Source organism: Chitinophaga sp. (assembly GCF_039596155.1).
Lineage (GTDB): Bacteria > Bacteroidota > Bacteroidia > Chitinophagales > Chitinophagaceae > Chitinophaga.
Genome location: NZ_JBCNKF010000014.1, coordinates 1 through 57,671 on the forward strand (window position 1 = coordinate 1; position 57,671 = coordinate 57,671).

General features: G+C 46.7%; 39 protein-coding genes (1 of these 39 running past the window's edge). 18 read left to right on the plus strand and 21 right to left on the minus strand.

Annotated features, from left to right (window positions below; translation table 11 throughout):
- Positions 1-141: 141 nt before the first annotated feature.
- On the minus strand, positions 142-1,404 hold the full coding sequence (locus ABDW33_RS14760; protein WP_343690837.1) for a nucleoside transporter C-terminal domain-containing protein: 1,263 nt from the start codon (positions 1,402-1,404) through the stop codon (positions 142-144).
- A 210-nt stretch (positions 1,405-1,614) separates the two neighbouring features.
- Between ABDW33_RS14760 and ABDW33_RS14765 the strand changes: the two genes are divergently transcribed.
- A complete protein-coding gene (locus tag ABDW33_RS14765) occupies positions 1,615-3,861 on the plus strand; it encodes a c-type cytochrome (RefSeq protein ID WP_343690838.1) in 2,247 nt (748 codons plus the stop codon).
- A 71-nt stretch (positions 3,862-3,932) separates the two neighbouring features.
- On the opposite strand, the gene mqnE is transcribed toward ABDW33_RS14765, so the two are convergent.
- From mqnE to dnaE, 4 genes are all read right to left on the minus strand, one after another.
- Positions 3,933-5,114 carry an aminofutalosine synthase MqnE gene (mqnE, locus tag ABDW33_RS14770; RefSeq protein ID WP_343690839.1) on the minus strand — a complete coding sequence of 394 codons (1,182 nt, stop codon included), beginning with the start codon at positions 5,112-5,114 and terminating at the stop codon, positions 3,933-3,935.
- 3 nt (positions 5,115-5,117) lie between these two features.
- On the minus strand, positions 5,118-7,271 hold the full coding sequence (locus ABDW33_RS14775; RefSeq protein ID WP_343690840.1) for a M43 family zinc metalloprotease: 2,154 nt from the start codon (positions 7,269-7,271) through the stop codon (positions 5,118-5,120).
- Positions 7,272-7,938: 667 nt separating this feature from the next.
- A complete protein-coding gene (trxA, locus tag ABDW33_RS14780) occupies positions 7,939-8,256 on the minus strand; it encodes a thioredoxin (RefSeq protein WP_343690841.1) in 318 nt (105 codons plus the stop codon).
- Between the two features lie 349 nt (positions 8,257-8,605).
- On the minus strand, positions 8,606-12,244 hold the full coding sequence (dnaE, locus tag ABDW33_RS14785) for a DNA polymerase III subunit alpha (protein ID WP_343690842.1): 3,639 nt from the start codon (positions 12,242-12,244) through the stop codon (positions 8,606-8,608).
- Between the two features lie 283 nt (positions 12,245-12,527).
- Between dnaE and ABDW33_RS14790 the strand changes: the two genes are divergently transcribed.
- Together ABDW33_RS14790 and ABDW33_RS14795 are read left to right on the plus strand one after the other, a co-directional pair.
- Positions 12,528-13,178 (plus strand): NlpC/P60 family protein, encoded by a 651-nt coding sequence (locus ABDW33_RS14790; protein ID WP_343690843.1) that lies wholly within the window; start codon positions 12,528-12,530, stop codon positions 13,176-13,178.
- Positions 13,179-13,308: 130 nt separating this feature from the next.
- Entirely contained in the window at positions 13,309-14,199 is an 891-nt protein-coding gene (locus ABDW33_RS14795; RefSeq protein ID WP_343690844.1) for a glycosyltransferase, read from the plus strand.
- A 63-nt stretch (positions 14,200-14,262) separates the two neighbouring features.
- Here ABDW33_RS14795 and ABDW33_RS14800 read toward each other — a convergent pair whose 3' ends face one another.
- Positions 14,263-17,811: a gliding motility-associated C-terminal domain-containing protein gene (locus tag ABDW33_RS14800; protein WP_343690845.1), complete on the minus strand. Its 3,549-nt coding sequence runs from the start codon at positions 17,809-17,811 to the stop codon at positions 14,263-14,265.
- 176 nt (positions 17,812-17,987) lie between these two features.
- Positions 17,988-19,487 (minus strand): polysaccharide biosynthesis C-terminal domain-containing protein, encoded by a 1,500-nt coding sequence (locus tag ABDW33_RS14805; RefSeq protein ID WP_343690846.1) that lies wholly within the window; start codon positions 19,485-19,487, stop codon positions 17,988-17,990.
- Between the two features lie 146 nt (positions 19,488-19,633).
- Between ABDW33_RS14805 and ABDW33_RS14810 the strand changes: the two genes are divergently transcribed.
- Genes ABDW33_RS14810 through ABDW33_RS14820 form a run of 3 tightly spaced genes read left to right on the plus strand, consistent with a single transcriptional unit; the run spans position 19,634 to position 22,047 of the window.
- Entirely contained in the window at positions 19,634-20,602 is a 969-nt protein-coding gene (locus tag ABDW33_RS14810; protein ID WP_343690847.1) for a glycosyltransferase family 2 protein, read from the plus strand.
- A 3-nt stretch (positions 20,603-20,605) separates the two neighbouring features.
- On the plus strand, positions 20,606-21,610 hold the full coding sequence (locus ABDW33_RS14815) for a glycosyltransferase family 2 protein (protein WP_343690848.1): 1,005 nt from the start codon (positions 20,606-20,608) through the stop codon (positions 21,608-21,610).
- Positions 21,607-22,047 carry a hypothetical protein gene (locus ABDW33_RS14820; RefSeq protein WP_343690849.1) on the plus strand — a complete coding sequence of 147 codons (441 nt, stop codon included), beginning with the start codon at positions 21,607-21,609 and terminating at the stop codon, positions 22,045-22,047. Before ABDW33_RS14815 ends, ABDW33_RS14820 begins: the two co-directional genes overlap by 4 nt.
- Positions 22,048-22,137: 90 nt before the next feature.
- Here ABDW33_RS14820 and ABDW33_RS14825 read toward each other — a convergent pair whose 3' ends face one another.
- A complete protein-coding gene (locus ABDW33_RS14825; RefSeq protein ID WP_343690850.1) occupies positions 22,138-24,612 on the minus strand; it encodes a YfhO family protein in 2,475 nt (824 codons plus the stop codon).
- 72 nt (positions 24,613-24,684) lie between these two features.
- The gene (locus tag ABDW33_RS14830; protein WP_343690851.1) at positions 24,685-25,617 is read right to left on the minus strand and encodes a glycosyltransferase family 2 protein; all 933 of its coding nucleotides are present in this window, start codon (positions 25,615-25,617) and stop codon (positions 24,685-24,687) included.
- Between the two features lie 106 nt (positions 25,618-25,723).
- Between ABDW33_RS14830 and ABDW33_RS14835 the strand changes: the two genes are divergently transcribed.
- The gene (locus ABDW33_RS14835) at positions 25,724-26,005 is read left to right on the plus strand and encodes a hypothetical protein (RefSeq protein ID WP_343690852.1); all 282 of its coding nucleotides are present in this window, start codon (positions 25,724-25,726) and stop codon (positions 26,003-26,005) included.
- Complete coding sequence (locus ABDW33_RS14840; RefSeq protein ID WP_343690853.1) at positions 26,005-26,787, plus strand: queuosine precursor transporter; 783 nt, start codon at positions 26,005-26,007, stop codon at positions 26,785-26,787. The genes ABDW33_RS14835 and ABDW33_RS14840 overlap by 1 nt, the downstream gene beginning before the upstream one ends.
- 55 nt (positions 26,788-26,842) lie before the next feature.
- On the opposite strand, the gene ABDW33_RS14845 is transcribed toward ABDW33_RS14840, so the two are convergent.
- From ABDW33_RS14845 to dapF, 5 genes are all read right to left on the minus strand, one after another.
- On the minus strand, positions 26,843-27,301 hold the full coding sequence (locus ABDW33_RS14845) for an NUDIX domain-containing protein (RefSeq protein WP_343690854.1): 459 nt from the start codon (positions 27,299-27,301) through the stop codon (positions 26,843-26,845).
- Positions 27,302-27,439: 138 nt separating this feature from the next.
- Positions 27,440-28,450: an SDR family oxidoreductase gene (locus tag ABDW33_RS14850; RefSeq protein ID WP_343690855.1), complete on the minus strand. Its 1,011-nt coding sequence runs from the start codon at positions 28,448-28,450 to the stop codon at positions 27,440-27,442.
- Between the two features lie 125 nt (positions 28,451-28,575).
- Positions 28,576-29,514, minus strand: coding sequence for a magnesium transporter CorA family protein (locus ABDW33_RS14855; protein ID WP_343690856.1), 939 nt, complete (start codon positions 29,512-29,514; stop codon positions 28,576-28,578).
- Between the two features lie 48 nt (positions 29,515-29,562).
- On the minus strand, positions 29,563-30,072 hold the full coding sequence (locus ABDW33_RS14860; protein ID WP_343690857.1) for a hypothetical protein: 510 nt from the start codon (positions 30,070-30,072) through the stop codon (positions 29,563-29,565).
- The gene (gene dapF / locus ABDW33_RS14865; protein ID WP_343690858.1) at positions 30,041-30,832 is read right to left on the minus strand and encodes a diaminopimelate epimerase; all 792 of its coding nucleotides are present in this window, start codon (positions 30,830-30,832) and stop codon (positions 30,041-30,043) included. The genes ABDW33_RS14860 and dapF overlap by 32 nt, the downstream gene beginning before the upstream one ends.
- 154 nt (positions 30,833-30,986) lie before the next feature.
- Here dapF and ABDW33_RS14870 point away from each other — a divergent pair, with 154 nt between their 5' ends.
- The 8 genes from ABDW33_RS14870 to ABDW33_RS14905 all read left to right on the plus strand — a co-directional run bounded on the left by ABDW33_RS14870 (position 30,987) and on the right by ABDW33_RS14905 (position 42,333).
- A complete protein-coding gene (locus tag ABDW33_RS14870; RefSeq protein WP_343690859.1) occupies positions 30,987-31,460 on the plus strand; it encodes a TlpA disulfide reductase family protein in 474 nt (157 codons plus the stop codon).
- Between the two features lie 221 nt (positions 31,461-31,681).
- Positions 31,682-32,320, plus strand: coding sequence for a hypothetical protein (locus tag ABDW33_RS14875; RefSeq protein WP_343690860.1), 639 nt, complete (start codon positions 31,682-31,684; stop codon positions 32,318-32,320).
- A gap of 185 nt (positions 32,321-32,505) precedes the next feature.
- Positions 32,506-33,615, plus strand: coding sequence for an efflux RND transporter periplasmic adaptor subunit (locus ABDW33_RS14880; RefSeq protein WP_343690861.1), 1,110 nt, complete (start codon positions 32,506-32,508; stop codon positions 33,613-33,615).
- Positions 33,616-33,618: 3 nt separating this feature from the next.
- A complete protein-coding gene (locus tag ABDW33_RS14885; RefSeq protein ID WP_343690862.1) occupies positions 33,619-36,717 on the plus strand; it encodes an efflux RND transporter permease subunit in 3,099 nt (1,032 codons plus the stop codon).
- Complete coding sequence (locus ABDW33_RS14890; protein ID WP_343690863.1) at positions 36,710-38,107, plus strand: efflux transporter outer membrane subunit; 1,398 nt, start codon at positions 36,710-36,712, stop codon at positions 38,105-38,107. The genes ABDW33_RS14885 and ABDW33_RS14890 overlap by 8 nt, the downstream gene beginning before the upstream one ends.
- Before the next feature lie 17 nt (positions 38,108-38,124).
- Positions 38,125-39,222 (plus strand): histidine kinase, encoded by a 1,098-nt coding sequence (locus tag ABDW33_RS14895; RefSeq protein WP_343690864.1) that lies wholly within the window; start codon positions 38,125-38,127, stop codon positions 39,220-39,222.
- A 2-nt stretch (positions 39,223-39,224) separates the two neighbouring features.
- The gene (locus ABDW33_RS14900; RefSeq protein WP_343690865.1) at positions 39,225-39,983 is read left to right on the plus strand and encodes a LytTR family DNA-binding domain-containing protein; all 759 of its coding nucleotides are present in this window, start codon (positions 39,225-39,227) and stop codon (positions 39,981-39,983) included.
- Positions 39,984-40,233: 250 nt separating this feature from the next.
- Entirely contained in the window at positions 40,234-42,333 is a 2,100-nt protein-coding gene (locus ABDW33_RS14905) for a glycoside hydrolase family 97 protein (RefSeq protein ID WP_343690866.1), read from the plus strand.
- Between the two features lie 96 nt (positions 42,334-42,429).
- Here the strand turns inward: ABDW33_RS14905 and ABDW33_RS14910 are convergent, their stop codons facing one another.
- The 7 genes from ABDW33_RS14910 to ABDW33_RS14940 are packed head-to-tail and all read right to left on the minus strand — an operon-like array spanning position 42,430 to position 56,189.
- The gene (locus ABDW33_RS14910; protein ID WP_343690867.1) at positions 42,430-44,070 is read right to left on the minus strand and encodes a sodium:solute symporter family protein; all 1,641 of its coding nucleotides are present in this window, start codon (positions 44,068-44,070) and stop codon (positions 42,430-42,432) included.
- A gap of 12 nt (positions 44,071-44,082) precedes the next feature.
- Positions 44,083-46,599: a glycerophosphoryl diester phosphodiesterase gene (locus tag ABDW33_RS14915; RefSeq protein ID WP_343690868.1), complete on the minus strand. Its 2,517-nt coding sequence runs from the start codon at positions 46,597-46,599 to the stop codon at positions 44,083-44,085.
- A gap of 33 nt (positions 46,600-46,632) precedes the next feature.
- A complete protein-coding gene (locus tag ABDW33_RS14920) occupies positions 46,633-48,909 on the minus strand; it encodes an FAD-dependent oxidoreductase (protein WP_343690869.1) in 2,277 nt (758 codons plus the stop codon).
- A gap of 1 nt (position 48,910) precedes the next feature.
- A complete protein-coding gene (locus tag ABDW33_RS14925) occupies positions 48,911-50,878 on the minus strand; it encodes a glycoside hydrolase family 2 TIM barrel-domain containing protein (protein WP_343690870.1) in 1,968 nt (655 codons plus the stop codon).
- On the minus strand, positions 50,875-51,684 hold the full coding sequence (locus ABDW33_RS14930) for a sialate O-acetylesterase (protein WP_343690871.1): 810 nt from the start codon (positions 51,682-51,684) through the stop codon (positions 50,875-50,877). The genes ABDW33_RS14925 and ABDW33_RS14930 overlap by 4 nt, the downstream gene beginning before the upstream one ends.
- Complete coding sequence (locus ABDW33_RS14935) at positions 51,681-53,159, minus strand: RagB/SusD family nutrient uptake outer membrane protein (RefSeq protein ID WP_343690872.1); 1,479 nt, start codon at positions 53,157-53,159, stop codon at positions 51,681-51,683. Before ABDW33_RS14935 ends, ABDW33_RS14930 begins: the two co-directional genes overlap by 4 nt.
- Before the next feature lie 12 nt (positions 53,160-53,171).
- The gene (locus ABDW33_RS14940) at positions 53,172-56,189 is read right to left on the minus strand and encodes a TonB-dependent receptor (protein WP_343690873.1); all 3,018 of its coding nucleotides are present in this window, start codon (positions 56,187-56,189) and stop codon (positions 53,172-53,174) included.
- A 134-nt stretch (positions 56,190-56,323) separates the two neighbouring features.
- Here ABDW33_RS14940 and ABDW33_RS14945 point away from each other — a divergent pair, with 134 nt between their 5' ends.
- Together ABDW33_RS14945 and ABDW33_RS14950 are read left to right on the plus strand one after the other, a co-directional pair.
- On the plus strand, positions 56,324-57,478 hold the full coding sequence (locus ABDW33_RS14945; RefSeq protein WP_343690874.1) for a substrate-binding domain-containing protein: 1,155 nt from the start codon (positions 56,324-56,326) through the stop codon (positions 57,476-57,478).
- 3 nt (positions 57,479-57,481) lie between these two features.
- A protein-coding gene (locus ABDW33_RS14950) for a tannase/feruloyl esterase family alpha/beta hydrolase (RefSeq protein WP_343690875.1) crosses the window boundary here: on the plus strand, positions 57,482-57,671 show its 5' end (the start). 923 nt of this gene lie beyond the right edge of the window; only the first 190 of its 1,113 coding nucleotides appear in the window; it begins with the start codon at positions 57,482-57,484; the stop codon falls past the right edge of the window.

A 57,671-nucleotide genomic window follows, 5' to 3' on the forward strand; every position in this document is an offset into this window, starting at 1 on the left:
GGATCTATTTGAAAAACTTTCCTTCTCAAAACGATTACCCAAAAATCAATATAGGGCGACCCTTAAAATGCTATATAACTCAAAAAAATGAGAGGGTGCCTCATTTACTTATGAGACACCCTCTTCTTATATGGATAAAGCTTATATCAGGATTCCTGCGATCGTGGCGGATAAGTAAGAAGCCAGTGTGCCACAAAACAATGCCTTCAAACCCAGGCTCGCCAGATCACCTCTTCTCTCCGGCGCCAACACACCGATACCACCTATCTGCATGCCCACACTACTAAAATTAGCAAACCCGCAGATGGCCACACTTACGATCAGCAATCCTTTAGCAGATACTACCGGGATGGACTTATCGGTCAGATGTTTAAATGCGATAAACTCATTCACCGTCAACTTCTGTCCCAGTAAGGTCGCCACATTATTCACATCTCCGTTCGGTACACCCATCGCCCATGCTACCGGATAAAACAACTTCCCGAATATATAATTCAAACTCAGGTCAAAAGACGGATTAAAGATATGCCCGATCTTCAGCAGCCCCCAGTCGAGAAATGCAATCAACGCAATAAAACCAATGATCATCGCGATCACATTCATTGCAATCTTAAAACCATCACTCGCACCATGGGAGATCGCATCGATTACATTTACATAATGACTCTTCACATCCAGTTTCACAACCCCCATCGTTTGTGACTCTTCCGTTTCCGGAAACACGATCTTCGAAATCACCAGTGCACCCGGTGCCGCCATCAGGCTTGCCGTAATCAGCATGGGAGCCAGATCCATTCCCGCAGCCAACCCCATATTCGAATACACCACAAGGATACCTCCTGCTATACAAGCCAGGCTACCGCTCATTGATGCCAGCAACTCACTCTTCGTCATATATGGTAAATACGGACGGATCATGACCTGCGCCTCGATCTGCCCTACAAATGCACTTGCTACATTGCTCAACGCCTCAGCACCACTCACCCGCATCACCACATTCATCGCTTTGGCAATCACGGCCACAATACGCTGCATAATACCAAAGTGATAAAAAATCGCTACCAGTGCACATACTAATATAATCGCAGCCGTCACATTGAACGCAAACACAAATCCACTCTGCGCATAATCACTGATCGTATCAGGCGTCGGTTTCACTGCAATACCTGCATACACAAAGGCCGCACCTTCCCGGGCAAACTGCTCCAGCTTCCCCATCGCTTTGCCTAATAACTGAAAAAAGTGAAATACCGGTGGTACCTTAAATACCAGCAGGGCAATTATTACCTGTAATCCTATACCACTAAATACAAGACGGAAATTGATCTTCTTTTTGTTGTTGGATAATAAGTAAGCAAGTCCCAGGATGAGGATTATACCAAAAAGGCCCTGAAAACGTCCCATAAGCTAATTTAGATCTAGTAAGGAGCGAAGATAAAAACAAATAGGGAAATACTTAGGAGGAAATTGGTGTGAAAGGCTGCTAAATGCATGCTAAAAAACGGGTATTGAGTGTGAAAGTGACATGAATCCATCCATGCATTACCCCCTATCAAAAATGCATGCTATAAATATAATTTTATATCTAAATTGTCATTTCAATCGATTACATAAATGAAAAACTGGACACTTTTCCTGGCTGCGGCGTACTGGCTCTCCGCCTGTACCAGCCCGGGACCGGCAAAAGATCATGGAGATTCCACCACTATGAGACAAAGGACCGGTCCATCCCCTGTGCTGGATGGCAAGACTGCTATCTCTCACATGCAGATTGAAAAAGGACTCGAAGTGCAACTCGTGGCGTCGGAACCGTTGATCACAACCCCGGTGGCCATGACCTTCGATGACAAAGGCCGTATGTGGGTCGTTGAAATGACCGGATATATGCCGGACACCCTGGGTACCGGCGAAGATACGCCCAACGGTAAAGTGGTGATCCTCACTGACACCAACCACGACGGTGTGGCCGATTCCCGTAAAGTGGTCCTCGACTCGCTGATCCTGCCACGGGCCATCTGCCTTGTGCCCGGTGGTTTTTTGCTGGCTGAACCGCCTAAACTCTGGTTCGTTCCAGTGAAAGATGACGTTGCCGGCAAGCGCGAGCTCATTGATGACAAGTACACGGAAGGCGGCAACGTGGAACACCAGCCAAACGGTCTGCTCCGCGCGATGGACAACTGGATCTACAATGCAAAGTCTGATAAACGTTACCGCCAGATCAACGGGAAATGGGTGAAACAGGATACCCACTTCCGTGGTCAGTGGGGCATTTCCCAGGACAATTTCGGCCGCTTATTTACCAATAATAACTCTGAGAACCTGCTGGGCGATTATTTTCCGCCCGGTCTTGGTGCCCGTAATCCTAACCAGAAAACAATCGCTGGTTACGATGAAAAGATCGTTCCTGACAACCGTGTCTATCCTATTCACCCAACACCCGGGGTGAACAGGGGGTACATGAAAGGAGTGCTGGACGATAGTCTCCGCCTTGTAGAAATGACGGCGGCCTGCAGTCCGCTTATCTACAGGGGAAGCCTGCTTGGCAAAGAATATGACAACAACGCCTTCGTAGCCGAGCCAGCCGGCAACCTGGTCAAACGAAATATACTGCAGGATAGCGGGTATATTGTCAAAGGCCGTCAGGCCTACCAGAAAAAGGAGTTCCTGGCCAGCGATGATGAACGTTTCCGCCCCGTTAGCCTGTACGATGCTCCCGATGGGGCCCTCTATGTGGTGGACATGTACCGGGGGATCATCCAGCATAAAACCTACCTGACACCTTATCTGAAAGACGAGATCAGGAGCCGTGAACTGACCAACCCGCTCAATTGCGGTCGTATTTACCGCATCGTGCCTACCGGTGCCAGGATCCGGCCAATGGCACTGGATAATAACCCAGATAAGCTCTTTGCTTTGCTGGAAAATCCAAACGGCTGGATCAGGGATAAGGCACAGCAAATGATCATCGATCATCGCTATACACAACTCATTCCGCATTTGAAGGAAAGGCTGCACCAGGAGGGTAATACGTATGGCATTATCCATGCACTATGGACCCTGGAAGGACTGGGTGCGTTACAGTATCCGGAGCTGGATTTCCTTCTGCACCAGAAGAATCCTTATTTACAGGCCGCTGCGATAGCAGCGTTACCTTCTGTGAAAACAACCACTGCTACTGCAACGTTGACTGCTTTATCTGATAATGTATTCCTGGCGCCCTACATCGCGTTGGTATTGCCATATCTTCCTAACCCAGCAGCACTGCAAACCAAATTAATGACCCGCTATGCAAATGACCGTTATGTAGGAGATGCGATCATTAATAATAACAGTGGGAAAGAATCCCAACTCCTCGATCAGCTCATTAAAATAAATGGAGATACTACTCTTTCCATGCGCCGTCATCTCGATGCCATCATAAAAGATATAGAGAATCATCGCAAGGCAAAAATGACAGATGCGCTGGTAAAACAGTATCCTAAAGGAGCGAAATTATTCGCCAATGTTTGCCAGACTTGTCATGGAAAAGATGGTGATGGCATCAAATCACTGGCGCCTCCGCTGAACCAGTCACAGTTGGTGACCGGAGATAAGAAACGACTGATTTCCATAGTGTTATATGGACTTACCGGACCAATTGATGTAAATGGAAAACACTACAAAGCACCGGAGATCAGCGCCGATATGCCGGGCATTGGCAGTAATGATGAATATAATGATCAGGACATTGCAGAGGTGTTAAGTTTCATTAGAAACTGCTGGAGTAACCAGGCACCGAAAGTAACGGAGAAAGATATACAGGAAGTGAGAATGAAATACAAAGGCAGACAAAAACCATTTACAATAGAAGAGCTGAATTAGGTGATGGACTTTAAAAGAGAAGGGCTGATTGCTTAGCAATCAGCCCTTCTCTTTTGTAAATATGTAGCATCCTACTTCGCCGTCAATTCCTCATCAGAAAAAACAACGTCCGTATAATCCTTTATCTCATTGTAAACAGTATCCCGTTCTACTGGTCTTCTGCCAGCCTGCCTGATCAGCATGGCCAGTTGTGCCGTGTTCATAGAAGGATTTTGTTCTTCTGCACCTGCCATTGAGTAAATTTTGGTAGTATCATCGATGGTACCATCCAGGTCATTCACCCCAAATGACAGGGTCAGCTGTGCACTCTGTCTGCCCAGCATCGGCCAGTAAGCCTTCAGGTGCGGGAAGTTATCCATATACAACCTGGCGATTGCGTACAGGCGGAGGTCTTCAATTACCGATACCTCACCCACATGTTCCATTTCATTATCCTTATTCCTGAATTTCAGGGGAATAAACGTATTGAAACCACCTGTTTCATCCTGCAACTGACGTAACCGCTCCATATGATCAACTCTGTGCCAGTATTGCTCCAGGTGACCATACAGCATCGTCGCGTTTGTATGCATGCCCAGGTTGTGTGCCGTTCTGTGAATATCCAGCCAGCCATCTGCATCTACTTTATCATGACAGATCTGTGCACGGATATCAGGATGGAAGATTTCCGCACCACCACCCGGCAATGATTGCAAGCCGGCGTCATGGAGTTTCTTCATACCTTCCTGCACACTCAGTTTCGCCTTGCGGAACATATAATCCAGTTCTACTGCGGTAAAACCTTTGATATGCAAATCCGGACGATGAGCCCTGATCTTTTCCAGCAGTTCCACGAAGAAGTCGAGGTTCATTTTTGGATGCACGCCACCAACGATGTGTACTTCCGTAACAGGCTGACCATCATACTTCTTTACAATATCCAGCATTTGCTCAACGCTCAGTTCCCACCCCTCTTCTTTATGCTTATAAAGCTTTGAATATGAACAGAATTTACAAGTGAAGATGCAAACGTTCGTCGGCTCGATATGAAAGTTTCTATTGAAGTAAGTTTTGTCACCATGCATACGCACCCTTACGAAATTGGCCAGTGCGCCTACATAGCCCAGTTCGCCTTTTTCAAACAGTAATATGCCCTCATCAGTGGTCAGACGCTCACGGGCGAGCACTTTTTCTCCAATGGTCTTCAATGCTTTATCCAGCCTGGCATCCTGCAAAAGTGTTTCTACAGCAGGATAATCGTTTTGAGTAATCATCTCTTAATTCACTTTTATGATCTTATAAGTCTTTGCCTTCGTATTCCGGTAAATTAACTTTACAAAATAAACACCATTTGGCTCATTTACCAAATCAAAAGTGAAACGATTGCTGCCATCGATATTGGAACCACGCTGTTTCGCGATCAGTTGTCCCGAAGTATTATAAATTCCAATGAAATCCAGGTTGTCCGGCACTTCCAGGAAGGTCACATAGAGTTGACCGGAAGTAGGTACCGGCCCTACCGTAATTCCCTTTTCTTTCAGGTAAGGCAGGGTAGACCGGGTGATGATATTGACGTTGTCCAGGTAAATATTGTTCTGGTTATTGCCCACATTCCGGAATACCACCCTGAACTGGCCCTTCCTGATGATGGGGGTCAGGTTCACGGAATCCCTGCGCCACTGAGCAGCGGTTGGCACAAACTCGGAAGCAACCGGGGTGGTCGTCGTTACCAGCGACTTCGCTGACTTACTATACAGTGTATCGTAGGTGAGAGAACAGTCGGAAGTAGTCATTACCAGCAACTTATCCCAGGAATTCAGGCTTGAATCGGCGCCATTCACATTGTCGGAAGTTGCCGCAGCCACATCGAAGAAGAGGAAGACAGAATCTGCGCCTGCTGCATCGATGGTCGGGGTGCGGATATCGTCAATTTCGTTGGAGGTAGCGTACACATAGTTGCGCATTTCTATAGCATAATAGCTGCTATCGCCGCGGGTAACGCTGGTACGCTGCCAGGTATATGCACCATCCGGGTTGTAGATTTCCCAGCCGGCAGGGGGGAAGGTGTTACTTTCAAAACCTTCTTTCAGCGGGAAAGTAATGTTATTATAAAAGCTCAAGGCTGTCCAGGCGGTATCGTTGGTAACGTCATTGTCACTGGCTCCATTTGGCAGCGTGGTCCAGGCCTTCAGCAGGTGGTCGCCTACATCAACGGTGCTGGTCGGGAGACTTACCGTATCTGTTTTCAATGCTGCGAGACTACCTGTCCAGGAAGTCGAATATACGGTACCGGCGTCTGTCTGGTAGTTGATGGTCACCTTAGTCAGGGTGGTCAGGCCCATATTTTTCAGGACTACAGAGGGGGTGATACTCGCATCACACTGCTGGTTGAGAGGACTGATCACATTTTCTATTTCGGCATCCAGTGTTTTCAGGTTCAGCGGCGTACAGCCATCGGAACTGAGCAGGGAGCTCCTGTCGTCGGTCAGGGTGGCACGGATCACATCTACCTGTTCTTTGGTAAAGAGTACCAGGCAGGCATCGTCGGAATAGTCCATATAGTTTTCGAACATATACCCCGGGCTGGTATTAGAGCACATATCAACCTGTGGCCATGCAGGACACCCATAGGTTGCTTTTGCCTGTTTAGGAGTATCGTCGATACCGTCATCTGCGGCACAGGCATCTTCATCTCCCCATATGTGGCGGAGATTGAAGTAATGACCTATTTCGTGGGTGGCAGTACGGCCTTTATTGTATGGATAGACAGCGGAACCAGTGGTACCGAAGCCGGTATATTCAATTACGACACCTTGTTGGTTGTCTGCATAGAGATTAGGAAAAGTGGCGATGCCGAGGTAGCCCTTTTCGATATGGGTGACCCAGATATTCAGGTATTTGGAACCATCCCATTGATCGGCCCCACCGGAGCTGGCAAATTTTACAGCTTTGACTGCCGTGCTGGAAGAAAAGGTGGCGACTGTGGTTGTGACACGTTCTATCCCATTTGTAACCTCTCCTGAAGGCGTACGCTGGGCCAGGCAAAACTGGATCTGGGCATTGCCGACCAGGGCTTTCCAGACAGAGGGGAGGATGCTGGTATCGGTATTAAGCGCAGCATAGTCCTTGTTAAGCACATCGATCTGGGATTGAACCTGGGCGTCGGTCACGACAGCGGGGTTGGTGAGTACGATGTGAACGACCACCGGAATGGTAACGGTGTTGTAAGCGGTCGCTTTTGCAACTGCCCTGTTAAGTTGAATGGCTGAGATTTTGGATCTGTTGCGTGCATCCACCTTATCACGTAGTACCTGCAACGTGGGATTTTGCCTGATCTGCTCCTGAACAGCTATTTCGGAGCCACACAGACGCTGGCCCAAGGCAGGGAATGATAGGAAGATGGTTAGGATAAAAAGGGTAAAATTGCGCAATGTTCAAGTTTGAAAGTTAAAATTAGCGGCTGTTATCCAAAAATTCCGGGGAAAGGTACAATCTTTTGTTACACACCTTAAAGTTAATTTCCAATAATCAGGGCGTCATTTTGAATATCTTCCAATCTACTTATAAGTGGAATCTATCAGGTACGGTGTTCTGAAAAGGAGAAAAGTGGTGTCATCACAATTAATTGGCTTTCGACAGTTGGACCGCGATTTTTTTGTATTGTTTAAAACGCGAAGAGTTTATATTTCGTATTTGGGGGAGGGGGCCAATAACTATCATTAAAAGCCGCCGTGGCGCCGTCGCTGGTATTACATTAATAGTATACCTTAAGTACACTAAAAGGGCACTTGTATATCCAGGGGATATTGAGGTGATATATTGGTGTACTTATAGTGCACTTTTGGTGGACTTGTAATAACGGCTTTTTAACGGCGCTTAATCGAAGAAGCGTCGAAGAAGCGTCGAAGAAGCGTCGAAGAAGCGTCGAAGAAGCATCGAAGAAGCATCGAAGAAGCATCGAAGAAGCATCGAAGAAGCATCGAAGAAGCATCGAAGAAGCATTCCATTCTACCTATCCCTACTTACCTGCCCACGCACATACGCACAAAAAAAAGGGCGACTCATACGAGTCGCCCTTTTTAAATTTATTTATAAAGATTACATATTTGCCTGAATCTTCTTTTCCAAAACTGCACGAGGCACAGCACCTACCTGTTTGTCTACAACTTTACCGCCTTTAACAAACAGAATAGCAGGAATGCTTGTAATTCCGTAGTTAATAGACAGCTCTGGGTTCTGGTCAACATTTACTTTACCAACATTTACCTTACCCTCATATTCTTTTGACAGCTCTTCGATCACCGGACCGATAGCGCGACAAGGACCACACCATTCTGCCCAGAAATCAATAACGCTCAATTTGTCTGAGCTCAACACTTCGGTTTCGAAGTTGGAATCAGTGAATTCTAATGCCATGTTATTAGTATTTATAAAATTTTTAAAAACCTGTTAATTACTCTGCAAGAATCAAACCGGCCGCAAATTACTGCTTTTTTGGCATGTTCTGCAAATCGTTATATCGATTATTTACGATGCAAGTTAAATTATTTTTAACCGAATAATTATCGATAGTATCTATACTGGTATCAGTTTCCGGCGAATTGGTTCTTTTGTCCGCATTATTGGTTATTTCTTCCCATATTCAATGTAATGGTGGTTTAAAATCCGCCTCCGGGTTGATTCTAAAGCATGCCCGGTTACACTTCGTTTTACAGCCGGTATGTCATTACCTCTAATAACCCGATTTTAATAAAATAGTTCAGTCCTACCTGGCGGTTTCAATATACACATCCAGATCCGGCTGCCTGGACAGGAAATGCGCCAGTTCATCATTCATTTCAATATGCTTATTGAACGTATGCATCTTCACCTGCAGATCGTTGTCCCGGTCTACTAATTGTAAGAACAGTTCACTCGATCCCGGATATTTGTTGATATTGTCTACCAGGAAATCTACCAGGTCTCTTGTTATAAACTTTGGCATTGTCACCAGGCCTACCTTCTTCGTATGTGTCTTTTTTACTTCCTGCAGCAACTGGATACTATTCACCTTGAACTCATACTCGCTGTCATTGAAACGGCGGGCCTTGAAGCCTCCATTGATGAACAAACACAGCCCTGTCTTTAAATAAGGTGCAAACCTGATAAAGTCTTCACTCCAAAGGGCAAACTCAAACTTGCCGCTGTAATCCTCCACCGTCATAATACCAAACTGCCTGTTGTTCCGGGAGATACGCTCCTGCGCACCCGTTACATATACTGCCAGTCTGAAGTTCTTCTCACGGCCCGGTTTACCACCGCCGGGTGCTGTTATTTCTGCTTGATATTCAACCAGTTCAGATACCTTGTTCATGTTATAGAACCGGCTCTCAAACTTGTAATCGTCCAGCGGGTGACCGGAAATATAGATGCCCGTTACCTCTCTTTCATTATTCAGCTTCAGGATCAATGGCCATGGGTCACAAGCCGGCAGTTTAGGTGGTTCTATCGCGGGCATATCTTCATCGCCGAACAGGCTGCCGATATTGGAAGACCCTGCTGCTACCTGGTTACCGAACTTCACAATCTTATCCAACCCGGTAGTTGTATCATTCTCCGGTTTAAAGAAATACTGTGCCCTGTGCAATGCCGGGAAGCAATCAAATGCACCTGACATGGCGAGGGCTTCCAGCGATTTTTTATTAACCGCACGTTGGTTCACCCGCTTGATCAGGTCAAAGATATCTTTGAACGGACCGTCTTTTTTGCGTTCTTCCAGGATGTTTTCTACGGCTGCTTCACCTACACCTTTCAGACCTGCCAGACCAAAACGGATCTGTCCCATCTTGTTCACTGCAAAACCTTTGAAAGATTCATTTGCATCCGGTGGTAATACGTCAATACCCATGCGCTTGGCTTCTTCCATGAAGAAGGTAATCTTTTCAATGTTGCTTGCGCAGTTCAGTACCGCCGCCATATACTCGGCAGGGTAGTGAGCTTTCAGGTAAGCGGTCTGATACGCTACGAATGCATAACAGGTAGAGTGCGATTTGTTGAACGCGTAGGATGCGAATGCCTCCCAGTCTGTCCAGATCTTCTCACATATTTTTAAGTCATGGCCGTTCTTCTGACAACCGTCCATGAACTGTTTCTTCATTTTGTCCAGTACGGCCTTCTGCTTCTTACCCATCGCCTTACGGAGTACGTCCGCATCACCTTTGGAAAAGTTTGCCAGTTTCTGGCTTAGCAGCATTACCTGCTCCTGGTATACCGAGATCCCATAGGTATCACGCATGTATTCTTCCATTTCCGGCAGGTCATACACGGTTTCTTCCAACCCATGTTTACGGCGGATAAACAGTGGAATATACTCCAGTGGACCCGGGCGGTACAGGGCGTTCATGGCGATCAGGTCATCGAACCTATCGGGCTTCAGCTCGCGGAGGTACTTCTGCATACCGGGAGACTCGAACTGGAATGTCGCGTTTGTTTCACCTTTCTGGTACAGCTCGTAGGTACGGGCGTCATCCAGCGGAATATCGTCAATAGAGATGTCGATGCCGTGGTTCTGCTTGATCAGTTCCAGTGCGCCCTTGATGATGGTGAGGGTCTTCAGACCCAAAAAGTCCATTTTGATGACACCGGCGCTTTCAATGATACTACCTTCGAACTGGGTCACCAGCAGGTCGGAGTCCTTGGCAGTCGATACCGGGATCAGGTCATAAAGATCCTTGGGGGCAATGATGATACCTGCCGCATGGATACCTGTATTTCGTACAGATCCTTCCAGTACGCAGGCTTCGCGGAGCACTTCGGCCTGCAGGTCGTCTCCTTTGATGATCTCACGGAGCTTTCTTACGTTGTCAAGGTCTTCAGGTCCCAGCCCTTCTTTCTCTGCGAGGCTCTTTTCCCCTTCATCAATGGGGGCATTGAAGATACGGTCCAGCTGGATACCCGGTTTGTCAGGTACCATTTTGGCCAGCATATTGGATTCTACCAATGGCAGGTCCATAACGCGGGCCACGTCTTTGATACTCATTTTAGCAGCCATGGTACCGTAGGTAATGATCTGCGCTACCTGGTTCTTGCCATATTTGTCTACTACGTAGTCAATCACCTTCTGACGGCCTTCATCATCGAAGTCCGTATCAATATCCGGCATGCTTTTACGTTCCGGATTCAGGAAACGCTCAAACAGGAGATTGTACTTGATCGGGTCTATATTGGTAATACCGATGGAATAGGCCACCGCCGATCCTGCAGCCGATCCACGGCCCGGACCGATAAATACGCCCAGATCGCGGCCTGCCTTGATAAAGTCAGATACGATGAGGAAGTAACCGGCAAATCCCATGTTCTCGATCACCTGTAGTTCGAAGTTCAGGCGTTCTTCGACTTCTGCGGTAATTTCCGCATACTTGGCTCGTGCCCCTTCGAAGGTGAGGTGACGCAGGTATTGGTCCTGCGTAAAGAAACCGGGAGGAATCGGGAAGTTAGGCAGCAGAATGTCTTTTTTCAGGTCCAGCAGCTCCACCTTGTCCACAATCTCATTGGTGTTGTCAATGGCCTGTGGCAGGTCATGGAAGAGCGTTGACATCTCGTCCGTGGTCTTGAAATAGAACTCGTCGTTATAGAATGCGAAGCGGGTATTTTTCTTCCCGCCTTCGTCTTCGTTAAATTCTTTATTGGTAGGGGTAGACTTTTTCTCACCGGTGTTGATACAGAGCAGGATGTCGTGTGCGTTCGCATCTTCCTTGTCCACGTAATGGGAGTCGTTGGAAGCGATCACTTTTACATTGTATTTCTCTGCAAATTTCAGGAGGACGACATTTACTTTATCCTGTTCAGGGATACCATGGCGCTGCATTTCTACATAGAAATCCTCGCCAAATATGTCCAGCCACCATTTAAACTCCTTTTCACCGGCATCTTCGCCATGTTTCAGGATGGTGCGGGGCACCGACGCACCCAGGCAGCAGGTGGTGGCAATCAGTCCTTTATGATATTGGAGAATGAGTTCTTTGTCAATACGGGGATATTTACCGTACAGTCCCTCAATATACCCAAGCGAGCAGAGCTTGATAAGGTTGCGATAACCTTCCTCATTCTTGGCCAGCAAGACCTGGTGGTTACGGATGTCTTTTTCATCACGTGTAAAGGCGCGTTTGAACCTGTTTTCTACCACGTAGAATTCACAGCCTACGATTGGCTTCACTTTCAGGCGCTTATCTTTTGGATCTTCCGGGTTGAGTCGATGGTTGTATGCTTCTGCCACAAACTGGAATACGCCAAACATATTACCGTGGTCTGTAATAGCAAGGGCTGGCTGGTTGCTGGCCATCGCTTTTTTATACAGTGACTTGATATCTGCGGCTCCATCCAGCAGGGAGTACTGAGTATGAACGTGTAAGTGGGAGAAAATCATGGCACAAAATTCCGTTTCTTCAGGCACAAAGTTAGCTAAAAATTATCCACAGCAAGGCAGGGTGAATCCGGAGTGAGCCGTTGAGAATGCTAAACCGGCCGCAGTAGAGGGATCTGAATCATGATTGCTTCAGGCAAGGATTTTCGGATAAGAAGTACCACTGTGCCGGCTCAATACTTACTTTTTGAGGGCACTAACCGCTTAAAAGAGAGCACTTTCAAATAGAACACTTTAAAAACAATTATTATTAGTAATTTAGCTCAAATTATAATCAATAGCACATATGTCAGGAAGAAATGGACTTATTTGGGCGATCGGTATTTTTCTGTTAACAGCCAGTTCCTGTTCTGTTATTAAAAATACTTCTACGGCCAAAAAATCCAGCACTACTTCTTCCAGCCGTTCCCCTGAATTTCTTGATGGTTTTACTACTTCCAGTAATGCGAAGGCTACCAGTGTGAGCTATGCAAAAGTGAGTTTCTCACAGGCCGCCAGTACTTATGTCGAAAATGCTCCTTTGTGGCAGTTTAAATACGCGCAACTGCTGGATGTTCCGGTAGAAACTGTGCTGAATGCCAATTTATTTTACTTTATTGAAGATTGGTGGGGCACTCCTTACCAGTTAGGTGGCCGTTCCAAAAGCGGCATTGATTGCAGTAATTTTGCCAATCAGTTGTTAACCACAGTATTTAGGATCAATGCGTCTGGTACTTCTTCGGGATTGTACGATAAATCGAAGAAGGTCAGCAACGAGCAGATGAAGGCGGGAGACCTGGTATTTTTTAAGATTAACCAGGCACAGGTATCGCATGTGGGAGTATACCTGGATAATTCTAAATTCGTACATGCTTCTACCAGCTCAGGGGTGATGATCAGTGATCTGAATGAAACGTACTGGAAGAAATATTTTGTAGGGGCAGGGAGAATTAATTAATACCTGAGTACCTTCACTTCGCGAAAATTTATCAAAAGGGGAATACATACGTTTTAACCGTCTATCTTATCCGGTATTCTAATTGCTTATTTCTACCTACAATTGTTAAACTTAAATTCTTTACTGCTTCATGGTATCAATTGTTATCTGTTCCATCGATCCTCAGCGTATGCGTACGGTTACGGCGAATATCCAGGCGACTATCGGGGTTGAACATGAAGTTATTATCATCGACAACGCCAAAGAGTTGGGAGGGATGGGGGCTGGTTATAATACCGGGGCATCCCGTGCAAAATATGATATCATCTGTTTTATGCATGATGATGTAGAGTTCCTCACCCAGGGTTGGGGGCAGTGTGTGCTCACGCATTTCAAGGCTGACGCCAGGCTTGGCCTGATCGGCATTGCGGGGAGTCGTTATAAAAGTAAAACGGTTTCCGGCTGGTGGACGAATCAGCCGAAAGCAGATTGCTGCAACATTTACCAACGACTGCCTACCGGTAAGAACAGGAAATTCCTGTTACGTCCCGCGGGCAGGAATGATGTGAGTGTACCGGTGAAGGTGCTGGATGGGGTTTGGTTATGTACGCGCAAAAAGATCTGGGAAGAGCTCCCTTTTAATACAGCAGAACTGAAGGGTTTTCATTTTTATGACCTGGATATCAGTCTGCGGATCTCTGAGAAATATACAGTGGCAGTCGTATATGATGTAGACCTGTTACATTTCTCCAATGGAAATTTTGGAGATGAGTGGGTGAAGGGAGCGATTGACTTTCATGAGCGGGTGAATAAGGTGCCATTGCCTGCAAGCCTGGATACACCGGCTCCCGATGCAGAGGCGCATGTCTGCAGGTCCTGGTTACAGCGGTTACAGATTGAAAATATTACCTGGGAGAATAGGAAGTGGTGGGTGAAAGCCGCGAAGGCGATGGATTACCCGGGGTTGTGGCCGGCGGTGGCAGGGTTTTATTTCCCTTATGTAGAGAAGGCCAGGATGAAATTGAAAGCAATGATCTCGTAAATAAAAAGGTGTGGTTTTAATAACCACACCTTTTTTATTCAATTAAGCGATCTCATTTTATTTTTATCTGATCAGCGTCACGGTCCCTTTTTCCAGCTTCGGATGCACTACGTCGTCGAAGAACGCATACTCGATCACATATACGTACGTTCCGACCGGTGCTAATGCATCTTGTACTTTTCCATCCCATCCGCCAGCATAGTCTTTTGTCTGATAAATAAGATTACCCACTCTGTTGTATATCCGCATGTTGAAATAAGCAATCCCTAATCCCTTCACTCTAAATACATCATTCTGCCCATCTCCGTTTGGTGTAAATGCTGTTGGAATGAATAACCGTTTATAATGCGTTACCGTCACTGTTACCGTATCTGTCGGAATACAGTTCAGTCCTGTTACCGTACTTACTATATAAGTGGTAGTAGAGTCAGGCGTGGCTACTGGTGAAGCACAGTCTGTACAGCTCAGGCTTTCATCTGGTGTCCAGGTATAATCCACGCTATTGGTGGCTTTCAGTGTCACGGATTGCCCGATATTGATGGTGGTGTCCCTGTTCCAGATATGAACGGCATCTATATTGTTATTCTCAATGGTCACCGCGGTATCCAGTCTGCAATTATGTGCATCCCTGATCATAATGGAATAGGTACCTGAGCTGAGGTTCGAGAGACTGGTTTGAGTCATCAGGTCACTACCCCAGTAGAATTTATAAGGGGAAGTACCGCCGGAAGGATGAACTTCCAGTGTACCGTTACCTCTTTCGCAGAGTTCATTGGTAAGGGCCACGCCGGTTTTCAGGGGAGCTGGTGCCGGTAGTTCGATGCTTACGCTATCGATACATACAGCATTGCGAATATAGATATGATAGTTCCCCTGTTGCAGGCCGGTGATTACAGGCCTGGTCTGGAAAGTTTTGAAAGTATCGATGGTGTATTCAAACGGTGGTACACCTTTGTTGACCTGGATAGTGATAGAACCGTCGGTCGCATCGTAACAGGTCGGTTTGGTACCACTGGCTGTAGCACGGATTATATTAGCGGTATATTCTACCACTGTGAATGCCTGTGCCAGCTCACAGCCCAATGCATCTACCACCTTTATCGTATAAGTTCCCGGATCCAGTTTAGGATACAGGGAATCCGTTCCATGATTGACCCCATTGAAGTAATAGGTGTAAGGATATTTACCTCCTGTAGGCATTACTTCTATTTGTCCCATTTCCACGCCACAGTCAATATTGGTGACCACTGTATTTGACAGGGTCAGTGGTTTGGTGATCGTAACATGGATGGTATCGCTGGCTTCACAAACGCCATTGCTGACAGTTACGCTATAATCGCCCGAAGTAGTAGCTACAATTGTTCGGGTTGTTTCGCCGGTATTCCAGATATAAGTACTGCCTGCACCGGCATCCAGTGTCACCGCTGCTGTACCACAACTTCCCGTATCCTTACCGAGGTTGGGTTTTGGCTGCGGTAAAAGTTGCCCTACGGTAAATGACTGGGTAAGCGTACATCCTATTGCATCTACTATCCGGATGGCATAGGTGCCTGAATCCATGCTGGTATATAATGAATCTCTTCCGTGGCTGATACCATTCAGGTAATAAGTATATGGATATGTACCTCCTGTTGGTCTTACGTCTATCCTGCCCGGGGTGCCTGCACAGTCAACATCAGTCACCACTGTATTAGAAAGGTTCAGTGGTTGGTTGATCGTGACATGTATAGTATCTTTCCCTTCACAGAAACCGTTGTTGACGGTCACGATATAGTCGCCGGTACCTGATGCTACGATAGTGCGGGTGGTTGCTCCGGTGTTCCACAGATAGGTAATGCCGTTACCTGCATCGAGGGTTACAGTACCGGCACCACATGTCGCAGTATCCTTACCCAGGTTGGGTTTCAGGGTTGTAAGCAGATCAACTGTAAATGTACGGGATATCTCACATCCTATTGCATCTACTACCCGAACAGTATAAGTTCCTTTACTCAGGTTCGTATACAACGAATCTTTACCCTGGTTGGTGCCATTTAAGTAATAGGTAAACGGATACATACCACCTGTGGGCCTTACATCAAGCTGTCCCAGTGTACCTGCACAGTCAATATTGGTCACTACAGTATTTGAGAGGTCCAGTGGCTGGTTGATGGCGACATGTATGGTATCCTTGCCTTCGCAGTAACCATTGCTGACAGTTACACTATAATCACCGGTAGTGGAGACAGCGATGGTACGTGTTTTGGCGCCTGTATTCCAGAGATAGGTCCGGCCTGCACCTGCGTCGAGTGTAATGGTAGCAGCCCCACAGGTGGCGGTATCCTTGCCTAAGTTAGGTTTGGGCGGTGCCAGTACAACCACTTCTTTACAAAAAGAAGATTGTGTGGACAGGCTTTCGTTGGTAAGCAGGTGGATGTTATATATCCCGGCAGAATCGTATTTGATAGGAGACGGCGGTGTGGCAGACGTTGAAGAGGGCGTACTGGAATTCGTACAGCTGTTAAACTGCAAACGGAAAATCTTATGCGCATCTGCATCCGCGATCATGGAATATAAGTTGTCGCCATCTCTGAACATGGTAGAGATAGAGTGGGGAAAGGTGAGCCCGGTGATGTTAAGCTTAGAGCCGGTGATGGCACCGTTCACACCGCTTGGAAAATCGACCCTTACTACATCGTGGGAGACATTGTTCACAACAAGGCCATAGAAGTTACCGCAATCATTGATAATGGCAATATCTCTTGGTTGTGTTAGTACACCACCAGCGTTACCCAGGTCCGTGCTTACCGGCGTATTGCCAATAGAGGAACCGAAATCCATGCGTACCAGTGTGCCTGCATAGGTATTGGTGACGAAGATGTAGTTCTGGTTATTATATTTTGCAGCATAGATACCAGTAGGCCAGTTGAGCGTACCGGTTACGTTGCCTAAGTTCTGTGCAGTAGGCGGGTTGGTGAAGTTGCTCCCAAAGTAGAAGCGGGTAACGGTATTGCCGTTGGCATTTACAGTCAGCCCCCAATAATCATTACCCTCCTGAATAATGGAGAGTTCAGTGGGGTAATCCAGGGTATTGTTAATATTCCCCCAGTTGGTAGAAGTCAGACTTGCTCTCGGTGTACCCAGACTGGCACCGAAGTCAATTTTCATAATACGTGCCTTGGCGGGAGTATAACCGCCCACCACGATCAGGTGCCAGCCATTTACGTCTTTTACCACCTGGAGTCCTTCTGTATATTCAGGAACATCGCCTCCGAAGGTGCCGAGGTTTTCGGCAGTAGGGGTGTTTAACAGGCTGCTACCATAGGTAAGCCGGACAATGCTGTTATATCCGAAATTGGAGACAAAGCCGTACCAGATGCCATTGTCCTGCTGAATGGTAATGAATGTAGGGACATACAATAAATTGCCGGGGTTACCGAGATCTGTCAGGGTAGGGGTACCATACAGGTCGTATCCGCAAAAGTTCCAGTAATAGGTACTGGCACCTACAGATGTGTTAGTGATATTGACCGGGTCATTAATACATACAGTATCTGGTACAGTAAAACTTGCTTGTCCCTTAACATTCAGCCATATTAACAAACAAAAGCTGAATAAAAATAATTGCTTCATAAATAGGTATAGATTGCGTACTTAGTACCTCTCAGGTACTCAATTGTCCCATATTTTGGTCTCGAACAGAGTTAACTCCGACTATAAAGGTAGAATATTTTTCAGATTGTATGGGTTAAATTGTCCAGTCAGGTGATTGCTTTTACAAGACAATAACTAAAAAATTATAAGTAATCCTATCTACCTATTAGCTGAAATGCGCGTTTCCTGATGGTTCCCCATACCTGCGTTACATCCTCAGAAACCTTCAACTGTAGCAACAACACTGCATATACTGCCGTAAATGCCGCCGACCGGGCTACGAGCCCCCAGAACGGATTGTTGAAGTGTATAGTATATGCCACCAGCGGGTACACAGCCACCGGCAGCACCAGGGCCACAATTGTTTTCTTTGTAAACGGTTGTAAATTATACACCCTGTAGAGGAAGATATACCGTATTATATTAAAGATTGTTCTGGAGATCAACATTGCCAGTGCGGCGCCTACCATACCGTGGCTTTTGATAAGTACATAGGTGAGCGGCAGGGTTAACGTCAGCAAAATAATGTTTGAATACAATTCAAACTTCCATCTTCTTGAAGTAATTATAATGGCACTGTTCATTCCTGTTCCCAATTCTATTACCTGGTATAATCCAAGGAAGAACATGACCGGTTTACCGAGGTGGTAGATAGGGTCCGGTTTTACCCAGGCCAGCAGGTCATCCCAGTTCAGCATGATCATGGCGAAGATAAAACTGGATGCAATGAGCAGATTCAGGGATGTCTTCTTATAGATCCGGTCCAGTTTCAGGATATCTTTATCTTTCCAGGCCTGCGAAATAGGGCCTGCGGCCATACTCAGCGCCGCCCTGTAAGGCACAATGATAAAATTGGACATGTATTGGGTATTAATAAATACCGAAGTATATGCCAGGCCCATGAAACTGGAAATGATTATACCATCCATGGTGGTACTGAGTAATGTAATCACGTTACTTCCCAATATAAACAGGCTATAGGGTACCATCTTCTTCCAGAGGCGCCTGGTAAGTTTGCTGATCTTAAACGACAGTTTTAATTGCCCGGCATACAGCAGGTAAATAACCAGTGCTACAAAGATTACGCAGTACTGAAGGCTGAAGAGATCGGCGTAAAAAGGAAATGAGATCAGGCCCCATATGAATAACAGGTTCAGGATGGTATTGATGCCCCTGAAAAGCAGTTCTTTCAGAAAGTTAGCCACATGTCCTTTTTGGATGGTCCAGGTCTGTGCTTCCAGCACCTGAAATAGTGTAAGGAATAATGTGAGTGGAAATACCAGGTAAAAATATTCAACCAGTAGCGGGGATTTTGCAACGAACTTCTTGATAATAAGCGGTTTCATAAACGTAGAGAAACTCAGCAAAATAATCAGGAAGCCAATAGTAGAAAAGATAAAGGAGAGGGTCACCAGCTCGCTTTTATTTTCTTTATGATAGTTCTTGTAATACGGGAAAAATTTTACGACGATCGTATTGGTACCCAGTAAGGCAAAACTGCTGAAAAGCAATGTAATATCAAGCAGTACGCGGGTTAATCCTGTTTGATCTGGTTGGAAATATTTAGCGTAAAGGTAAGTATTCAGCGCTCCTAATAAGAATCCGGCATAAATGAAAATTGTCGTGATGATACCTTTTTTCCTGATGGTACTCATATATATTAAAAGCTAGCTGTGTTTTTTAAATGTGATCCAAAATCCTTACCAACTAAAATTAAAGGTATTCATAATTTCGGATTATTATATCTTGCGGTCTGTCTTCAAATATAATGCCTTAACTGTAAAGGCTATTCAGTCATAAGATGAAATTGAACATGAAGAACCCGGAAAAGATTAAAGTGTCGGTATGCATTCCTGCCTATAAACAGGTGGATTACCTGCGTCGCCTGTTAGACTCACTGGTTATACAGACCATGAAAGAACTGGAGGTGGTGATCACGGATGATAGTCCGGATAATGCTGTGGAGCAGCTGGTGAACGAGTTTAAGCAGGAATTGCCGATCCGCTATTATAGAAATATACCTGCCAGGGGGATGCCGGGCAACTGGAATACCTGCCTGGATCTGGCAAAGGGAGAATATATCAAGATCATGCACGATGATGACTGGTTTATGCACCCTCACTCACTGGCTACGCTCTGCAAGGCGCTGGATGACAATCCTGCGCACGACTTTGCTTATTCCGCCTTTTACAACTATTACCTTTTTACGGGTGAAAAAAAGGAAATGACATCTCCGGGATGGTTTAGAAAAGCTTTTGCTAAAGCACCTGTGAATGTGTTGTTCGATAATCTTGTGGGTCCACCCAGTGTGGTGATCCATCGTAATAAACCGGCTTATCGTTATGATGAAAAGGTACGCTGGACAGTGGATGTGGACTTTTACATTCGCTTGCTGAACGCGCATCCGGGTTTTACATATATTCCCGAACCGCTGTGTTACGTTGGAATGGGGAAGGAGCAGATCACGGAAGAAGTGCATGGAGTGCGGGAAGTGTACATCCCTGAATATTTTTATGTATTGCAGAAAATGGGAGATGGGCCTTTCAGCAGTATCCTGGTGTATGACTTTTTCTGGCGCCTGCTGCGTAATATGAAAATTAAGGGTATCGCGGATATCCGTAGTGCGGGCTATGATGGACCGTTACCTTTGGTAACAAATTACGTATTGGATTGGCAGCGTAGATTTCCGAATGGATGGTTGAAGTTCGGGCCGTTATCAAAACTCACAATGGCGATTTCATTTTTCTTTGCCCCTAAACCTAAAGCGTAGTTCATGCTGTTGTCTGTCATTATTGTCAATTATAATAGCCATGGGCTGATCAATGATTGTATAGATACGATCGTGCGTGAGACGAAAGCAACCAGTTACGAAGTGATCGTGGTAGACAATCAGTCAGCTGCCGGAAGTCTGGCGCAGATCGTGGCCCGGCATCCGTTTGTTATACCTATAGAAATGGGATATAACGGAGGATTTTCCCGTGCGAATAATGCAGGGTTGCGCGCAGCAAAAGGGGACTACCTGCTGTTGCTGAATCCTGATACGCTGATCCTGCATGGTGCGTTGGATAAATGCGTATCTCGCTTTAGTACCAGTGAATTCGCAGCTTGTGGGGTACAGCAGTTAAATGCAGATCATACCACCCAGATTTCGGGGAACTATTTCATGAAAGGAGGGTTGAATCATTTGTTGCCTTTACCTTATTGGGGAAAGGTATTGAGATGGGTGGCTTTCAAAATGAAGACGAAGGTACCGAATGTACAGCAGGCGAGTAGTGTGCATGAAGTAGATTGGATCAGCGGGGCTTTCCTGATGATCAGGAGGAGTACGCTGGAAAAGGCGGGCTATATGGATGAGGATTTCTTCCTGTATGCAGAAGAAGTGGAATGGTGCAGTCGTATAAAGCGTATTGGTAAGCTCGCTATCTTTGGCGATATCAATATCGTTCATTTACAGGGCGAAACCACGGGCGAGGCATTTGATTCGGAGGAGAAGGGATACCAGGGGTTGTTTGACAGGAAAGCGCTGCAGGTAATGTTGTCCAATCACGTGCGGGTGCGGAAGCAATTTGGTGTATTATGGTTTTTGTTTTTATTGTTGAATTACACTTTTGCAGTGCCTGTCTTCTTTTTTGGCAGCATCATAGAGAATTTATTGAAAGGTCGTTACCCTTTTAGATATATGCCGCAGGTATGGGGATTGACGAAGAATGTATGTGCATTGTGGAAGTATAGTCCGATCATTATCCGGAATAAACCGCATTTTTATAAAGTATTATGAGAACAGTCATTTTTATACTGGCGTTGATGGGGGCTGTTTCCTGTGCATCTGCGCAGACAGCTGTGAAGGTGGTGCATGCTTATTATAACGATGTTTATGAAAAGTACAATGGAGATGTGGTCCGTATACTGCATCTTGTAAAAGATTCCGTGAGTGAGTCTGCGCTCAATCATAAGTATTTTTCTTTTAGAAAGACAGCTGATGGGCGAAAGCTTGTAGCCGCCTACCAGCTCTATGACGATTCGAGGATTATATCAGTTACCATCACAGGGCAGGTGCAGGATGTGGTGAAATTATACAGGGCGCTTTATAACAGGAATTTTAAGAAGAAGCGGCCACTGAAGGGATATGTAATAAAGAATGATGAATGGGTAAGGATTTTAGCTGATAATGAGACAAAAGAAGGGAAGATCATTGTGCAGGCAATCATTTATTAGTCTACAGTAGAAATTTGATAGAGAGATGTTTAAATAATAAGAGCCTGTATCGTTCGATACAGGCTCTTATCGTTATTCGCAAAGCCTCGATTACACTATTTCTTCCTTCTTTTTGAATTCCATTACCACCGCACCGATCAACAGCAACATGACCAGCAGTGAGCTATAGAAACCAATCTTATCGCCCAGGTAGAAGCTCTGGGGATGGAACTTAAATACGATCTCGTGTTTGCCAGCCGGTACACTCATCCCTCTCAGTGCATAATCTACGCGCACGTATGGAGCTTCTACACCATCAACATATGCTTTCCAGCCTTCTTTATAATACACTTCACTGAACACGGCGAATTGTGGAGTAGCAGCATTCGATGTATAGCTGATCTGATCCACATCATTCTTCACGAGTGAAATAGTAGCGGTAGAATCGTACACGGGTTGGTCCTTTACAGCAGGTTTATAACGCTGATCGATCACTACAGAGTCTTTTGTATTCAGGTTATCCAATGCTTTCATTTCTGCATCTGCATTGGGTACCCATACAATATCCTTTACGAACCAGGCATTGCCCAGCGCCTGTGGATTGCGTTGTACTACCTGCTGCCCGCCCTGACCTGGTGCGATAATATACTTCGCATTCAGCATATTCAGCACGTTGATATTATTCTTGCTGATCTGATGTTCGATCAGGTCCTGGTACAGGGTCAGTTTGGCGGCATGGTAACCACCTACAGAATTGTGGAAATAGGAAGTCATCGCATCGCTGAACGGATCCCCTTTCGTTACGTTAAACACCCTGTAATAAGGGTCTTTATCCTGGGAGATCTGCTGATCAGCCGGCGTTGCACTGAAGTTGCCTTTATATTTGGATTCTTCTTCGTAATTATCTGAGTTCAGGTAACGGGTATCTACCTGTAATAAATCAAATGACACCAGTGCAATCAGGCCTGCAGCCAGCCACTGCATTTTGATCTTATCTTTCAGATAATACCAGATCAGGCCAAACGCCAGTATGAACAGGATGATAGCCCTGAATACATCACTTCTGTAGATAGCAGCTCTGTCTGCATGCAAGGCACGCATCAGCTGGTTGGCGATGTCATCGCTACCTCCTGCCATCTGCTTGAATTGTTGTGCCATCATCTGATCTGAGTTGTTAGACCAGCTGAGGGTAACAGACAATACCAGCAATATGCCCAGTATAACACCCATGATGATACCGGACTTTTTCAGGTTTGTTACCAGGTCAGCTTTCTTCAGTTCCGGGTTCAGTAAGGCCTGTAAGCCCATTACTGCAAGGATAACCAGTGTAAGTTGGGGTATGATCAACACCATGCTTGGTGCCCTGAACTTGTTATAGAACGGCAGGTAATCGAACAGCGCGTAGTTGAAGAACGCGAGGTTGCTACCGTAGGACATAAGTATTGCCAGCACTGTGATGGCGAGTATCCACCACTTGTGCCATGACCTGATGAGGCGGAAGCTGAAGATGGCCAGGAATACCACCACGATGCCGAGATAAACCGGACCGGAAGTGCCCGGTTGTTCACCCCAGTATAGCGGCCAGGCCTTAATCATCTGGGACGCCTGTTGGTCGGGAACACCCAGGCTCTTTAATGTCTTGTAGGTATCAGAACTTTCAGATAAAGGACCTTGTGAACTACCACCATACAGGTTAGGTACTACGAAAGTGAATGTTTCGAAGATACCATAGCTCCAGCGGAACGCATAGTCCTTCGTCAGACCACCGCCTTTGTTATTATTCTCACCGGTATCAGGTGTCAGTTCTGATTTACCGCCGCGAATAGTCTCTTTGGAGTATTCGTAGGTGGTCCACATAGACATGGTATTGACTGCAGCACTTAAACCAATCGCTGCAATAACCAATACGCCTGTGATAACCAGGTGTTTAAAATCTTTTGCCCTGATAGTATATACCGCAAATACAATTCCCAGTACTCCGAGTAACAGCAGGAAGTAATAAGTGACCTGCATGTGGTTAGAAGCAATGAGAAGAGACATGAAAACAGCTGTGACAGCCACGCCTATGGTATATTTCTTTTGAGTAAGTAGTATAATACCGGCGAGCACCGCAGGAATATAGGCGATTGCCATCATTTTTGTATCGTGGCCAGCGCCGACAATAATCGGATCATAGCTGGAATAGGCATAAGCCACAGCACCCAGTACCCCTATCCAGGAACGTGCACCCAATACTACGCTCAGAAAGTAAAAGGAGATGGCTGCCAGGAAGAAGAAGTTGATCGGCTTGGGCATCCAGAGCGTAAATACCTTGCCAAGATCGGTAATATTGAAAGGCTGACGGCTTTCCAGCACAATCTGGTAGGAAGGCATACCGCCGAACATACTGTTGTTCCAGAGAGGGGCTTCGCCATGAGCAGCCTTGTAATCAAGCGATTGCTTGGCCATTGCCTGCCATTGAATATTATCGCCCTGTGCCAGGACCTGACCGTCCAGCACTGGTTTACAATAGATGATTGCCAGCAACAGGAGTACACCAATTGCGATGATATGTGGCAGGAATTTCTTGAACCAATCAGGTTTCATATAGTTATGTACTTGTTTATGAGTGCGTAAAGGTAATATATTATGGAATATATAATAAGTCGGGTAAATGCGCTATTCATGCTCCGGCAGATGCACGGGTTCCCAGAACCCTTTCAGCACATCTATCCTGAACTGGATCACCGGCCATGATTTTGCCGGTTTACCCTGCAGCAAGTAATACCCGCCAATCACTACACTGGCACCTAGCTTAAATAAGTACTCTATCCCTTTCTTAAATGTGGCGCCGCCTCCTTTTTCCTTCATCCTCACCTTTTCTCCGCGACCAATTCCGGAGGCTACCCTGTACATATACTCGGAAGTCAGTTTCTTTACCTCTACTACGTGGTGCACGACCACCGTCGGATCGTACCAGATAACGCCCCCTCTTTCAATGAGCTTGTAAAAGAATTCCTTGCCTTCGCCTCCGATCCTCAGGGTGCCTTTTACCCCCGGCAAACTGGTATTGAACCCCTTCACCGCAAAAAAGTCGTCTCTTCTCACAATCATATTGGATTCCAGCGGATACCGGCCATTGTCAAACGGCTTCAGTACCGGGCTATAGTCGAAATTCCCGACGAGAGAGGATACATAATGTGACATCCATTTAGGTTCGGCAGGGATATATCTTGGAATGATACGGCCGCCGAGACCGGTTGCATCCGGGTGGGTTTCAAAGAAGCGAATGATATTTTGCAAATACCCTGGCATAGCTACGGCATCGTCATCCATACAGCAGATCAATTGTCCTTTAGACAATTCCGCGCCGGTGTTGCGTGCGTAGGATGCACCCTGCCTCTTTTCGAGGTGGTAGGATACCTGCATGTCCGGGTGGGTAGCGATGTATGCCTTTACTTTCTCAGCGGTATTATCCTGGCTGTTATTATCGACCACAATCACCTCATACAATTTTTTATCAAGGTCCTGTTGGTACAGACTATCAATGGCCTGTATGATATAGGCTTCCCTGTTATAAGAGCAGATGACTATTGAAATCGCAATTTGCATGGGCAGTTGTGTTTTTTCTAATTCAGACCTGCACAGAATAAACCATGCCAGTCTTAAATTTTTTTTGAAGAAAGCAAAATAACTGTAATTTATCCGAAATTTCAATATGGACAGGTTACGATTCTTTTTAAAACTGGCTTTTATCTGCAACCTGTGTTTCGCATTGGCTGAGGTGGCACAATACATTGATTTTAAAGGACAATTCAGTGAATTATTGAAATTCATCCTGCCTATGGGCCTGATCGTGGCATTCCCACTTAACCTGATTACGCTGATTATTGCCATCATCCTGCTGGTAAGGCATAAACTGAGGCTGGCAGACTTGCCGCCTTACGTATTTATAGTAAATCTTCTTATCTTACTCTTTCAATTCTACTTTCTTTTCTGATGGTAAACAATTTACTGAATGATAAGCCGACGAAGCTATTTGTGATCTTCTGTAGTTTTTTCGTGGCGAATGCATTGATTGCCGAGTGCATAGGTGGGAAGATCTTCTCACTGGAAAGGTTACTGGGACTACCGGTACATACCTTTACAATTTTTGGTTACCCGGGGCTGTCATTCAACCTGACGTGTGGGGTTTTGCTATGGCCGTTGGAGTTTGTGCTGACGGATGTGGTAAATGAGTACTTTGGGCCGAAGGCTGTAAGGAGGATCTCTTATATCGCGGTTGGATTGATTTCTTATGCTTTCCTCATGTTCTATATTGCGATCAAGGTGCCGGCGGCTGACTGGTGGCTGGGCTCCAGTACGCAGGATGGTGTACCTAACATGCAGGATGCATTTGGCAGTATCTTCGGACAGGGCATGTGGATCATTTTTGCGAGTATCATGGCATTTTTGGTGAGCCAGATCGTGGATGTGACCGTGTTTCACCGGATCAAGAGAGCGACAGGGGAGAAGCATGTATGGCTGCGGGCTACGGGATCTACTATTATTAGTCAGTTGGTAGATAGCTTCATTGTGCTATTTATTGCCTTCAAGATTGGGAAGGGGTGGAGCTGGCAGCAGGTGCTGGCGATATGTGTGGTCAACTATACGTACAAGTTTATTATGGCGATCGCATTGACACCATTGATCTATTTCCTGGAGAGCAGAGTCGCGAAGTACCTGGGTAAGGAGACGACGGAGCGAATGAAGGCGGCAGCTATGGGGAAGGACGTCGCGTAAGGATATTTAAAAAGGGGCTTTTGTATTCAATAACAAAAGCCCCTTTTTTTATAAGTTAATTCGCAAATTTCGATTTTATTAAAGTCGCTACTACTTTATCAATCGGCAGGTGTACAGATGCCGCAGAAAAATCATCCCAATCGATCCACCTGGCGGCTTCTACGTCTGTTACGCCTTCAGGTATGACAAAGTCAAATGGTTTCTCTAACAGGGGCGCTACAAAAGGAGACAGCGGTGTAACGAGGTAATAGATTGAAATGATCTGTGTTTCATTGTCAAACGCAGAGATCTGGAAAAAATCAGTCGTATACAGGTGTTCTACCACCGCCACTTCCTGACTTAGTTCTTCTTTCCATTCGCGGACAATGCATTCCAGTGTACCTTCTCCGAATTCTAACCCACCACCGGGAAATTTTGTGAAATAATTGCCTTTGATGTATTCATCAGTGACCAGTACCTGTTTTTTGTCGTTTATCATGATGCCATAAACCCGTACGTTGAACAAAGCTGCCATATAGAAGGTATGTTGTGTAGGGCAAATGTAGGTGAAAAACAAATGCGGCAGGTATTACGGTACCAGCGGTCCGGAAGTGTTAAGACATGCAGTACCTGGTTTCGCTGTTCTGTCATTTTTACACCATGCATCACTTTGTCAGGGCTGTCCACCGCCTCCTGTTGCGCCGTAAATCTGTCCTGTACTAAAGCTAGCATCACTGGCAGCCAGCTGCACATAAATAGACCCGAGTTCTGCTGGTTGTCCGGGTCGTCCCATGGGGGATTCTTCTCCAAACTTTTGCAGCTTCTCCATAGTCTGCCCACCACAGACCTGCAAGGGTGTCCATACCGGACCAGGAGCTACGCCATTTACGCGGATGCCCTTTGGAGCCAGTTGTTTTGCCAGTGACTTCACAAAGTTCATGGTCGCCGCTTTTGTCTGTGCATAATCATACAAATTGGGCGAAGGGTCATATGCCTGCACAGAGGTGGTACCAATGATCACAGATCCGGGTTGTAAGTGCGGCAAGGCTGCTTTGATGATCCAGAAAGGCGCGTAAATATTCGTCTTGATCGTCCAGTCAAATTGTTCAGAAGAGATATCCAGGATAGATTCATGGGATTGTTGCCTGGCAGCGTTGCTGACCAGGATATCCAGGCCGCCCAATGCCTTCACGGCATCTTCAACGAGTTTCTTACAAAATGTCTCATCCCGTAGATCCCCCGGGATGCCTACCCCTTTTCTACCTTCTTTTTTAATCAGTGCCAGTACTTCGTCAGCATCCGGCTGTTCATCGGGCAGATAATTGATCACGACATCTGCGCCTTCGCGGGCATATGCAATGGCGGCGGCGCGTCCCATGCCAGAGTCACCGCCGGTGATCAGCGCTTTACGCCCACTGAGCCGTCCACTTCCTTTGTAGGAGGTCTCACCATGATCTGGTTTGGGAACCATTTTCGAAGCCAGGGCTGGCCATGGTTGAGACTGGGCCTGGAAGGGCGGTTTAGGATATTTATTCAATGGGTTTTCCAGGGCTGCAGCGTGATTATTAGCCACATGGGGCATTGGTCCCGACCTGGAGACAACGGGGCTGATGGCCATTGCTGCAATACTGGCGCCCAGTCCGGTTACGACCTGCCGGCGCGTGAGGTGATTGTTCTGATCCATACGGCTAAAATTTATAATGCGAGAACAACCCCAGTGCCAAACAGGATAAACAATTGATTTATAGAGTAATATAAAAAAGGCCGCAAGGGTTACCCCTGCGGCCTTATATACACATTATAGGGTGATTAGAACCATTTCTTCTTCATAAAATACCAGCTTATAATCACAGAGATGATAATAGAGAGCATGACCGGAATATAAAAGGCATGGGCATTTCGCTGGAAGGGGATGTCTACGTTCATGCCATAGATACTTGCCACCAGCATAGGAAACGTGAGTACGATCGTGATCGAAGTCAGCCGCTTCATGACCAGGTTCAGGTTATTGGAGATGATACTTGCAAAAGCATCCATAGAACTGCTCATGATGTTCGTATACACATTGGCCATTTCAAGTGCCTGTGAGGTATCTACGATCAGGTCCTGCAGAAATTCCTTCTCATCCTCGTTGAGTCCCAGGAAGTTGGTCCGCTCCATTTTCATGAGCAGGAGTTCGTTGCTGCGCAGGGCGGTTACAAAATAGACCAGGCTTTTCTGGATCCGCATGATGTACAGCAGTTCCTCGTTTCGGTTGCTGTCATAAAGTTTCTGCTCCAATATGTTCCTGCGCTGATTGATCTCTTTGAGGTAGTCGAGGAAGTTCATGACTACTTTCTCAAAGACCTTCAGCACCATCATATTCCGCTTTTCAGGATGGCGGTTATGAAAGGTATTGAGGAATTTATTGATGGCGGCGTTATCGAATGAATTGACGGTAAGGATCTGGTTATGCGTCAGAATGATCACAATGGGGATTGTGATATAATACGCATCACTTTCGTTGATCGAATTGTTTTCCGTAGGTGTTTTGATAACGATGAGTTTTACGTTATCCTCCAGCTCATAGCGGGATCTTTCGTCAATATCGAGGGAGTCGGTGAGGAAGTCGAGCGGAATGTCCAGCTCTTCAGAGAGCTGTTCGAACTCGGCCTGTTTGAGGGGCGGGGTAATGTTCACCCAGACACCATTTTCAGGGGTTTTTACCTCAACTGTCCGTGCGTCTATATTTTTGAAGTATTGGATCATTCGGCCGCAAAGGTAGAATAATTAATAGGAAAGCATATTGCTTAATTATTAATTAATAGCGTGTGCTACCAGCCGGGAGGATCTGTGGCGGCTGAGAAAGCGGGGATAGCGGACCGTACGGCCGGTTTCGTGTGTGGTGGTTGCCTGGCGGAGAGATAATTTGTCAATAGGGATAATGGCGGCTTCCTTCGTGACAGGTGCCATCCTGGTATGATTAATTACTATGTCTCTGACAGCCACCTGCAGCACCTCCTCGTTCAAAAGCGAAGGAACCAGCACGGTACAGCCTACGAACCTTTTCACCCGGTACAGCAACCGCTCTTTTACATAAGCAACGCAGCCCGTCTTTTCTCTTTTCATACAAGCTGGTAGCAGCACAGTACATCCAGCTACACCATCCACCTTTTGCAGGGTAGTGTTCTTTACTGATGACGGTAACAGGACTGTGCATCCGGCCATTTTACTCAGCCGGATGAAAGAGGCCTCTCTCAGAGAGGCCGGTAAAAGGACACTACAACCGGCTACCTTATTGAGCCGGTGCCTGGATGTCTCCTTCAAAAACGAGGGTAGCAGGACCACACAGCCAGATGTCTTCATATTCGCGTTCGCCGGTTTTGGTAAAGCGTACTTCCAGTCCACCTCCGAGGGTCTGTACGGGTACGGTATAAGTTTTCTCTTCTGTGCCGGAAGTCATGAGTGCAGCGGCGGTAACGCCGGTACCGCAGGAATAGGTTTCATCTTCCACGCCTCTTTCGTAAGTGCGTACAAAGATGCCATTGTCGGTAGGCTGAACAAAGTTCACGTTGGTACCCACGGCTTTGAAACGATCATTGTAGCGGATTTGTCGGCCTTCTTCGAATACGTCGAGGGCTTTTACATCGTCTACAAACTTTACAAAGTGAGGAGAACCGGTATTCAGGTAAAAGTAGAGATTGCCTACTTCTACTCCTTTCACGTCCTGCATTTTCAGGTTTACCCAGTCAGTACCTTTCATGGTGGCTTCGTGTGGACCATCTATCGCCATGAAACGCAGTACCTCGCCGCTCAGGCCCATTTTGCGGGCAAAAGCTACGAGACAACGGCCACCATTGCCACACATGCTGCTTTCCTTGCCATCAGCATTATAATATTTCATACCAAAGTCGTAGCCTTCGTAATGGTTGAGCAACATTAAGCCATCAGCACCGATGCCGAAGCGGCGGTCGCATAGGAAGTGCACCTGCTCTTCAGTGAGAAAATTATATTGGCCGTCGCGATTGTCCATAATGACGAAGTCATTGCCGGTCCCCTGGTATTTGTAAAAATGAATTGCTGACATAATGGGACAAATTTAATATACTTTAGGATAGGTTGCAAATTGCGCTGTGCGGGAGTATGATCATATGGATAGGTAGGGCCGTCAGGCCTACAGGAAAGGCCGTTTATTAATTCATTCCATTTTTTGTTGGAAGATATTTCTGTAACTTCCCATTATGTCCATCTTACCTGTTTTAATGTACCTGACTTTTGCTGTCACTGCCGTTAAACCCGTGACGCCTGATGTTGTTTTTCTCGATGAAAACAATAAGGAAGTATCCCTGAATGCCCTCAAAGGCAAAGTGGTGTTCATTAACTTCTGGGCTACCTGGTGCCCGCCCTGCAGAGAAGAATTGCCTTCTATTCATAAACTGAAACAGGCATTCAGGGATAATAATAAGATTGTTTTTCTCTTGGTAGACATTGACGGAAATTTGAATAAATCAAAGGCTTTTATGAAAAAGCATCAGTATGATTTACCGGTGTATGTACCTAAAAGCCCGATTCCTTCTAACTTATTAGGGAAAGCAATTCCAACTACTGTAATCATTGATAAAAAGGGCAGGATGGTTGGTCATATTGAAGGTGGCATGGATTATTATACGAAGGATGTCATCAAAGGACTGAAGGATCTTACAGAGCAGCTATGAGAAGGAAGTATAATCCAGCCTGTCAGAAGACAGGCTGTTTTCCCTAATTGTTTATTGTTATTTATACGAGGCGCAAAGGTATTGCTGAATTCTGTGGAAATTCTGGATATTGGCTTTATCCCCTTGTATATCACTTTTTTTCAGTCATTAGCAGGGGATGGAATCATTTGTGCAAAATGATATTGTTTAACTTAACTTGCAGGACTTTTTAACTAACTAGTATGACAAGTCCAATTGAGATAACGGCAGCTGTGCAAAATCTGATCGATCGCGTAGGGTCAGAATATGAATACGAAATTATACCGGTATTACCCGGCACTACTATAAAAGGCGGTCGCATGATCACAGGCTGGGCCGTATGGTTAAGTGAATTCATCTGCGAAGCTGAGCCAACTGAGGTATGGGAAAATGAGCAGGGGGAACTGATTGCTGTGACCACCCCACATGTACCCGTAGATCGACTGCTGTTTATTCCCGATGATAACATCACACCCGAAGGAAAGCACATACGTGTCAGTGTTAGTAACAACCCGCTGGTAGACCACCTTATCGCACTGGCAGATCTGAAAGATTTTCTCGTTCCTTATGGTACCGTACTGGAAGATGGAAAAGTGAACTTTAATACCTATACCGGTAATGTATACAACCATTATGATGCCCTGTTCAATAACCTGCTCCTTTTCCTGTCAGAGGGTAAGAAGATCGGTGCAAAGTGTTATTGCGGCAGCATGAAACCCTATAGCCAGTGCCATGGCAAAAATCTCGCTGCTGCTATTGAAGAAGATAAGAAAGCGGTAAAGAAATTCAACGATGCACTGAATGAAGAAGAGGTTGTAAAGGAAGAAGTGAAGGCACTTTAGGTGATGCCGGAAAATGGTTGAATGAGCGCACGTCTGCAATCATAAAAACAACAGGTTAGTTTCAGAAAACTGTTTCTCCGATTCATGAGCGATTTTTTCCGGTTCATGCAGGTTGCAAAGATATCCCACTTTTAGCTACTGATATTTGTCCCGGGCAATGTAAAAAACTGCCCGGGATAATTATTATGACTAACAGTAAAATGCAGGTATTATTGGCGGCATTGCTTGTATGGCAGGTGGCGGGCGGGTGTCAACCCGGCAAGGCAAATGGAGAAAAATATGAGCCCGCAGCAGCCCCTGAACTTCCTGTAATGCGCGTAGATACCACTACTGCATCAACAACAAAAGAATATGCCGCACAGCTGGAAGGCCGGGAGAACGTAGAAGTCCGGTCACAGGTAAATGGTTATCTCGACAAGGTATTCGTGGAAGAAGGAAGCTATGTTACCGCTGGCCAGCCCCTCTTCAAAATCAATGACCGCACTTACCAGGCACAGTTGGAGAAAGATCTCGCTTCCCTGCGTGCCGCACAATCCGCCGAAGCGAATGCGGCATTGGAAGTAGACAAGATCAGACCGCTCTCTGATAATAAGGTGGTATCTGATATCCAACTCAAAACAGCGCTTACTAATTTACAAACAGCCCGCGCCAACGTGGAAGAGGCAAAGGCTGCCGTGGCAGCCAGCCGGGTAAATGTTGGATTTACCCTCATCAAAGCACCCGTGAGCGGCTATATTGGTCGTATTCCTAAAAGAACCGGTAACCTCATTAGCAGTGCCGATGCAAATGCCCTCACCACACTCTCCGATATCAGTAAGATCTACGCTTATTTCTCAATGAGTGAGAACGATTTTATCGCATTCAGCAAACAGATTAAAACTTTACCTGCCGTATCGCTCATTCTTTCTAACGGAGAGGTGTATGCCCACGAAGGAAAGATTGAAATGATCGACGGACAGTTTAATAAAACCACTGCTGCTATCAGCATCCGGGCTACCTTTCCCAATCCGGAGAGACTGCTCAGATCCGGGAATACCGGCAAGGTGAGCGTGAAACAATTCATACCGCACGTCATACTCGTTCCTCAGGCTGCTACGGTGGAACAACAAGACAAACGTTTTGTATATAAACTGGATACAGGTAATCTCGCAAAACGCCAGGCCGTGATTATAGCCGGCAGTACTGGCACCGACTTTATTGTAACAGCGGGTTTACAACCCGGTGATCAGATCCTCATAGCCGGTACTGAAACGATCACCGAAGGCACTGCCATCAAACCCACTTCAAAGAAATAATTTATGAATAAAATCATTCAACGGCCGGTGCTGGCAACAGTACTGTCCGTGATACTCGTCATACTTGGTGTGGTGGGCCTGAGTCAATTACCTGTTACACAGTTCCCTGATATTGCCCCACCCAGCGTAGTGGTGTCTGCATCCTTCCCGGGTGGTAATGCCGCTACCGTTATGCGTGCCGTGGTCACACCTATCGAAGAAGCCGTGAATGGGGTGGAGAATATGACCTACATTGAATCGAACGCCAGTAATGATGGCAGTGCCACGATTTCCGTTTATTTCAAACTTGGCACTGACCCGGACCAGGCAGCTGTGAACGTACAGAACCGCGTAGCACAGGTGACCAGTTACCTGCCTGCAGAAGTCGTACAGGCCGGCATATCGACGGTCAAACAACAACAGGGTCTCATCATGATCTTCAATATATACAGTGAAGATGCCGGGCAATATGATGAGAAGTTCCTTCAAAACTATGCTAAGATCAATGTTGTCCCCGAACTGAAACGTATTCCCGGTGTAGGACAGGTACAGATCTTTGGTGCCAAGGACTATTCCATGCGTGTATGGCTGGATCCTGAAAAACTTGCTGCACTCAATATCACGGCTGCGGAAGTGATCAGCGCCATACAGGACCAGAACCTGGAAGCTGCACCCGGTAAGTTTGGTGAAGGTAGTCATGAGCCTTTATCATACGTCATCAACTACGGAGGAAAATTCAATCAGCCGGAGCAATTCCAGAACATGGTCATAAAGGCTGCTGCAGATGGTTCTGTATTGTACCTGAAAGATGTGGCCCGCGTAGAACTGGGAGCCACCTCTTACAATACAGATACGAAAGCAGATGGTAAAGATGCGGTGACTGTAGCTATTACCCAGAATGCCGGGTCTAATGCCAGTGACATCCAGGTGGCTGCACAGGCCTTGATGAATAAGGCCGCTGCTGGTTTTCCCCAGGGCGTAAAATATGCGGTTATTTACAGTACCAAGCAGCAGCTGGATCTGTCCATAGACCAGGTAAAGCATACGCTGATAGAAGCTTTTGTGCTGGTATTCGTCATCGTATTGCTGTTCCTGCAGGACTTCCGTTCTACGCTGATTCCCGCTATTGCAGTACCGGTATCATTAATAGGTACATTCTTCTTCCTGAAGATGCTGGGTTTTTCTATCAACATGCTGACACTGTTCGCACTGGTACTGGCAATAGGAATTGTAGTAGATGATGCGATCGTGGTGGTAGAGGCGGTGCACGGAAAAATGGAGCGGTTTCATATGACTGCACGAGCCGCCACAGTAGCTGCATTGAGCGAGATTTCAGGAGCGATCGTTTCAATTACGCTTGTAATGGCAGCCGTGTTCTTACCGGTTGGATTCATGGAAGGACCAACAGGCGTATTTTACAGGCAATTTGCATTCACCCTGGCAATCGCCATCCTGATCTCTGCATTCAATGCATTGACCTTGAGCCCTGCCTTATGTGCACTGTTCCTGAAAAATAATCATGGTACCGCAAAGAACCGATTTTATCAGGCATTTAACACAGGATTTAATGCACTGACCGATAAATATACAGGTGGTATAAAGTTCCTGATCCGGTATAAATGGGTGGGATTGGGCCTGCTGGCTATCGTGACCGCAGCAAGCGTATGGCTCATGAATACTACCTCCAGAGGATTTATTCCGAATGAAGATGATGGCCTTATCACTTTTTCTCTAAGTCTGCCTGCAGGCGCCGGTTTGGATCGCACAACAGAAGTACTGAGGATGGCTGATAGTTTATTTAAACAGCATGAAGCTATTGCATCGGCGACAACCGTATCTGGCTTCGACCTGTTGAGTAACAGTGCGAGCCCGGCATATGCTTTAGGTTTTATACAACTAAAGCCTGCGGCAGCGCGCGGAAAGATCAAAAACAGGGATACTATCATCAACGTGATCAATAAACAGTTGTCAGTGATCAAACAGGGAACTTTCAATGTGTTTACCATGCCTACAGTTCCCGGCTTCGGTAACTTCAATGGCCTGGAGCTGATGTTACAGGATCGTACCGGAGGACCGGTAGATAAATTCAGCGCTACTGCAAACAGGTTTGTTGAGCAAATGATGGAGCTGCCGGAAATTGAACAGTCATTCACTATGTTCCGTGCTGACTTCCCGCAATATATGATAACAGTTGACGCCGTAAAAGCAAAGCAGCTGGGTGTGAGCATCAGTAACCTGATGAGCAATATCCAGACGAATTATGGTAGTAACCAGGCATCTGATTTCAACCTGTTTGGTAAATATTACCGGGTCATGGTACAGGCACAACCTGAAAGCAGAACTAATCCGCAGACATTGGAAACGATGTTTGTAAAGAATGACCAGGGCGCGATGGTCCCGGTGAACAGCATTATCAAATTGAAACGTGTGTATGGCCCGGAGGTGCTGAAAAGATATAACCTTTATAATGCGATCTCTGTAAATGCAACAGCAGCTGCGGGATACAGCACGGGGGACGCCATTGCCGCCATCGAAAAGCTGGCAGCTGCAAAACTTCCTGCAGGATACAGCTATGAATGGACAGGTCTGAGTAAGGAGGAGAAAAATGCCGGCAGCCAGATGGTCCTGATTTTTGCGCTGGCGCTGTTGTTCGTGTATTTCCTGCTGGCAGCCCAATACGAAAGTTATATTCTTCCACTGGCAGTACTGTTGTCTATCCCAACAGGGCTACTAGGTGTTTTCCTGGCCGTTGGTATAGCGGGCATCGATAATAATATCTATGTACAGGTAGGCCTGGTGATGTTGATTGGTTTGCTGTCAAAGAATGCGATCCTGATCGTAGAATTCGCTGTGCAACGCAGAAAGGCGGGTAAGTCACTGGCAGCAGCAGCGATGGAAGCAGCGCGGCTGCGGTTACGGCCCATTATCATGACGTCGCTGGCATTCGTAGTTGGCCTCTTACCGCTGATGACTGTACAGGGACCGTCTGCTGAAGGTAACCATTCCATCAGCATCAGTACAGCAGGCGGGATGTTGACCGGCGTCATGCTGGGGATCTTTATCATACCCGTGTTATTCATCATATTCCAATTTTTGCAGGAGAAAGTTTCAGCCAATGAATAAGTATTTATATGTGACAGGCTTTGCCATGATGGTAATGGCCTGCAGGGTTGGGAAAGACTATTCCAGGCCTGCTGTAAATTTGCCATCTGCTTACAACGGGGCCACCACCGATACCAATAACATTGCAGCGGTACCGCTAGCTGCTTTTATTAAAGACGATGCGTTACAGCAGCTGGTAGACAGTGCCCTGCACCGGAACTTCGACCTCCGGGTAGCTGTGCAGCATATTGCGACGGCTGCAGCGTCTTTGAAAACAGCCCGCCAGGGGAACCTGCCGGATGTTAACCTGCCGGTCACTGCTAACCGAACCTGGTATTCCAAAAACAGTCTGAATGGATCGCTGGCCAACCAGTTTGCAAGTAATAGCTATATAGACGATTATAATGCTGGTTTATCTCTTAACTGGGAAGTGATCAGCTGGGGTAAGATTAGTCGCCTGAAGGAAGCTGCTTTGGCGGATTACCTGCAGACTGCCGAAGCGTCAAGAGCCGTGCAGACAAGTGTGATCAGTGAAGTGGCGCAGGGTTATTATAACCTGCTGATGCTGGATACCCAGAAGGAAGTGGCACTGAAGAATATCCAGCTTGCAGACAGCACATTAACGATGATGCAGTTACAGTACAATTCCGGGCTCGTTACCAACCTTGCGCTGGAACAAACGGCTGCACAATTGCGTACAGCACAGGCCCTGGTACCGCAGATTGAGCAGCAGATCCGGATACAGGAGAATGCGTTGAAACTGCTGACAGGTGAAATGCCGGGGAATATATCCAGGGGAAACCTGCGCGCTTTACAGGCTGATACTATTCCAGCAGCCGGCGTTCCGGTTCAGTTATTACAATACCGCCCAGATGTGCACGCGGCAGAACTGGCCGTACAGGCAGCCAATGCAAGAGCGGGGGTGGCAGCAGCCGCGCTCTATCCGGCGTTAACCATCACAGCTTCACTGGGGGCCAATTCATTTACCCCGGATAAGTGGTTTAATCTCCCTGGAAGTTTATATAAAACACTCGGTGCAGGTATTACACAACCTGTCTTTCAGCGTGGCAAACTAAAAGCAGACCTGGAAATAGCCAGGATAGCGGTCGAAACCAGTACCATCGGGTTTCAGCGCTCAGTGGTAACAGCTGTTCAGGAAGTGAGCAATGCGCTGGCCACGATCGAAAAGCTGAAAGCACAATATGCATTCGTCAACCAACGTGTTGCACATTTACAGCGCGCAACCAACAATGCGAACCTGTTATTTCAAAACGGGATGGCAAACTACCTGGAAGTAATCACTGCGCAGAGCAATGCCTTGCAGAGTGAATTGGAACTGGCCACTATAAAAAGAGATCAGCTAAACGCGGTGATTGCCTTGTATCGGGCATTGGGAGGTGGCTGGAAATAAATAGCTAATTTCGTTTTATGGAAATGGAAAGGGATAAATTATTCTATAAATATTACAGGTTTATCGTCATACCACTGGTATACCTCCTGTTCTTATTGCTCTCTTACCTCATGAACCCCTTTGGGAAGTACTGGGAGTACCTGGACCGAAGCCCGATCCAGATTCACCTGGAAGAGGCAGGTTTTGGACTGATCACCTGTTTCCTGATTACAGAGGTCAGCCTGGCCAGTGCCCGCTGGCTCGATAAATGGATGCCGTGGGAAAAGCGTCCGCTGTACCGGTTCTTTCTGCAAACTGTCTTTCTCATTATTGGCGTATTCATCATTCTGAAAGCAGAAGACTTAGTTTATTCAACATTTCTGCCTTGTCCGGATGGAAGTGTCACCGGTGACAAACTGGATGAATGGCAATTCCCCTTGATCTGCCTGATCATGGCCTTCCTGATCAGCGCAGTACATACCGGGAACTATTTTCTGAAACTCTGGAAGTCCTCTATGCTGGAGGCCTCCGAGCTACAACTCAAAGCTGCCAGGCTCAATGAGATTGCTATGCAGGCGCAATTGCAGTCACTGAAGTTACAGCTGGACCCTCATTTCCTGTTTAACAATTTCAGTACGCTGTCGGCCCTGATCGAAGATGATCCGAAGCTGGCCGCGTCTTTCCTGGAGAAGTTGTCGAAGGTGTACAGGTATATGATTACACACCTTGATAGCGATGTGATTAGTTTGTCGGAAGAATTGAAATTTATAGATGCCTATAGTTTCCTGATTAAAATCCGGCATGGTGAAAACGTGAACATACATATAGACATCGCTGCTGCGAATAAAAGTAAAGAAATACCACCCATCACATTGCAATTGCTGATTGAGAATGCGATCAAGCACAATATTGCCTCTCCTGCCCGGCCTTTGAATATTCTGATCCACGATGAAGGAAATGAGCTGGTAGTGAGAAATAATCTTCAACTTATTGCGAATGAATTACCTTCTACCAAAATGGGATTGGAGAATATTAAAAAGAGATATGAACTACTCTACGGGCAATCTGTTACGGTGAACGCTACAGGAGGTCAGTTTGAAGTAAGATTGCCATTGGTAGATCTAAAAAGTATATAACAATGCAGGTAGTGATCATTGAAGATGAGCGTCCTAATTCGACCCGACTGAAAAAGATGCTGACAGAACTGAACCCGGAAGTGGAAGTAATAGCTATACTTGAAACGATTACCGATAGTGTGGCATGGTTCCGCCAGTATCCACATCCTGATGTCGTATTGATGGATGTCAGGATTGCAGATGGGTTGAGCTTTGATATTTTTCCGCAGGTGCAATTACAATGCCCGGTGGTGTTTATTACTGCGTATGACGAATACGCCGTCAGGGCCTTTAAAGTAAATAGTCTCGACTATTTATTGAAACCGGTAGAGAAAGAAGATCTGTCTGTGGCGCTGGAAAAGGTGCAATCCAAGAGAATGTTGCAGGATACAGGGGAGCTGGTAAAACACCTGCTGGGATTATTACAGCGCAGGCAAAATACCTACCGTACCCGGTTTGTCATTCCCGTGAGAGACGAATTGAAGACAGTACATACGTCAAATATCCATTTTATTTACTATTCTGTTACCGGGACGCACCTGGTATTGAATGACAGGGAGCAGTTGCCGGTGAACATGAGTATGGACGAACTGGAAGAGCAACTGGATCCTGATGTCTTCTTCCGGGTGAACAGGCAGCATATAGTACATATTGACAGCATACAGGTGATAAAACAATATGCGGTCAGCAAACTGCGGGTAGTATTAAAGCAGGACCCTGAAAGAGAGATTATCATCAGTAAAGAGAAAGCGCCATTGTTTAAGCAATGGCTGGACAGATGATCCGTTAAACAGCGTTGAAATATTTTATCGCAGGAAGTCACTTCCTCATGATAGTTGTAGTGGTAGTAAGGCCCGGTGTTCACCGGGCCTTTTTGCATGTATAAATAATTGTCATCAGTTGCGCACATGACCTTTGTCGCCATACCGGGTCATATCGTCATCGTTTCCGTACCCCTCCGTCTATACTTTTAATACTTATAGTTATAAAAACGCTATTTTAGCAGTTACACAAGGTCAATATTTTTAAATTATGCGCAGCTTTTATCTATCATGCTTATGTGCGCTGCTGTCAGTTTTATCAGTCAGTGCACAGGAGCTGAAATCACCAGATGGGAATTTTATCTTAGCCTTTAAAGTGAACAATGGCGTACCTAATTACACGCTACAGTACAAGGGCAAAACAGTCATCAATGAAAGTAAATTAGGGTTTGAGATCAAACAACTGGAGTCCCTGAATAAGGATTTCACGATCAAAGCCACTGCTACAAAATCGGCAGACCAGACGTGGCAGCCTGTTTGGGGCCAACAAAAAGAAATCAGGGATAGCCACAATGAGCTGTTCGTTCAGCTCATACAATCAGGTACCGGCAGGGAACTGGATATCCGTTTCCGTTTGTTCAATGACGGCCTGGGATTCAGGTATGAATTCCCGGTACAGAAAGATCTCCGGCACTTCACGATCTTGAATGAAGCAACGGAATTCAACCTGGCTAAAGACTACAAAGCATTCTGGTTACCCGGCGACTACGACACGAACGAGTTCGAAACTGTCACCTCCAACATCTCCGAGATCCATTCGCTCATCGACAAGGCAAGAGAACCCATGGCGGCCAACGCACCCACACCGAATCTGGCTGTACAGACGCCACTCATGCTGAAATCAACCGATGGCCTTTATATAAACATTCATGAAGCCGCATTGGTCAATTTCCCTGCTATGTGCCTGAATGTAGATGATAAACACTTCGTACTCAGTGCGCATCTTACGCCTGACAAGCTGGGTAACAGGGGGTATATTCAGACGGGTACCACCAGCCCATGGAGAACGATTGTATTGAGCGATGATGCCCGCCAGATACTGGCCTCTAACCTGATACTGAACCTGAACGAACCATGTGCCATTGAAGACCCAGGCTGGATCCATCCGGTAAAATATGTAGGCGTATGGTGGGAGTACTTCACCGGCGGTGGTTCCACCTGGCAGTATACCGACAATCAGGATATCATCATAGGTAAAACCGACTACAAAACCTTAACACCTAATGGTCATCATGGTGCTAATACTGCACATGTGAAGGAAATGATCGACTTTGCCGCCAGTAATGGTTTTGACGCTGTATTGGTAGAAGGCTGGAACGAAGGCTGGGAAGACAACTGGGCGAATGTGAAAGAGAAGATTTATAGCTTCACAAAAGCTTATCCCGACTTTGATGTGCAGGAATTGCACCGTTATGCAGCATCGAAACATGTAAAGATCATTATGCACCACGAAACCACGTCTTCCGTAACGGATTATGACCGCAACCTGGACGATGCGTTCAGATTTATGGTAGATAATGGTTACGATGCGGTAAAGACAGGTTATGTAGGCCCTATACAGCCACATAGCGAATATCATGACGGCCAGTACATGGTGAATCATTACCTGCACGTAGCACAGAAAGCGGCTAAGTATAAGATCATGGTAGACTCACACGAAGCAGTACGTCCGACAGGATTATGCCGCACATGGCCTAACTGGATAGCACAGGAGTCTGCAAGAGGAACTGAATTCGAATCCTTTGGTGGAAACAGGCCGGATCATACCTGCGTACTGCCTTTTACAAGGCTGATGGGCGGCCCTATGGATTACACCCCGGGTATCTTTGAAGGTAACCTGTCAGTATATGGTAAAAACAAAGCAAAACTGAGTTCTACGCTGGTAAAACAACTGGCATTGTACGTAACGATGTATAGCCCGCTGCAAATGGCGGCTGACTTACCGGCGAACTATAACAGGTTTGCAGATGCATTTCAGTTTATCAAAGATGTAGCTGTAGACTGGGATAATACTTATATCCTGGAGGCTGAACCTGGCGATTACATCACCATTGCGAGGAAAGCAAAAGGGAAGGAAGAGTGGTACATCGGTGGTATTACAGATGAAAATGCGCGCGAAGCAGTCATTAAATTTGATTACCTGCCTGCCGGCAAAAAGTACACCGCTACTATTTATGCAGATGACAAGGGTATTACCTGGCAGCTGAATCCACAGAAGTATACGATCAGAAAGGTAACAGTTACGAATAAGACCATCTTAAAGCAGCAGCTGGCGCCCGGTGGTGGTGTGGCTATCAGCGTTAAGTCATAAATGTATGAGCGGTTGTGTCAAAAAGTAAAAGGAAAGTTTCGGGAATACTGCTATGAAATTTACTTTTTGACACAACGGCTTCATTCAAGCGCATCGTCAATACCTGGCAGCAGCCCGGAATAGCGGTACCGAGCATACAGCTATTACCACTCCAGTACATAACGCCACTGTTCCACCGGTTGCCACCAAACCCAGTATGGCAATGCCAGCACCTACTACGGCTATTGCAGCCGCTATCACTTTCATCCCAAACTGATTCTGCGCTTTTGCATCATCACTTTGCATAGTAGCAGGTGTAGTCGCTGCTGGTAAAGGCTGTAATAAATGTGGTGCGGCCTGTTTTGCTGTGAGCGTATAGTACACCTCCCAGATTAATAACACTACTACCGGTATTCCCACACCCAGCGCTGTCTCCCACACACGGTCCATTTTGCCTCCGAAGAGTTTCAACCCCAAACTAATGACCAGTCCACATAAAGAAGCACTGATCACAGAAGTGGCTGTTTGCCTTTTCGAATACAATGTCCAGATAATAGGCGCAAACAAAGCCCCGCCAGCTATTGAAGCCGTTGCCAGTACCATTTCCACAATGCCCCCGATCATAGGTACCATCATCGCAATACCAATCGTGATCGCCCCAAATAACACCGTGAAGAACCTGGCTGCCTGCACCAATGCTTTTTCTGTTGCATTTCTGTTAAATGCCTTTTTATAAACATCATGGGCAAATACCACTGCCATGATATTAATCGTCGTATTCGCCTTGCTGGCACTGGCAGAGATCATCCCTGACAATACGAGTCCTATCAGGCCCGCAGGCAATACCTGCTGACACAACATCATATAGGCACCCTCAGGTTGCAGGCCGGTCAGCGAGGGATTAATCACCCTATACAGCATGGGTGGTAACATCCAGATAAACGGACTCACAAAGTAAAGCAAGGTAAACAGCCATGCCACCTTCCTGGAATTCCGCTCGTTCGATACACTGGTATATCGCTGTACATACGCCCAGTTGCCTCCTATATACACTGTCTGGTATGCCAGAAAGGCAAGAAAGAATCCAAATGAATATTCCGAATTAAAGAAATTAAAGAATCCTTCCGGCGCTTTATCTACAAATGAATGCATGCCACCGGCTTCTTTCAGGGCCATTGGAATCACAATCATCACTGCTGCCGTCAGGATCACGAACTGTACCACATCCGTCACCAATACCGCCCATAATCCGCCGGCGGAAGTATACAATACAATTACCCCACCAATGATCAGTATACAGGTATTCAGGGAAAGGGGAGTAGCTACGCTCACCATTTTACCCACGGGATACAATACGGAAGCTGTTGTAAACAAGCCATGCAGCATGATCAGGAAGGTATAGAACTTCTGCGTGCCTGTTCCCAGTCGCTTCCCGATATATTCGGCAGCTGTTACCGCTCCCGTACGTTTCCACTTAGCCGCAATAAAAAGTGCCACCAGCATGCCCCCCAGTACCATGGTTAATTGGATGCCATTCGCAACAAAACCACTTTTATATGCAATAGATCCCCATACCACAAAGGTGCCGGCAGAAAAATAACTGATAAAGAGGGATATGCTATTGATCCACCAGGGCGTAGCGCCACCTGCTTCAAAAAATGCAGAAGAGTTCTTACTGCCTATCCGGGTGAACATCATGCCGATTCCCAATACCAACAAGGCAAATACTGCCATAACAATAAAATCCAGTTGCGCCATTCCAATAGTAGTTTATTGTATCATTAGAACTTTTATTCCATACGCTTCCAGCGCCACATCAGTGCCACTCACACGCCTGCCGGTCACGAGATCTGTTACCTGTCCTTTCGCATTAATTTTAAGCTGCCCTTTCACTTCTTCCCCCACGTCATTCAGCAGTATTACAAACGTACTTTTCTCATTCTTTGCAAGTATGTACTCGATATCAGGATGATCACATTCTACCAACCCTTCCTGCGCAATCAGCTGCGCATCCTGCCCGTAGATTTTTCCCGGTGCAAACCCGTACGACTCATGCGGGCCTACCTTCGGCGTCACAAATCCTCTCGGAAACACGACCTGATTGCCAGATCGTAACTGAGCTTCTGACAATAAGTAATCCGTGATCCAGCCAATCTGCCACCAGGCATGATGCGGATAAGGTCCTGCCCCTTTGTTCATTGCATTCCAGTAGTAAGTCGCCACACTTGTTGCCGGATCTACAAACGCATCTCTCCCAATCGCAGCGGCGCGGGCCATCTCTATAAACAAGCTATCGCCGGTCAACTGAAACAGCCGGACAAACATGCCTGCGTGACTACACAACATAATCGGGCCGGCCCCATTCGCAGAACCTATTATTCCTCCATGCTCAAAACTCAATCCCGCCTGAGATATTTGCCAGTCTTCCCGCGCGACACCCTTCACTGTCTTTATCTTCCTGTCAGGTACAGGTTGGGTGTAAATAGACGTCAGGTACATCCGGCCTGTCCTGATAGCTGCGTCCCTGTATTTTTTATCATGTGTCAGGTCATACAGATCCAGCAATGCCTGCGCCGACTGTGCGGTCGCAAAATCCGGCGCATACCGTGCATCGCCGCACACACCAATAAAATGACCTTTATTGACCGCATGCTCAATAAACCAATCAGCCCCCCGCATGGCAGCCTGCAGATATTGGGGGTCCTTCAGAATGCGATAGGCCACCATCAGCCCATAGAATGTAGGTCGCAGGTCTTCGATATCCGTAAATAAGGGCGCATGCGAATCCCGGTCATATGCCACTTCCCAGCTACCATCCGGTTTCTGCCAGCGCAGCAGCTGAGAAGCGCCCAATGCCAGCCGCTGTTTCAAAGTATCATTGTCAGGTTCAAAAAGTAAAATATTCCCAATATCCAGCATCACATAGTACGTCAGGCTAATGGGCTCTACAAATTCACCCCATTCTTCAGTAAACATTTTCCGTTTTGAAAGGTAATATTGTCCCGTAGCAGCACCCTGAAAGAACCCGGGTCCTGTCTGCTGCTGTGCCAGTTTAAAATTCAGTGCGTAGGGGAGTACGCTATCCTTCAGGAACTGGTCGCCGCTGGTTCTGGCCAGCATCCACATGGCGCCGTAATCTGCATTTTTGATCGCATCTCCCTTCGAACCAACTACACCTCCCAGGTACGATTGTCCGCCGATTGACAGCCCGTTAAAATCGACAATATTCCATAATGAAGTTTTCCTGTCAAGTAAATAATGATGCATGTGTGCTACCCTGCTGGTGAGCGACTGCTTATTTCTTCGCAGGGAAAGGGCATTTTTAAACCCGTAGATGTCATTTACGGCATGCGTCAGTAAAGTATACCATTCACCTTTCTGAAGGCTGTAACGGTATCCATAATCGATTTTATCGCCCTGTTTTTTCAGGGAAGCTGGTTCACCGAGTACCGGATAGTATACGGTAGGTGCCAGCTGTCCTTTTCTGTTCATATGCGAAAGTGCCAGCTGCCATACCTGGTGCGTATTATGATCGGCCTCCCACGGATCACGGCCCAACCCGGGATCGGGGATGACTGCGAATGACACTTGTTCTTTCGTGGTTATAACAGGGCAGAAGGTGCTTGCACATCGCTCTCTGTATAGCACCGGCATCGCAGGAATGCCCTGTCCATATGCATAGCTGTTTACCATATTTTGTCCAAACTCATTGCCCTGGAAATATCCCGGCATCACTGCCCATGACACATCCTGTTTATCAATGACCACTGCCGTCGGACTTGCCAGGGAATAATAGCCTGCCTTTTTACACTGAAGCTGTAAATTTACCCGCACATCTCCCTCGTATTGATCATCCAGTGTCCAGGTAGCCGTCATCACCGCCAGGGCAGATGTCCATGTAAAGACAACTGCTGTTGGCGAGAGCTGTTTAGCTCCCGAAGGATAAAAATGTATCGCCTCTCCGGCTGTATTCAATGCTACCGGGGTTGTAGCCTGTTTCCATGCATTGATCTGGTAGTGATAAGCGGTATCCGGCCATGGTTTTCCATCGGCCCGCTCAAAGTGAACATCTGCGATGTCTGCCGGTTTATCTGTTGCATACAGTAACGTATATTCCCCTGAAGGGTTTGCTACAGGCTGGTTCCCCAACCGAAGTTCTTTTAGCTTCCATCCCTCTTTCGCCTGCTGCCATACGATATGTAGCTGGCGGTTGGCAAGGGTGATTGTCTGTGTATGTGCCCACAAACTATAAAGCAGACATATGATGACCAGGTTGATTTTTTTCATAACTTTTAAATTCGTGGAATTCGGAATCACTAACTATTGGTCTGCCTCATACACTCTCATTTCAAACAATGCTGCCGGTGTGTTGGCGGAAGGATGCGAGAGCTTTATTGTAAGACTGCTTGTTTGCAGGGCCTCATGAAATGTGATCACATTTCTCGTCTGGTAATTACCTTTCTTCTCATATACCACTTTTCCCTGATCGTCGTAAATAACATAATCCCTTACACAAAAGACCATCACATGTTCCGGATGCGTCATCAATACGGATTCCATCGGATGGTCAAAGTCTGTATCAAAAGATAAGATAATCTTTTTTACCTGTTTTTTTTCCTGCCACTTCACTGTCAGCGAAGGGTTCGCATCCAAAGGATCAGCCACCCAGGCATTCGCCTGTGTAGTTGGTCTTGCTACACCATTCCTGATATTTTCTGCACCAAAACTCTTTAGTGGATGTCCTATCTGCAGGGCAATGTTCTGTCCTGCCGGCCTGCGCTGTGCCACCCAGAACTCAAAACTGTCTATGCCAATCCCATCCGGCGCAGCCTGTTTACCATAATTAGACACCGCGGGATTGATCGTATTAAAGACAGACAAGATCCCGGTGATCCTTTTCTCTGACCGGCTCACACTCACCAGCGGATTTTTATGCAGCATGACAAACACATACTGCGCTGCATCTATCACCACATCACTCATTAACTGTACATTGTTCCGCCCGGGTGCTATGACAAACTCGAACGCTGCCAGGCTCACATCCGGCGTATAGCTACCTCTTCTTGAGCAACACCTGATCTCCGCATGTAAAACGGTCTCCACTTCGCTATGCACATCGAGGCTAAACACCGGCAGTTTCCCCGCTACTACCGGTACCATCTGTGCGACTGCTATATCCAGCGGCTGTGGGGCAGTGTCTGCCGCTAACCCTGACAGTGACAACTCACTGCTGGCTGTAACTGTCGCAGACTGCACCAGGTCACGGTGATCGGAATATGATACAAACGGAATATACTGCCCGCTACCTATTAATCTTTCCTGTAAACGAGGCACATCTACCGTAGCTGGTAACCGGCCCGACGCTGTGCACAGCGCAGCCGCCATACCTGCCACCTGCGCCACATATCCACTCGTTGCCATCACCCTCGATGATCCAAATGCCACATGCGATGCACTAATGATTCTGCCCGCCAGGAACAGGTTCGAAATGTTTTTTGAATACAAGCACCTGTAAGGGATCTGATAAACGCCTTTACTGTGCCATTGAGTACACCCAGGCTGTGCAGAATAAACCCCATCCGAAGGATGCAGATCCAGACTCCACCCGCCAAATGCGACTGCATCATCATGTGTCCGCTGTTCAATCACATCCTGCTGCTTTAGCATATAGTCCCCTTCAAACCGCCTGCTTTCCCGCTTTCCGGGTATCATGCCTACCCATTCCAGCGTCAGTGTCTCTGCTTCGGGAAAATTTCCTGAGTTCTTTATGTAGTTCCATACACCATAGACGATCTTCCACAGCTCCCATTTTATTTTCTCCGTATCATGCACGGTATCCATCCGGCCGCCAAATTCTATCCACCAAAGCTTACATCCAAATTCCTGCGCATTAAAACTCCTGAACTTCGGGATCTGCGTAATATCCATCAGGGCAAATGAAGGCGGTACAAATCGCACAGGCTTACCCGTATCTTTTGAATAGAAATACAGCGAATGTCCTAACAGCTCACCATAGCTTTTGGATGGTGCAAACAATTCATCGAATTCCTCCATCGGTTCTGCTCCCATCCTGAATGCAGCACCTGCCAGGAAGCCCACCACGCCGTCACCGGAAGCGTCACAGAACAAGGGTGCTTTCAATTCATACTCCAGCTGGTTCTGGCTACAAAAAGCCCGCAGGGAAGATATCGTTTCACTGTCGCGCTTTTCCACATGGTACACGACCGTATTCAACAGCAATGTAATATTAGGCTCTGCTATCACTTTATCCAGCAGGATCGAATCCAGGATGACCGGGTTGCCTTCAGGGTTCCTGTACATGTTCTCCACGAGAATTTCATCTACTACACCTCCTTCTCTGGCCCAACGGTTGTTATTTCCCATGTGTGAGGTTGCACCCAGTATCCACAACCGGATCTCGCTGCTTGCATTTCCACCCAGTACACTTCTATCCTGTACAAGTACTACTTTCAATCCCTCCCTGGCAGCGGTCACTGCACAGCAGATGCCTGATAAACCTCCGCCCGTGACAATCAGCCCCGCCTCCAGTGTCACTAAAGGACAGGAGCGTTTTTCTGTGCTTTCTAATCTGATCATTTTATTTAAGTGTTTTTTGCATGATGGTATAGCCGCCCGGTTTGATCAGGGTTACATCTGCCGTTGCTCCCGCCAGCGGGATGTCAATCAGCATGCTCTCTCCGGGATGCAGCGTATTGAGGGTATATGCCATGCCATTACATGTTAACCTGTAACCTTTCATTGTGTAGGCAGGAAAGTCTGTTCTTGCGGTGACACGAATACTGGCATGGCCTTCCTGATGATTGATCAGTTCTATAGTAGCAGGGGCAAATTCCTCCTGCCAGGCAATGTACATGCCACGTGGAGACCTGTCTGGTTCCACCAGCCCCCATGGACGGTAACCGTTAGGGTTAGTACCGGGAAAACGGCTGAAATAGTCATTGAATGTCCATACAGATGCGCCGATCAGGTAATCACATTGCCTGAAGTCCTGCATGGCTTTTTTAAGATGTGCTACGCGCTCATCTTCCGATTTTACACCGTCTGTGCGAATACCGAATTCACTTACATACACCGGTTTATCTGGGTAGAGTGTATGAATATGCTGTAGTACCTTCAGATGATTACCATAGATATTTGCACTCACAAAGTCCACATACTGCGATGCTTCATCTTCTCCTTTCTTCAGGAAATCATTGCCCAGCATCATGCTGGCAAAGGTGATCAGCCTTGTATCATCCAGCGTTCTCACATAGTGCCTCATATCGCGCACCCAGGATTTACCTTCTTCTGTATGCGACTGAAACTCGTTTCCTACACTGTAAGCAATCACACAGGGATGATTCCAGTCGCGCTCCATCATCTCTCTTAATTGTGATTGATACTTACGGCGCATGCTGGAATCGTTCATCTGGCGGCCTGTCATCTGCCAGTTGCCAGCCTCCTCAATGATCATTAACCCATGTTCGTCTGCCCAGTCCAGCAAAGCTTCTGACACAGGATAATGACTGATACGGGACAATTCCATTCCACCACTTTTGATCATGGTAAGGTCCTTCTCCAGCACCTGCTGCGGATCCATAGAGCCATAGCCTGGATAGTCGAGCGGCCTGTTACACCCACCCATTTTAACAGGTTCTCCATTCAGGAGTAACTTTGTACCACTTAATGTTACCTGCCTTATACCAAATCTCTGTGCAACGGTATCCCTTCCACAGCTCACAGTAGCTGTATACAGGTTGGGGGCATCCGGCGACCATAATGCCACGTCCGCAGCGGGCAGGGTACCCGATAAAACAACGGTAGCTTCTGCGCCTGCTTCCACTTTCACCTGTTGGGAGGAGATTTTAGTTTTCAACACACCCGCATTCACTGTTGCCGTTACGGGTGCTGTACCACTATTTCGTATAAATGCTTTTATACGGATAGTGGCAGTTCCTTTCGCCAGGTCTGGCGTGGCAAGAATTTTTGTATTGCTGATATAGGTGGCAGGCCTGGTTTCAAGATGTACCGGTCTTGTAATACCGCCATAATTGATCCAGGGAAATACCTGCCGTTGTGCTGCGGTAGAGTAGGGGGCATATGTCTTGGCGCCGGGAATAGTAGTGGTATCCCATGAATTATCAACCTGTACGGCCAGGGTATTGCGGGACGTCAACAGTGAAGTAACATCAAATTCAAATGGTGTATAACCACCTTCATGTGTGCCTAACAAAACCCCATTTAGCCAGATCTTGGATTTATAGAATACTGCCTCAAAACGTAAAAACACATGGTCTTGTCCAGCTGGCTTCGCGTCGAAATGCTTAAAATACCACGCGGTACCTGTATAAAAAAAGTACCTGGGATCAGTAGAAAAGCAATGTGGTACATTGACCTTATCAAAACTTGCTGAAGCAAAAGCTGTGTCCTGCCAGTGTTCCTGCTCGCCTACCTTCACAGGATCTGCAGCAAAGCGCCATTCGTTGTTCAGGCTATTATCCTGCTGCCGTTGCCCAAAGAGCAACATCGGCAACCATACCAGAATACAAATAATTCTTCCTGTCATGTTTTCTTTTTTTCTTTTAGTACAACCTGTTTGGCTGCGGTTGCGCCTATCTCATTTAACGCAGCCTGGTTATAGTGAATCTCATCCTGCATCATTCCCTTAGCAGGAAAGTCTATAGTCCGGGAATACACAATAAATACATTCTTCAAATGACCTGCTACGTTTTCCTGCGCCTTTCGGATCGCATCAAACCCGGCATCCGGATGGCCTGTAAAATGCCCTGTCTGTATGATGTAAAAGGGTAACTTTGCCCCGAGCTCCTTCCTGAAGCGTGCAATCAGCCTGATCAGACCAGCTTCATATTCCTCAGGAGTAAGCTGCTTCGCATTTACCGCATTCGCATCTCTTTCTCCCTGGCTCCATATAATACCGGATATCGGTTGCCTGCAAAGTTTCATCGCCGCTTTTGCTTTTACCATCGTGCTGTCGAACAATAACAAGCGGCCCTCTTCTGCCCAGGTACCATTTTCTTCCAGCTCCGCTTTAGTCGTGCAAGAGCTACCACCTCTTGCGGCTGGGATGATCACTACTTTTTTACCTGTCAGGTCATGGTATGCTTTCGCGAAAGCCGGCCATGCACTCCCTGTCATCGCACTTTCAAATTTAAGGTCAGCGTTGCCTACGGGATCTTTCAGCTGCACCAGCGTATTCGCGTGATACCTGTATTCAAAGGCGGTACCTGGTGCACATTGTACAGATGCGGCACTATCTGCCATCCCTACCGCATTACTTTGTCCGGCGGCTAAAAAAATCGTTTGCCCCATTACATTTCCGGAGAAGAGCATTAAGAAAAAGATCCATTTCATTTCCAATCAGAATTTTGCTCCAATTTAGGATTTGCATTGATCTCGTCCAATGGTATCGGGAAGTAACGGTGTTTTTTCTGGGGTGCCCGGGTGGGATATACATCATTAACAGCAGCTGGTATGACCTGCAAATAAGTATTCGTTCTCGTTAGGTCGTACCAGCGGTCACCCTCTCCGAACAGTTCCCAGCTGCGCTCCTGCAATACGGCGTTTACAAACCCCGCCTTGTCCAAACCTGCTGTCAGATCTGGTAGTCCGGCCCTGGCCCTGACAGTATTGATATAACCATACGCCTCCGCGGTAGGGCCACTTAACTGTGCAGCTGCTTCTGCTGCTATGAGGTACACATCGGCCAACCGAAGAATAGGGATGTTCGTTGCGCCGCTGCCACCTACCGAATTCGGGTCCATGTATTTTTTCAGTAGTACCCCCTTTTTAGTAATAGGTGTAATGTCTTTCTGAGCGACTACCTGTCCAAGTTTGTTTACGTAATTCGTGTCAAGTAGCAACCGTCTTTTATCTGTTGGGTTGAATGAGTCAAAGAATGCCTGGTATACGAACGCAGAACCATAGGAAGTGGCTGCATATGCTGGTCCGTCGCTATTCCTGGGTCCATATAAACTGATGATCTGTGTAGAAAATCCAGGAGAGGTACTCTCACACTCAAATGCCCACATGTTTTCCTGTCGCGCGGCATCTTCTTTCGCTACATTGTATACATCCAGTACGTTTGCCATCAGGCTGTACTTCCCGGCGGCCAGTACCAGCTTTGCTTCATTCAAAGCCGTGGTCCAGTCCTGCGCGTACAAGGCTGTTTTGGCATACAGTGCCATCGCAACTTCTTTAGAAGGTCTGCCTTTCTGAATATCTGCAGTGTAAGACGGGAGCCTGCTGATAGCCTGTTCAAGATCCCTGTATACCTGTTTGTACGCCTCTGCCTGTGTAGATTTGCCTACGATAGCGGTATCAATATTATAGCTGGGCGTTGTCTTCACAACAATATCCCCAAAGTTCTTTGCCAATGTCCACAGGTAAAAAGCCCGCATATAATACGCTTCGCCCAGGATCACACTTCGGCGTGCGGTATCCATATTCGTAGCCGGTACTTTCAGCAATACCCAGTTTGCTTTTTCAATCCCTGAATAACAGGACTGCCAGATCTGCATAGGAGATTCCGCCTGCCTGCTAAAGCTCTTTTGCGTGGTATAATTAGGATCGTAGCTAAATAAAGTGTAGGTATCCCTGCCTACTACCGGGCGTGGATAGATCTGATCTGCACTGAAATCTGATGCGCATGTGCCGGCGGTATTATACAGATTGACCATTGGCCCATATACTGCTGTCAGCGCTGCTTCTGCATCGGAAGCGGTCTTGTAGAAATTGTCGGTAAAGATGGAAGAATATGGGTTCTCTTCCAGTTTATTGCACGAAGCACAAACAAGCAGAATAAATATAAAATATTGGATGTTTTTCATAATCGTAGTTTTTTAAAGTCCTACCTGTAAACCAACGAGGAATGATCTTGCCATTGGATAAACGAGGTTGTCCACGCCTATCAGGGTATTGGAGCCACCAAAGGAGTTGACCTCCGGATCGTAGCCTGTATATTTGGTGATGGTAAAGAGATTATTACTGCTGATATAGACCCTTGCACTTGTGACGTATTTGATATTGGGCAACCGGTACCCAAGGGTGATATTCTTCATTCTGATATAGGAACCATCTTCGATAAAGCGGTCCGATATTGGCAATCGGCCGCCCTGGAACCCACTGGCGTATTCATTATTGGGGTTGGCAGGCGACCACCTGTTTACCAATCCTTCCAATACGTTCCGGCCACCAAGTCCGTTCTCAAAGGTGTACCTGCTCAGGTTAAATACTTTGTTTCCCTGTACACCTGCAATAAAGAACGACAGATCGAAATTGCGGTAATTGAAATTAGAAGACAGTCCAAAGATGAACTTCGGGTTTGCATCCCCGGTAATTTTCTGATCATCCCCGGTGATCTGTCCGTCCTTGTTCAGGTCTGCTACCTTTACACCACCGGTTCTGCTACCACTGCCGGGCAATACCGTTTCCCCGGTCTGATAGATACCATTGAATACATAGGTTTTGAAAATACCCAGGGGTTGTCCCACACGGAGTACGCTATATGGACTTAACACATATTCATTCACACCACCTTCCAGGCTTAACAATTCATTGCGGTTCACAGACACATTCGCGTTCATATTCCATTTCAGCTTTCCGGTCAGGATGCGGCCATTCACTGCCAGTTCAATCCCCTTGTTACGAATACTGGCGAAGTTGCCCGTAATTGAAGTATACCCGGATGATAGCGGCAGGTTCTTTACAAACAGGAGGTCTTTCGTCTTCTTATTATAAATGTCTGCTGTAATACCTAACCTGTCTTCGAAGAAACTCACATCCAGGCCGATATTGGCTTGTGTCGATTTTTCCCAGCGCAGGTCCACATTGGGAATTCCTGATGGACTGATACCCACGGTATAGATATGATTGAACTGATAATTACTGCCCGATCCTTCCAGCGCGAGTGACTGATAAGGAGAGATGGCCCCTGCATTCCCTGTTCGTCCGTAGCTCCCCCTTAATTTCAGATCGCTCACCACGCGGCTGTCTTTTAGCCAGGGTTCCTCTATTATCCGCCATGCGCCGGCAATAGCGGGGAAGAATCCCCATTTGTGGTTTTCGCCAAACTTTGAAGCGCCATCATAACGTGCTGTGATATCCAGGAAATATTTGTTGCTATAGCCGTAGTTCACGCGCCCCATGTAAGAGTTGAGAGCTTCCCTGGACCGGTAGCTGCTCACAGTTCTGTTTACAGCCAGCTGAACAGCTTCATTAGCAGTAGCATCGTTAGGAAATCCATTGGCATTAATGGAATTATCATTGTACAGGTTACCCTGGATGGCATATACACCGGTGAACTTCACATTGTGTGCGCCAAAATCATGGTTGTAGGTAAGCACGCTTTCATGCAGCCAGTTGGTCGTATTTACATTCCCTTTGGCAGCTGTACCTGAATTGGCATTGACCTCCGCTTTACCCAGTATATAAATCGGCGCATAATAATCATTCAGGGTATTTCCCATGTCTGCATTAAAAGAAGCCCGATAGGTGAGTCCGCTCACAATCTTCGCTTCCCCGTATACATTTGCCAGCGTACGCCGGATGGTATTGCGAGACGTGATCTGCGCAAGGCCTGCGGGGTTGGAGACCTCCCGGTATCTTCCATTGAACTGGTCGGCAAACGGATAGACGGAACCATCCGGTTTATAAGGCACGAGGGTAGGAGGTGCACCTAACGTAGCCCCTACTATGCTTTGGGTGACTAACGGCCCGTCGATGGAATTGATACCGGTAGGAATATTATTATTGATGGTGTAACTGGTCAGCAAACTCGTCCCCACTTTAAAATGCTGGCTGATCGTATGATCGAGCGTGGTCCGTAGCGAATACCGTTTGAAATCCGAGGAAATAATGATACCTTCCTGACCGAAGTAATTCCCTGAGAGAGAGAACTGGGTTTTGTCTGACCCACCACTCACGGACGCCTGGTAATTCTGAATGCTGGCCTGCCTGTAGATCACATCCTGCCAGTCAGTTCCTTTACCCAGAGCGGCAGGATCAGTATAGATCGGTGAGTTATAGATATCGTTTTCCAGTTTTGCAAATTCCGAGGCATCGAGCATGTGCAGTTTTTTGGTAATGTTCTGTATTCCCCTGTACATGTCCAGTTGCACGCGGGTGGCGCCGCTTTTTCCACGTTTGGTGGTGATGAGTACCACGCCGTTTGCACCTCTGGCACCATAGATGGCAGTACTCGAGGCATCTTTCAGGATCTCGACAGATTCGATATCATTGGGATTGATGGTAGACAAGGGGCTGACATCACTTACTCCCCCGCTATTGGAAATCTGGATACCATCGATAATGTAGAGCGGTTCGGAAGTACCGTTGATAGAATTGGTACCACGTATACGTACGCTGATATTACCACCGGGGGCCGCGCTGTTCTGCGTGATCTGTACGCCGGGGATACGCGCCGCAAGGCCCTGCGCTACGTTAGTAACCGGAGTCTGGGTAATGTCTGCACCTTTTATGGAGGCAATAGATCCGGTGGACGCGATCTTTTTCTGCGTACCATAGCCGACTACAACCACATCTCCCAGTTTGCTGATATCGGCCTTCAGCGTGATCGTAAATTGAGACCGCCCAAGGATGTCAAAAGTTGTATTTTCATATCCCTGGAATGTTACAAGAAGGGGGGCATTGGCAGGTACATCTTTCAGCGTGAACATGCCGGCATTGTTGGTGACAGTTCCCCTGGAAGTACCTTTTACAGCAACCGTGGCGCCGGGTAATGCCTGTCCTTTTTCATCCACCACTTTCCCGGAAATGACCGGCACCAGCGATTGCGCATGGATATATAGTGGGACGAGTATAAATAACAGGAGTGAAAACAAGCAGCTTGTTTTTTTCATAACGAGAACATCTTTACGTGATTCATAAGTGGTAATGCAATGTTATAGAAGAATCTTAAACAATGGAAGAGTTGGGACAATGGAATCTACCGCAAACGATTCCGGTAGGCATGTATCAATTTTAAATATTCTGAATGATAAAATGTATCCGGTGCAACCACGTGCACGCGATCACAAAGTCAGGTATAGTAAGGGGCAAACAACGGTATTATTGTAAGGATTGTAATATCTATTTTACATTGCCGGATGAAACGATGGCCGACCTGAAACAGCATAAGAAGCACATGACGACCATCGTTGACATTGCAAGGGCGCTGAACATTTCCAAGTCGACAGTGTCCAGGGCATTGCATGAACATGGTGATATCAATCCCGGTACAAAAGCGGCCGTGCTGGAAATGGCGCGGCAACTGGACTACCAGCCCAACCTGTTAGCAAAGAGCCTTGTAAAAAGCAAGAGTAATACGATTGGCATTATCGTACCGGAGTTCCTCACTTATTTCTTTCCGACTATTATTATGGGCGCCCAGCAGGTGGCAGCGGAGGCGGGGTATAATGTGATTATCTGTCAATCACAGGAATCGTACAAAACCGAAGTCGCCAATGCACATGTGTTGCTGGCAAACCGGGTAGATGGTGTGCTGATTTCAATGACGAGAGAGACGAAGAAGTTTGATCATTTCAAGGCTTTTGAGAAGCATGGAATTCCCGTGGTATTTTTCAACAGGGTATGTGATGAGATGGATACCTCGAAGGTATTGGTGAATGATTATGAAGGTGCATTGAAGGCCGTAGAACATCTCATTAAAAACGGGTATAAAAATATTGCGCACATTGGCGGGCCGCCGGCATTACTGATCACACATAATCGATTGAGAGGATATAAAGATGCCCTGGCAAAATACAAGTTGCCTTTTAAGAAAGAACTGGTCGTGCATTGTAATTTGTCGAAAAAAGACGCGATCACCTGTGCAGAACAATTGCTGGATCTGAAGCATCCGCCGGATGCTGTGTTTTGCGTAAATGATCCGGTGGCGATCCAGTTAATGTTACTAGCCAAGAAGCGGAAAATAAAGATCCCCTCAGAACTGGGTATTGTTGGTTTTAGCAATGAACCAAGCGGGGAAGTGATAGAGCCGGCATTGACCACCGTGCAGCAGCCGGTAGCAGATATTGGCCGGTCGGCCGCAGGTATCCTGCTGGAAGCGATAAAGAAAGGAGATGCATACGTGCCGGAAAAGAAAAGTTTAAAAACGACACTGATCGTGCGGGAATCATCAAAAAAGTAGATCATGCATTATGTATTAGCGTTTCTAATGGGCATCATGCAGCAGCCCGATAGTCTTGAACTGCGACAGCAGATACTGGCCCTTCATATACAGGAGTTGACAATTGATAATATTCATGATGTAGGAGACGATTATTGCCTGGTTGCGGTCACGTTGAAGCCTAACATCAAAGTGCAGGTCTGGATGCCTAAAA

Coding starts and splice junctions, on each gene's coding strand:
- ABDW33_RS14760 (WP_343690837.1), bottom strand. CDS start 1,404: ATGGGACGTTTTCAGGGCCTTTTTGGTATAATCCTCATCCTGGGACTT.
- ABDW33_RS14765 (WP_343690838.1), top strand. CDS start 1,615: ATGAAAAACTGGACACTTTTCCTGGCTGCGGCGTACTGGCTCTCCGCC.
- mqnE (WP_343690839.1), bottom strand. CDS start 5,114: ATGATTACTCAAAACGATTATCCTGCTGTAGAAACACTTTTGCAGGAT.
- trxA (WP_343690841.1), bottom strand. CDS start 8,256: ATGGCATTAGAATTCACTGATTCCAACTTCGAAACCGAAGTGTTGAGC.
- dnaE (WP_343690842.1), bottom strand. CDS start 12,244: ATGATTTTCTCCCACTTACACGTTCATACTCAGTACTCCCTGCTGGAT.
- ABDW33_RS14790 (WP_343690843.1), top strand. CDS start 12,528: ATGTCAGGAAGAAATGGACTTATTTGGGCGATCGGTATTTTTCTGTTA.
- ABDW33_RS14795 (WP_343690844.1), top strand. CDS start 13,309: ATGGTATCAATTGTTATCTGTTCCATCGATCCTCAGCGTATGCGTACG.
- ABDW33_RS14800 (WP_343690845.1), bottom strand. CDS start 17,811: ATGAAGCAATTATTTTTATTCAGCTTTTGTTTGTTAATATGGCTGAAT.
- ABDW33_RS14805 (WP_343690846.1), bottom strand. CDS start 19,487: ATGAGTACCATCAGGAAAAAAGGTATCATCACGACAATTTTCATTTAT.
- ABDW33_RS14810 (WP_343690847.1), top strand. CDS start 19,634: ATGAAATTGAACATGAAGAACCCGGAAAAGATTAAAGTGTCGGTATGC.
- ABDW33_RS14815 (WP_343690848.1), top strand. CDS start 20,606: ATGCTGTTGTCTGTCATTATTGTCAATTATAATAGCCATGGGCTGATC.
- ABDW33_RS14820 (WP_343690849.1), top strand. CDS start 21,607: ATGAGAACAGTCATTTTTATACTGGCGTTGATGGGGGCTGTTTCCTGT.
- ABDW33_RS14825 (WP_343690850.1), bottom strand. CDS start 24,612: ATGAAACCTGATTGGTTCAAGAAATTCCTGCCACATATCATCGCAATT.
- ABDW33_RS14830 (WP_343690851.1), bottom strand. CDS start 25,617: ATGCAAATTGCGATTTCAATAGTCATCTGCTCTTATAACAGGGAAGCC.
- ABDW33_RS14835 (WP_343690852.1), top strand. CDS start 25,724: ATGGACAGGTTACGATTCTTTTTAAAACTGGCTTTTATCTGCAACCTG.
- ABDW33_RS14840 (WP_343690853.1), top strand. CDS start 26,005: ATGGTAAACAATTTACTGAATGATAAGCCGACGAAGCTATTTGTGATC.
- ABDW33_RS14845 (WP_343690854.1), bottom strand. CDS start 27,301: ATGGCAGCTTTGTTCAACGTACGGGTTTATGGCATCATGATAAACGAC.
- ABDW33_RS14850 (WP_343690855.1), bottom strand. CDS start 28,450: ATGGATCAGAACAATCACCTCACGCGCCGGCAGGTCGTAACCGGACTG.
- ABDW33_RS14855 (WP_343690856.1), bottom strand. CDS start 29,514: ATGATCCAATACTTCAAAAATATAGACGCACGGACAGTTGAGGTAAAA.
- dapF (WP_343690858.1), bottom strand. CDS start 30,832: ATGTCAGCAATTCATTTTTACAAATACCAGGGGACCGGCAATGACTTC.
- ABDW33_RS14870 (WP_343690859.1), top strand. CDS start 30,987: ATGTCCATCTTACCTGTTTTAATGTACCTGACTTTTGCTGTCACTGCC.
- ABDW33_RS14875 (WP_343690860.1), top strand. CDS start 31,682: ATGACAAGTCCAATTGAGATAACGGCAGCTGTGCAAAATCTGATCGAT.
- ABDW33_RS14880 (WP_343690861.1), top strand. CDS start 32,506: ATGACTAACAGTAAAATGCAGGTATTATTGGCGGCATTGCTTGTATGG.
- ABDW33_RS14885 (WP_343690862.1), top strand. CDS start 33,619: ATGAATAAAATCATTCAACGGCCGGTGCTGGCAACAGTACTGTCCGTG.
- ABDW33_RS14890 (WP_343690863.1), top strand. CDS start 36,710: ATGAATAAGTATTTATATGTGACAGGCTTTGCCATGATGGTAATGGCC.
- ABDW33_RS14895 (WP_343690864.1), top strand. CDS start 38,125: ATGGAAATGGAAAGGGATAAATTATTCTATAAATATTACAGGTTTATC.
- ABDW33_RS14900 (WP_343690865.1), top strand. CDS start 39,225: ATGCAGGTAGTGATCATTGAAGATGAGCGTCCTAATTCGACCCGACTG.
- ABDW33_RS14905 (WP_343690866.1), top strand. CDS start 40,234: ATGCGCAGCTTTTATCTATCATGCTTATGTGCGCTGCTGTCAGTTTTA.
- ABDW33_RS14910 (WP_343690867.1), bottom strand. CDS start 44,070: ATGGCGCAACTGGATTTTATTGTTATGGCAGTATTTGCCTTGTTGGTA.
- ABDW33_RS14915 (WP_343690868.1), bottom strand. CDS start 46,599: ATGAAAAAAATCAACCTGGTCATCATATGTCTGCTTTATAGTTTGTGG.
- ABDW33_RS14920 (WP_343690869.1), bottom strand. CDS start 48,909: ATGATCAGATTAGAAAGCACAGAAAAACGCTCCTGTCCTTTAGTGACA.
- ABDW33_RS14925 (WP_343690870.1), bottom strand. CDS start 50,878: ATGACAGGAAGAATTATTTGTATTCTGGTATGGTTGCCGATGTTGCTC.
- ABDW33_RS14930 (WP_343690871.1), bottom strand. CDS start 51,684: ATGAAATGGATCTTTTTCTTAATGCTCTTCTCCGGAAATGTAATGGGG.
- ABDW33_RS14935 (WP_343690872.1), bottom strand. CDS start 53,159: ATGAAAAACATCCAATATTTTATATTTATTCTGCTTGTTTGTGCTTCG.
- ABDW33_RS14940 (WP_343690873.1), bottom strand. CDS start 56,189: ATGAAAAAAACAAGCTGCTTGTTTTCACTCCTGTTATTTATACTCGTC.
- ABDW33_RS14945 (WP_343690874.1), top strand. CDS start 56,324: ATGATAAAATGTATCCGGTGCAACCACGTGCACGCGATCACAAAGTCA.